The organism is Rhizobium sp. 01N447_2 (assembly GCF_056399245.1).
The window spans coordinates 56,680-103,405 of the sequence record NZ_JBFTQY010000020.1; the positions used below are offsets into that span (position 1 = coordinate 56,680).

A 46,726-nucleotide genomic window follows, 5' to 3' on the forward strand; every position below is an offset into this window, starting at 1 on the left:
GACAGCGCCAGGTTGGCGATTGGTTCGATCACGCCGGATGAGGCAACCGTGAGGATGCGGCCCCAGCCCTGCGCCTTCATGCCGGGCAGCAGCGCATTGGTGAGCGTGATCACCCGCGCGACCATGGAGAGGAAATAGCTTTCGAGCTTTTCGCCCGTCATGTCCTCAGTCGTGCCGGGCGTTGGTCCGCCGGTATTGTTGACGAGGATATCGAGCCCGCCGAACCTCTCCTTCACCGCCGTCGTCGTCATCTCGACGAAGCGTTCGTCCCCGAGATCGGCCCAGATCCAGTCGGCCCGGCCGTTGCCTTCACCATTGATCGCCTTGCAATTGGCCTCCAGCTGTTCGCCGCTGCGCCCGCAGAGCAGCACGTTTGCGCCCTCCCGCGCCAGCGCCACGGCGATGCCGAGGCCGAGGCCGCGCGAGGAGGCGAGGACGAGTGCCCGTTTGCCCTTGATGCCGAGATCCATGATTGTCCTCCGATAGCTTCGAGCGATGTATAAGGCGCAAGCGGCGGAAAAGGAAAGGGCAAGTAACCGGTTTCGGCAGCGTTTGATAATTGACGTTGACGTAAGGGTTATGTAATTCTGTCTCGCGAGACGTCATCATTGTGCGAATTGGAAGATTGGCTGTCGTATCCCGGCTCGACAATGCTTTCTCGTTTTGACAAGAAAGTGCCATGACGGGATGACGGCCGCGTGCCGCCAAGCGGAGACGAGTGAATGACCGAGACGACTGAGCTGCCAGAACGCGAGAGCATGGAATTCGACGTTGTGATCGTCGGCGCCGGTCCTGCCGGTCTTGCGGCGGCGATCCGGTTGAAGCAGGTCAATCCGGAACTGTCGGTTGTCGTGCTGGAGAAGGGCGCGGAAGTCGGCGCGCATATCCTCTCTGGCGCCGTCGTCGATCCGATCGGCATCGATCGGCTGCTGCCCGGCTGGCGCGACGAGGCCGATCACCCGTTCAAGACCAAGGTCACCGCCGATCACTTCCTGCTGCTCGGTCCGGCTGGCTCTGTTCGCCTGCCGAACGTGCTGATGCCGCCCCTGATGAATAATCACGGCAACTACATCGTCTCGCTTGGGCTCGTCTGTCGCTGGCTGGCGACCAAGGCCGAAGAACTCGGCGTCGAGATCTATCCGGGTTTTGCTGCAACCGAAGTGCTCTACAACGACGAGGGCGCGGTGATCGGTGTCGCCACCGGCGACATGGGCATCGAGAAGAACGGCGAGCCCGGCCCGAACTATACCCGCGGCATGGAACTGCTCGGCAAGTATGTGCTGATCGGCGAGGGCGTGCGCGGCTCGCTCGCCAAGCAGTTGATTGCCAAGTTCGATCTTTCCAAGGACCGTGAACCGCAGAAATTCGGCATCGGCATCAAGGAGCTTTGGCAGGTCAAGCCCGAGAACCATCGGCCGGGCCTGGTGCAGCACTCCTTCGGCTGGCCGCTCGGCATGAAGACCGGCGGCGGCTCCTTCCTCTATCACCTGGAAGACAATCTGGTGGCCGTCGGCTTCGTCGTCCAYCTCAATTACAAGAACCCCTATCTCTATCCCTTCGAGGAATTCCAGCGCTTCAAGACCCATCCGGCGATCCGCACCACCTTCGAGGGCGGCAAGCGGCTGTCCTATGGGGCGCGTGCCATCACCGAGGGCGGATACCAGTCGGTGCCGAAGCTCTCCTTCCCTGGCGGGGCGCTGATCGGCTGTTCGGCCGGTCTGGTCAACGTGCCGCGCATCAAGGGCAGCCACAATGCGGTGCTGTCGGGCATGCTGGCGGCCGAGAAGATCGCCGAGGCGATTACCGCCGGCCGCAGCCATGACGACGTGATCGAGATCGAGAATGAATGGCGCAAGGGCGACATCGGCCGCGACCTGAAGCGTGTGCGCAACGTCAAGCCGCTGTGGTCGAAGTTCGGCACCGCGCTCGGCGTGGCGCTCGGCGGGCTCGACATGTGGACGAACCAGCTCCTCGGTTTCTCCTTCTTCGGCACGCTGAAGCACGGCAAGACCGATGCCCAGAGCCTGGAGCCGGCCTCGCAGCACAAGCCGATCGCCTATCCGAAACCCGATGGCGTCTTGACCTTCGATCGCCTGTCCTCGGTGTTCCTGTCGAACACCAATCACGAGGAAGACCAGCCGGTGCATCTGCAGGTCAAGGACATGGCGCTGCAGAAGAGTTCGGAACACGACATCTATGCCGGCCCGTCGACGCGCTACTGTCCGGCCGGCGTCTATGAATGGGTTGAGAAGGACGGCAAGGACGTCTTCGTCATCAACGCCCAGAACTGCGTGCACTGCAAGACCTGCGACATCAAGGATCCCAACCAGAACATCAACTGGGTGCCGCCGCAGGGCGGCGAGGGGCCGGTCTACCCGAATATGTGAGGCGGATTTATCGTCGCGGCCGACAATTTCCACGCGCTGACGACTTCGTGATCGCCTCCTGCTGGAGGCTGTTAGCCGTTCGTTAACCATAATTTCCTTAGCTTGCGACATCGTGTTGACGCACTAAGGACACATTCATGACGATCTCGCGCCGGGGCTTCCTGATCGCTCTACCGCTTTTCGTGGCCGGCTGCTCTTCGACCGGCCTGAACAGCCAGACGAATTACGCCGCACTTCCGGATGAAAAGTTCCCGTTGAGGCAGGTGCCGATCGACAAGATCAAGCCGGAGCTCCGCCGTCAGGAAGTGGCCTACGAAACCACGCATCCAGCCGGCACCGTGGTCGTCGACACGCCCGCCCGCCGCGCCTATTACGTCCTCGGTGGCGGCAGGGCGATGCGCTACGGGGTCGGTGTCGGTCGCGAGGGGCTGGCCTTTGCCGGCAATGCTTATATCGGCCGCAAGGCCGAGTGGCCGAGCTGGACGCCGACCGAAAACATGCAGCGCCGCGAAGAGCGCYATCGCAAGCTTGCCGGCGGCATGCCAGGCGGCCCGAACAACCCGCTGGGTGCGCGGGCGATGTATCTCTATCGCGGTGGTGACGACACGCATTTCCGCATTCATGGCACCAACCAGCCGCAATCGATTGGTCTGGCCATGTCGAGCGGCTGTATCCGCATGATGAACCACGACGTGATCGACCTCTATAGTCGCGTCGAGGTCGGCGCCAGGGTCGTCGTCATCCAGGCCTGACGTGGCCGTTCGAAGCTCGGTAAGGACGCCGTCTCCATTGAAAAAGCCGTCTGCAGCGATGGCTGCAGGCGGCTTTCATCTGCTGTTGGTGTTGGATTTCAGCGGCGTGGTGCCGCAATACCCGTCGAAAGCGCCACGCCGATGCCGGTGATCACGGCGGCGCTGATTTCCGTCATGCCGATCGCTTCGCCAAGCAGCAAGCCGCCGCCAAGCGTCGCCAGAACCGGCGTCAGCGCCGTGAAGGCGGCAGCCTGTGTTCCGCCGAGTGTTCTGACGGCGGTGCCGTAGGCCACCATGGCGACGAGGCCGGAAAGAACGCCCTGGCTCAGCACCTGCAGGCCGATCTCCTGAAGAGGTACCTGTGGCAGCGATATGCCGAAGATGAGGGCGAGCGCGCCCATGATCAGGAAGGACCAGACGGCGATCAGGGCGCTCGCCTGCACGGCGGTCAGACCGGAGCGGCGGAAGGCATGCGTATAGCTTGCCCAGAGAACGGCACCGGCAGGCAGCAGGACAAAGCTTGTCCATGGCAGCGAGGCGTCGGCAAGGCTGCGCGTGAGCAGGATCAGCACGCCGGCGACGATCGCGACGAGCCCCGCGATGCGCGTGCCGTCAGGCCTTTCGCGAAACAGCGCAATGCCGATCAGCGCCGCGGCAAGCGGCATGGAGCCGCCGAGCAAAATCCCTGAGGAGGCGGCCGGCGTCGAGTGGATTGCCAGCGTGGTCAGCAGGAAGAAGACGGCGCCGGAACCGGACACCATGATCGCCAGCAGGTGAAGCGGCAGGCCCTTCGGCAGCAGTCCCGTCTTCAGCCAGACAGGCGAAAGCACCAGCGCCGGAATTCCGAAGCGGATCAGCCCGATGTCGATCGAGCCGAGCGGCGTTGCGGCGCTGTGGCGGGTGACCAGAAACCATGTCGCCCAGATCAGCACGGTAATGGTGCCGCCGGCATAACCCAGTACCTGCGACGGCGACTTGTCGTTCGTGAAAGCAATGGTGGTCATCGTCCTGTCCTTTCTTTCATCCGGAGCCGTCCGGTTGAAGAGAAKACTAGCGCCAGAGGTCAGGGCATGTCCTTGCTATCTATGGCTCGAAAATCATGTTATGCGCAATCTTCTGCCAATTGATGCCGACATGGGTCGCGAAAATGCCAAACCTTGATAAATTCGATATCGCCATCCTGAAGTGCCTGCAGGAGGATGCGCGGGCCACCAATGTCGAGATCGCCGAGAAGGTGAACCTTTCGCCGTCGCCCTGCCTGCGCCGCATCCGCAACCTCGAACGGTCCGGGATCATCCGCGGCTACACGGCGGATATCGACCGCAAGGAGGTCGGCCTCGGCCTCACCGTCTTCGTCGAATTCAAGGTCGTCCAGCACAGCCGTGAAAATTCAGAGGCGCAGCAGAAGGCGCTGCTCTCCATCCCCGAGATCGTCTCCTGCTTCCTGATTTCGGGCACGGCCGATTTCCTCGCCGAAGTGGTGGTGGAGGATCTCGCCGCCTACGAACGACTTCTGACGGAAACGCTGTTGACCCTGCCGAATGTCAGCGACATCCGCTCGAACTTCGCCATCCGCAGCATGAAGACGCATGGGCCGCTGAAGCTGCCCGAGAGAAAATAATTCCCCTCGGGCTTGCTTGCGGGTTAGAGCAGCGTCCCGCTGAGGATGAGCAGCGCCACCGAGAAGTAGATGACGAGCCCGGTGACATCGACCAGCGTGGCGACGAAGGGGGCTGAGGCGCTGGCCGGATCGAGCCGGAGCTTCTGCAGCACGAAGGGCAGCATCGAGCCGCAGATCGAACCGAAGGTGACGATCCCGATCAAGGCGGCAAACACCGTGACGGCGACCATCTGCCAGTGCGGGCCGTAGTCGTAGAGCCCGGCCGACTGCCAGAAGACGATGCGCACGAAGCCGACCAGGCCGAGGATCGCGCCGAGCACTATTCCCGTCGGCAGTTCGCGCAAAAGCACCTTCCACCAGTCCGAAAGCTTCAGCTCGCCGAGTGCCAGCGCCCGGATGATCAGCGAGGTCGCCTGCGAACCGGAATTGCCGCCCGAGCTCATGATCAGCGGGATGAACAGCGTCAGCACCACGGCCTTTTCCAGCTCGCCTTCGAAATGCTGCATGGCGCTTGCCGTCAACATCTCGCCGAGGAAGAGCGCAGCGAGCCAGCCGGCGCGCTTGCGGATCATGCCGGCGAAGCTGATCTTCATGTAGGGCTGGCCGAGCGCCTCCATGCCGCCGAACCTCTGGGCCGCTTCCGTCGTGTCTGATATCATCGTGTCGATCACGTCGTCGACAGTGACGATGCCGAGCATCTGCCCATGTTCGTCAGTGACGGGCAGGGCGAGCAGGTCGTGCTTGCGGATCAGCCGGGCGACATCCTCCTGCTTCATCAGCGGATCGGCCGAAACCGGCGCGCCCTTCTGCGCCACCGAGAGGATCGAAGCCTCCGGCTCGCCGGTGATGAGGCGACGCAGCGTCACCACATGCAGCAGCACATGGCTGACCTCGTCCAGCACATAGATGGCGTAGACGGTCTCGCGCGAGCGTTCGACCTGGCGCACATGGTCGAGTGTGCGGGCGACGGTCCAGCTGTCAGGCACGCTGACGAACTCCGTCGTCATGATGCCGCCGGCCGTGCGCGGCGGATAGCCCATCAGGTGCTGGATCGCGATGCGCACCGGTTCGTCGAGGCTGGAAAACAGCCGGGCGCGGGTCTCGCCGTCGAGTTCGAGCAGCACGTCGGCGACACGGTCGTTCGACATGCCGTGCAGCAGCCGTGCGGCGTCCTCGGCGCTGATCAGCGCAAGAATCTGCGCGGCGTTACGAAGCTCCGGCCGGTCGAGGATGTTGACAGCATAGTCCAGCGGCATGCCGCATAGAACACGCCCGGCGTCCTGGACGCTGAGTACGTTCAACGCTTCGACGCGTTCGGCGATCGTTGCGCCGCGGCTGTTGTTGATGAAGGCACGGGCGGCATGGCCTGCCCGAAGAGGGAAGCGATTGATATTCATTTGAGGCTCGCCTTTCCGTCGATCCGCCGTAGCGTCCGATCGGGCGAGCCGACAGGAGTCGGTCAGCGCACGAGGGCCGCGTACGGCAAAGGCAATCGACTGCTACTGTCGCTTGGCATCGTTATGATGGCTCCGTTGAAATCCGTGGCCGACGAGTGTCATCCACGTGAATGCTAGGTGGTCCCGGATGCAGAAAAAGTCAAGCGGGATAAATGCTTAACGCCAGAATGCCGCACCCCCGCGATGCGGCATTCGAGGCGGGTATAGTTTGTAGATCTTGCTGGTCCGAAAAACACCGGCCCTGCTGGCTGCGAGCTCAGAATCCCGCAAGCACCGCCTTGCCCTTCATCCTGCCGCTTTCGACCATGGCATGCGCCGTCTTGAGGTTCGCCGCATTGATCGGCCCGACGATCTCTGAAAGCGTCGTGCGGATCTTTCCACCGTCGACGAGCTCGGAAACCCTGTTCAGCAGCTTGTGCTGCTCGATCATGTCAGGCGTGCCGTAGAGCGGGCGGGTGAACATCAGTTCCCAATGAACGGAGACGGCCTTGCGCTTGAAGGGCACGATGTCGAGCGTTTTCGGATCGTCGATCAGCGCGAAGCGGCCTTGCGGCGCAATCGCTTCGACGATGTCGCCGATATGACTGTCGGTATTGGTGGTCGAGAATATGAATCCCGGCGCGCCGATGCCGAGCGCTGCCACCTGCGGCGCGATCGGTTTGGAATGATCGACGACGTGATGCGCGCCGAGTTCCTTCACCCAGTCCTGCGTTTCCGGTCGCGAGGCCGTGGCGATGACCGTCAGGTCGGTCAATGCCCGGGCGATCTGGATGGCGATCGAGCCGACGCCGCCGGCGCCGCCGATGATCAGGATGGATCGTCCTGCTCCCGAAACCGCGTCCTGCACCTTCAGCCGGTCGAACAGTGCTTCGTAGGCCGTGATCGAGGTCAGCGGCAGGGCGGCCGCAGCAGCGAAATCGAGGCTCCTCGGTTTGGCGCCGACGATGCGCTCGTCGACGAGATGGAATTCGGCATTGCTGCCCGGGCGGCTGATGACGCCGGAGTAGAATACCTCGTCGTCGGGCTTGAACAGGGTGACATCAGCGCCGATAGCCTTGACGATGCCGGCGGCATCCCAGCCGAGCACCTTCAGTTCGCCCGCGGGCGGCGCGGAATGGGCGCGCACCTTCACATCGACGGGATTGACCGCAACGGCTTTGATCTCGACGAGCAGATCGTGGCCCTTGGCCTCCGGCATCGGCAGTTCGACATCGATCAGCGAGGTTTCGGCGGAAATCGGCTGGGGCGTTTTGTAGGCGACGGCGCGCATGGGAAACTCCTGTGTTCGTTGCACGGAAGCTAGATGCGCACTATGGTCTGACAACGCAAGAATGCACAAATTCTGTACGTAGTACCCAAAAGGATACTGTAAAATGTCATTGCCGCGCGCCAAGCTCGTCAAGAATTTCCCCGGCTGCCCGGTCGAAGCGACGCTGACTTACCTCGACGGGAAGTGGAAGGGCGTCATCCTCTTTCATCTGATGGAAGGAACCCTGCGCTTCAATGAATTGCGGCGTAAGCTGCCGGCCGTGACCCAGCGCATGCTGACCAAGCAGCTGCGTGAACTGGAAGAATCCGGCCTTGTATCACGCACTGTCTATCCGGTCGTGCCGCCGAGAGTCGAATATGCAATGACGCCGCTCGGCATGACGCTGAAGCCCGTGATCCAGGCGTTGGCCGCCTGGGGTGACGATTATGTCTTCTGCAGCCCGGAAGGCCGCGAACTGCGCCTGGCCTCAGACGGCCTGCGCGCTCCGGTCGCGGCGCTCGAGGCGTAGCGAGGCTGCAAAGACGAACAGGCCGAGGAAGGACAGCGCCGCGCCGACATAACCGGTCGCCGCAAAACCGCAACCTCCGGCGATGACGAGGCCGCCGAGCCAGGCGCCGATCGCATTGGCGATGTTGAAGGCGGAATGGTTGGAGGCGGCCGCAAGTGTCTGCGCATCGGCGGCGACATCCATCAGCCGCGTCTGCAGCGCCGGGCCGGCGGCAAAACCACAGCCGACGAGGAAGACGGAAAGCCCCAGCATATAGGGATTGGCGGCGGTCAGCGAGAAGGTGGTCAGCACGACGATATTATAGACCAGCGAGCCGCCGATCGTGCCGAGCAGCGATTTGTCGGCGAGCCACGAGCCGATGAAATTGCCGGCATTCATGCCGACACCGAAGAGGACCAGCATGATCGGAACGGCAGTTTCTGGCAGCATCGCCACCTCAGTCGTCGTCGAGGCGATATAGCTGAACATCGCGAACATGCCGCCGTAACCGACGGCGGCGATGCCGAGCGTCAGCCACACCTGCGGCCGACGGAAGGCGCCGAGTTCGCGCAGGAAGCCTGCCTCCTCGGAAACCCTGTCCTTCGGAACGTAGAACCAGATCAGCGCCACCGTCAGCAGGCCGAGCACGCCGACCGAGAAAAACGCCACCTGCCAGTCGAGCGACTGGCCGAAGAATGTCGTCAACGGCGTGCCGAGAAGTGTCGCAACGGTCAGTCCGAGCATGACGCGACCAACGGCACGGGCGCGCCGATGCACCGGCACCATCGAGGCGGCGACAAGGGCCGCGACGCCGAAATAAGCGCCATGCGGCAAGCCGCTGACGAAGCGCAGCAGCGTGAAGCTTTCGAAGGTCGGCGCCATGGCGCTTGATATATTGCCGGCGGCAAAGATCAGCATCAGCATCAAAAGCAGCGTGCGGCGCGCCATCTTCGCGGCGAGCACGGCAATAACAGGTGCGCCGACGACGACGCCGAGCGCATAGGCGCTGATGACGTAACCGGCCTGCGGCGTGGTGACCGAGAAGGTTTCGGCGACGTTGGGCAGCAGCCCCATGATCGCGAATTCGCCGGTGCCAATGCCGAAGCCGCCGCAGGCGAGCGCCAGCTGGACCAGCGCAACGGTCATTGCCGACGGCAGCTCTTCATCCTGGCTATCAATGGAGTCCCGACTATCGACTGAAATATTGACGGCAATCTCACTCACGAGAGCTCCTCGAGGCGGTTTCTGCTTGGCAATGGCCCCTGGCGCAGGCGCGGCCGCGAGCCGATCGGTGGAAATGGCGGGAGGTGGAGACGAGCTCTCCAATACGCCATCTATCCGTGACCTCTCGACCGCCGTCGAGTGCATTTTTTGCAGTGCAGCGTCCTGCTATGTGCATACGTCTATTGCAATTTTTGCATTTCTGTCCTTTCTCCGGAAAGATGGCTGCGCTTGAAATCGCCGATATCGCAACCATCTCAGGGGCAAGGCAGGAGCATTTCCGCGCCAGAGACGGGAGCCCTCATGAAGCTTGTAGGTTTTTTCAATCGCGATGGCGGTACCTTCAAGACCACCGACATGCTGGCCTACGAAAAGAGGGCGGAGGCGGCTTTCCGCGAAGCGGGGCACGATTTCGACGCCATCGTCTTCTCCGGAAAGGAAATCATTCCCGCTATGGAGCGGGCGGCSAAGCGCGATGATATCGACGGCATCGTCGCCGGCGGCGGCGACGGCACGATTTCGGCGGCGGCATCGATCGCCTGGAAAAACGGCATTGCGCTCGGCGTCGTGCCTGCCGGTACGATGAACCTCTTTGCCCGCTCGCTGCGTGTGCCGCTCGATATCTGGCAGGCGCTTGATGTGCTTGCCTCCGGCGAGGTCGACAATGTCGATATCGCCAGCGCCAACGGCCGGCCCTTCATCCACCAGTTTTCCGCCGGCCTGCATGCCCGCATGGTGCGCTACCGCAACGCCTACAGCTATCGTTCCCGGCTGGGCAAGATCCGGGCAAGCACGAAGGCGGCATTGGGCGTCGTGTTCAATCCGCCGGAATTCGAGGTCGAGTTCGAGGCGGCCGGCATGCGCGAGCGCCGCAGGGTGTCGGCGATATCAGTCTCCAACAATCCCTTCGGTGAGAATGCGCTGCTCTATGCCGATAATTTGACAAGCGGCGAACTCGGCTTCTATACGGCAAATCCGCTGAAGCCTCTCGGCGTCGCCCGTCTCGCCATCGACATGCTGCGCGGCAAGGTCCGCGAGAATGCCGATGTCATGGTGATGCACCCGGCCGAGGTGCACCTGCATTTCCCCAAACTGCGCTCCAAAGCCAATTGCGTCATGGACGGCGAGTTGCTGCCGCTCCAACGCGATGTCTCGATCCGGCTGCATCCGGGCGAATTGAAGGTTCTCGTCAAGCAGGGTCTCGCCGCGCAGGTGGACGCCAGCGAACGTCGCGAGCCCGCCGCGTAAGTCGGCCGCCGCGTAATTTCAGAGCCGCGGCAGATAGGTGCGGTAGTCGAAATCAGAAACCGTGCGCAGATGCGCAAGCGCTTCCTTGCGCTTGGTGTCGCCGTAGAGCGCCTGATAACGTGCGCCGACGATATCGGCGATGAAGGGCGAGGTGCGGAAGGTCTCGACGGCGCTGAGGAAATCATGCGTCAGTCGGGTCGTATTCGCAGGTATGTGCGAGGGCGTCGTCTCTTCGCCGGGGTCGAGTTCGCCGTCGAGGCCGGCGAGCATGCCGCCGAGGATCGCCGCCAGCAGCAGATAGGGATTGGCGTCGGCGCCGGCGACGCGATGTTCGATGCGTGCGGCCGGACCATCCTTGTCGGGGATGCGGATCGCCGTGCCGCGATGGCCGCTGCCCCAGGTCAGATCGACAGGCGCAAACGAGCCCGGCTGGAAGCGGCGGTAGGAATTGGCGAAGGGGGCGAAGATCAGCTGCGCCGCGCGCATGGTATCGAGCAGGCCTGATGTCACCGATTTGAGCAGCTTCGGCTCGCCGCCCTTGGCATCGAGGATGTTGCGGCCTTGCCCGTCGATGATGCTCGCATGCACATGCAGGCCGGAGCCGGCATGTTCGGAATAGGGCTTGGCCATGCAGGTCGATTTCAACCCGTGCCGGCGCGCCGCCTGTTCGGCGATGCGCTTGAGATAGAGGCAATCGTCGGCGGCAGCCAGCGCGTCCGCGCGGTGCAGCAGGTTGACCTCGAACTGGCCCGGACCGAACTCCGCCGTTGTCGCATCCGCAGGCAGGTCCTGCGCCTTCGCATAGGCCCTCAGCGTCTGCAAATAGCCATCGAGCGCGTCGACGGCGCTCATGTCGTAGAGCTGGAAACCGTTCGGCTCGCCGCGATAGGTGAGGCTTTCGGGCGGGCAAGGTCGTCCGGTCTCGCGCCAGTCTCCCGACATCACGTAGAATTCCAGCTCGGTGGCGACGACGGGCGTCAGCCCGCGCGCCGCATAGCGCTCGACCACCGAAGCGAGGATGGCGCGTGGATCCATGAAGCTCGGGCTGCCGTCGAATTCATGCATGGTGGCGAGCACCTGCATCGAGCCCTCAGGCGCCCAGGGCATCGGCGCCAGGCTACGCCGGTCGGGGACGACCTTGCCGTCGGGATCGCCGATCGTCAGCGACAGGCCGGTGAGATCGTCATTATCGTCGCCCCAGATGTCGAGCGACTGCGTCGACGTTGGCAGGCGGATGTCACCGGCCCAGACCTTGTCTTCGGCGCTGGGCGGAAGCTGCTTGCCGCGCAGGTCGCCGTTCATGCCGACGATCAGGATCTCGAAGCGCGGATCGCCGCCGTCGGCCTTGCCGTCCATCCTGTCGCTCGCCATGACCTTGAAAATCCTCCGGGACAAGGCCAAGCTCCTATCTCATCGACATCAGCCTTTCAATCCGCGAGGGTCTTTTACCAGTCATGCCCGATACTTACCCACCCTCGAATCTTGCCGCGATCGACGCTGCGCACCACCTGCATCCCTTCGCCGACATGAAGAAGCTGAATGCCGAGGGCGCGCGTATCATCCAGCGCGGCGAGGGCGTCTACATCTTCGACAATCACGGCAGGAAATATCTCGATGGCTTCGCCGGCCTCTGGTGCGTCAATATTGGCTATGGCCGCCGGGAGATCGCCGACGCCGCCACCAGGCAGATGAATGAGCTGCCCTACTACAACACCTTCTTTGGCACGACCTCGACGCCGGCGACGCTGCTTGCGGAAAAGGTCACTTCCCATGCCGGGGAGCGGTTCAACCACATCTTCTTCACCGGCTCCGGCTCAGAGGCGAACGACACCTGGTTCCGCATGGCGCGCGTCTATTGGAGCGCCATCGGCAAGCCGTCGAAGAAGATCGTCATATCGAGGAAGAACGGCTATCACGGTTCGACCGTCGCCGGCGCCAGCCTCGGCGGCATGAAATACATGCATGAGCAGGGCGACCTGCCGATCCCGGGCATCGTCCATATCGGCCAGCCCTATTGGTACGGCGAGGGCGGCGATCTCTCACCCGCCGAATTCGGTCTTAAGGTTGCCCGCGAGCTCGAAGTGAAGATCGACGAACTCGGGGAGGAGAATGTCGCTGCCTTCGTTGCCGAGCCGGTGCAGGGCGCTGCCGGCGTCATCATCCCGCCCGAGACCTACTGGCCGGAGATCGACCGCATCTGCAAGGCGCGCAATATCCTGCTGGTGACCGACGAGGTGATCTGCGGTTTCGGCCGGCTGGGCGCCTGGTTCGGCCATCAGTATTTCGGCGTCGAGCCCGATCTGGCGCCGATCGCCAAGGGGCTTTCCTCCGGCTACCTGCCGATCGGCGGCGTGCTCGTCAGCGACCGCATCGCCGATGTGCTGATCAACGATGTCGGCGACTTCAACCACGGCTTCACCTATTCCGGCCACCCGGTCTGCGCTGCCGCCGCACTGGAAAATCTGCGCATCATCGAGGAGGAAAGACTGGTCGAACGTGTGCGCGACGATATCGGTCCCTATTTCGGCAGGGCCTGGGCAGCGCTCGCCGAACATGATCTGGTCGGCGAGGCCGATAGCATCGGCCTTATGGGCGGCCTGCAGCTTGCCGCCGAGAAGAGCACGCGCACCCGTTATGCCAAGCCCGATGAGGTCGGTGCGCTGGTGCGCAACCACGCGCTGGCGAACGGCCTCGTGCTGCGCGCCACCGGCGACCGCATGCTCGCCTCGCCGCCGCTCGTCATCAGCCACGCCGAGGTGGACGAGATGGCGAGGATTACCAGGCTGGCGCTGGATTTGGCCTGGAAGGAGCTGAAATCCTGATTGCGCTCTGCCCGGCTCGTCGAGCCAGCCATAGGGAAAGCCGCTATCAGTCTAGCGAAAGCCTTCGGGCCTAGAGTTCAAAATCCTGCGGCTTGATATCTTCGGCACCGTGTTTCACGCGCAGGACCACGATGCGGTCGTGATAGGAGCGGTAATAGATGCAGCGGTTCCGATAGGGCAGGCCGCGCAGGCCTTCCGCAATGTGGTCGCGGGGAGATCCGGTGAAGTCCACTTCGGCGATCCAGGCGATCTTCGCGGTCAGATCGGCCATGAATTCCTGCGCGTAGTGGGGGCTGCTCTCGGCGATATAGCGCCGAATATTCCGCAGATCCTCAATGGCGGATGGAGCGATAATCAGGCGTTTCGGTTTGATGGCCCTAGCTTTCGTTCATGACGTCTTTGAGGAGATCCGCGCCGGTAGCGTATTCCTTGCCGAGGCCGGCTTCGATCTCGGCGTCCGCCGCCTGAATGTCCCTACGCAGCGCCTGTATTTTCAGCTCGTGGTCGGCGAGCATACGGATGCCTGCCCGCACGGCCTCGGTTTCGGTGCCGAACCGGCCATTGCGGACAAGATCCGATAGGATCTCGTCATAGGTATCGCCAAGGGAAAAGGTTTTTGCCCGTGCCATGTAAATTTACTCCCTGCTCTGATTGTATGACAAATACAATACTTTTACAATACTCAATCAAGATGGATAGGCCAACGAACCGATGGCCCAGTCGTCTCCAAGCATAGTAGAGCAACCCGCAATCGCGTGCTGGCCTCGCCGTAGTTGGCCATCAGCGACACTGAAGTGATTGAAATAGCAAGTATCACGAAACTGGCGTTGGATTTAGCCTGGAAGGAACTGAAATCCTGATGCCGCTCAGCCCGGCTGGTTGACCCAGGCATAGCCGAAACGATAGCGGTCGTCGCCGCGCCCATAGAAATAAGGCACGTCGATCACCGACGCCTGCGGTGCGGACGCGCCGAGATTGGCCTGCAGCCATTCAGCCATATCAGGTGGAAGCGCTTCGCTTCCCCCCTTCTGCGGGAGGAGCCACACCAGGAGAAGTGGCCGCCGACTGGAGAGATCCGGGTTGAAGCCGGGATAATCCACCGAGAGGACCGGCACGCCGGGAATATCCTGCCTGAGATTACCGGCGAGCAGGCTGTCCCCGGCAAGGATCGCCGCCGGTTCGGCCTGTTTGCGCAGGATGTCCAGCATGCCGGCATAAGGCCTGTTCAGCCGTTCGTAATGGCCGGTGAAGCGCGCGGCCGCGACACTGCCGTAAAGGGTGGCCGGCACGCCGATCATGATGACGGCGACGATGGGTATGAAACGCCGGAACGCCCTGTCTGTCGCGACGCCTGCGGCCTCGATCTTCAGGCAGAAATAGAGCGGCAGGATGAAGAGCATTGGCACCAGCCAGCGATCCTTGATGCCGGCTGCACCGCCGAAGACGATCAGAAGCAGAATGCCGGCCAGGAAGACGAGCATCATCCGCTCGAGCAGCCGCGTCCATTCCGAACCGGCAGCCAGTGCCGGACGAAGGCTCCTGCCGAAGACGACCGCGAACACCGCCACGGTCAATCCGGCAAAGCTGATGATGGCGAGAGCCAGCGAACTGACGCCCATGGCGACCTGTGTGAGGTAGCTCGCATGGCCGCTCGCGGTCATCTTCTCCAGGGTGCGTGCGGTGGCGAAATCGAGATTGTCCTTCAGCCAGAAGAGATGCGGCAGGATGATGATGAGCGCCACTGCCGCCGTTAGCACCAGCCGCCAGTCGAAGATCCGCGGCCGCAGGCGCGCATCCGAAAGCGCGGCAATCAGGGCTGCCGCCGGCAGGATCGCAAAATTATATTTGGCAAGCAGGCCGAAACCGATGCCGATGCCGGCGATGAGATAGGAGCCCAGGCTCGGCTGCTTCAGGGTGCGAATGAAGCCGTAGAAGAAGATGCTGGCCGAGAAGAACACCGCGACCGTGTGCGTCAGGTCGCGTTGCATCTCGAAAGCCATCTGAGGGATGGTCAGCAGCCCGAATGTGGCGATCGCCACCAGCGCCTTGTCGCGCAGCACGAGTCGCGCGGTCAGGCCATACAGCACGTAAGAGATGAAGAGCAGAAGGTTCTTCACGATAGAAAGGGCGGTCAGCGAGACGCCGGCAAACTGGAAGACGGTGTATTGCAGCCAATTGTAGAAGGGCGGCTGCGGGCCGTAGCCGGCGGCAAGCCATTGCGAGCGGAAGGCCTGTTCGGCCTCGTCGAGATCGAGCGAATGCGAGGTTGCGAGCCGCACGCCGACCTGAAGCACGAAATAGGCGGCCAGCAGAACGAAAATCCAACTGATGTCACGACGGTTGGTCTCGGTCATTCTATCTGGTCTCCGGCCGAACCCAGGCGTAGCCGAGCGCGAAATTATCGCCTTGGCGGCCGAAATAATAGGGAAGCGAGAGCGAGCCGATCTCCTGCAGCGCGATGCCGGCCGCCGTCAGCGCTGATGAGAACCGCTCCGGCATGACCGCATCCGCAGCCGTCGCCGTCTTCTTGCCGCGCCAGACGATCAGCACCGGCCCCTTGGCCTCGGCATAGGCCGGAATGCCGGGTGTCGGAAAATCCGGGATCACGACGGGCACATCGGGAAATTGCAACCGCATGTTTCCGCCGATATAGGTGTCGGAGGCGATCACCAGCGCCGGTTGCGCCTGTCGCGTCATCTCGCGCGAAAAACCGGCCATCGGTACATTCGGCCTGCTGTAGGCGCCAATCAGCCCGGCGCCGACGACACGAAAGCCGAGTGCGATCAGCACGCAGGCCATCAGCACCGGCGCGACCTGCCGGAGGCGGCGCAGCCCGGCGGAAAGGTCGAGCCCGGCCGCCTGCATTTTCGCCAGGAAATAGATCGGCAGCACCAGCAGGAACGGGTCCAGCCAGCGCTCGCGAACCGTGGTGGAGCCGGTGAACAACACGATCAGAACGATGCCGGCGAGGCTTGCGAGCATCATCCGCTCCATCATCCCAGTCCAGCGATTGCCCGCCGAAAGCGCCCGGACAAAATCCCGGCGGAAGGTGGCGGCGAAGATCACGACCGGCAGCGCTGCAAAGGCGATGATGGCGACGAGAAAGGCGAGAAGGCCTTTGCCGATCCGCACGGCGCCGGCCGGTTCACTGCCGGCAGCCATCTTGACCAGAGTGTCGGAAGAGGCGAATCCGAGATTGCCCTGCAGCCAGATCGCGTGCGGYAGGACGATGACGAGCGCGACAGTGATCGCGGCCAGCATGCGCCAGTCGCACGCCCTGCGCCGCCATTCGGCATCGGGCAGGATGGCGATCAAGGAGACGACAGGCATCAGCGCGAAATTATATTTCGAGATCAGCCCGATGCCGGTCGCAAGCCCGAGCAGGAGATAGCTCGCCGTGTCAGGCCGGTCGAGGGTGCGGAAGAAGCCGTAGAGAAACAGCGAGCTGGCAAAGAGCAGCGCCGTCGTGTGGGTCAGGTCCTGCTGGGCCATGTAGGAGACCTGGGGCAGGGTGATCAGCGCCAGCATGCCGACGGCGGCAAGCGCCTCGTCCTTCAGCGCGCGTCGCCCGGCAAGGCCGTAGAAGAGATAGGATAGGAACAGCAGGATGTTCTTCGGAACGATCAGCGCGCCGATCGACATGCCCGTCACCGAAACGACGGCATATTGCATCCAGTTGTAGAAGGGCGGCTGCGGGCCGTAGCCCGCCAGCAGATATTGCGAGAAGAAAGACTGCTCGGCTTCATCGAGCTCCAGCGAATGCGGAAGCGCGATGCGCAGCGCGATGTTGAGCACGAAATAGGCCGCAAGCAGCAGGCCCGCGGTTCTGATCGTACTCGTCGCGCGCTCCAGCATCGTGCTGCCGGCTTAGGCTTGGCTTTGATCGTCGAAGATCTGCCGCACGATGTAGTTCGGAGAGGCGTCGTCGCGGTAATAGGTGCGCGCAATCATTTCCGCCAGGATGCCGGTGGTGATCATCTGCACCGACGACAGCAGCAGCACGACGCCGACCATCAGCATTGGGCGCGTGCCGATATCGTTGCCCAAGATGAACTTGTCGAAGCTGAGATAGAGCAGGATCAGCATGGCGAGCGCGCCGAGGCCGAGGCCGAGCGAACCGAAGAAATGCCCCGGCCGCGCCTTGTAGCGCATGAAGAACATCACTGACAGCAGATCGAGGATGACGCGGAAGGTGCGCGAAATACCGTATTTCGAAACACCGTGCTCGCGGGCATGGTGGGTGACGGCCATCTCGCCGATGCGCGAGCTCGGCACGACACCGGCGACCCAGGCCGGGATGAAGCGGTGCATTTCGCCCATCAACTTCACCTGCTTGATGATCGAAGCACGGTAGATCTTCAGGCTGCAGCCGTAATCATGCAGCTTGACGCCGGTGATGCGGCCAATCAGGTAGTTGGCGCACCAGGAGGGGATTTTGCGCAAGAGCAGACCGTCCTTGCGGTTCTTGCGCCAGCCGACCAAGAGGTCGAGTTCACGCCGTTCCAGCTCGGAGACCATCGAAGGAATGTCCTTCGGGTCGTTCTGCAAGTCGCCGTCCATCGTCGCGATCAGACGGCCCCGGGCGGTGTCGATGCCGGCCTGCATGGCGGCAGTCTGGCCAAAGTTGCGCTGGAGTTCGACGATCCTGAGCGCCAGCCCCTCAAGACCGACGTACTTGCGGGCGTTGACCAGCGTCGCATCAGTGCTGCCGTCATCGACAAGGATCAGCTCCCAGCGATGGGGGTAGGCGGCCATCGCAGCCACGACACGCTCGATAAGCGGGCCGACGCTTTCCTCTTCGTTGAAAATGGGCACGACCAGCGACAGCTCGAGCGATTGTACCGGGTCATTCGTACCGCGAATGGGCTCTACCGTTGTCTGCAACTTTCATCTCCAAAAGGCCGGACGGCCGAGCAAGCTTTACTGCTGTCGCCGCACTTGCGGAAGGCTACTACATGAAGTGTCCGCCCGTTGCCAGCGGGCAATGCCGGTTTCCCCGCAATCGGCTGGGCAGACCGGGCGCTATTTCGCGCCGCCCTCCACCCAGGAGTAACCAATGGAGAAGCTACGTTTGCCGTCACCGAAGAGATAGGGCAGCGTCAGCGTGTTCAACTCCTGCAGATGAATGCCCGATTTGACGAGATCGTTGGCGAAGCTGGGGGAAATTGTTGGGTCATCTGCAGTCTCGCCGCGCCAGATGACGAGCACGGGCCCCTTCGCAGCCGCATATTCGGGAACCCCAGGACCCGGGAAGAACGGTATCACGACGGGAACATCGGGAAACTCCAGCCTCAGATTGCCGGCCACGAACTTGGTTCCCGCGACGATGAGAACCGGCCTGCGGGTCGCTGTCAATTCAGCCACGTAGCCGGAAAAGGGTACGTTCGTTCTCGTATAAGTGCCGATGTATTGAATGCCGACGATCCGGAAGAGAAGGATCGACAGGATGACGATCATGAAGACCGGCACCACGGGCCGGAAGCGGGCAAGACCGGCGGAAAGATCAAGACCAGCAGTTTCCAGTTTCAGGAACAGATAGATCGGCAGGACGAGCAGACACGGGTCGAGCCAGCGCTCGTGGATGTCGCTCGCGCCGGCGAAGAGGACCACGCCGACGAATGCGATCAGGCTGATGATCATCATTCGCTCGATCACCCGGACCATCGGGTTGGAAGAGGAGAGCGCGCGAAAGAAGTCGCGCCGGAAGGCGGCTGCGACGACAACGACCGGCAATGCCACGAAGCCGAGGACGGCGATGACGAGAGACAGCAAGCCTTGCCCGATGCGGGGAAGGCCGGCGGGAGCCAGGTCTTCGGCGGTCATCCGCTCGAGTGTCGGCGCAGAGGCGCTGGCGAGATTGTCAGGCAGCCAGAGCGCATGCGGCAGCACGATCAGAATGGCGAGTGCGATCGCCGGCAGCAAACGCCAGTCGATGAGACGGCTGCGCCATTCCCGGTCCGGCAGCACGGCGATGAGGGCGGCCGCCGGCAGGATGGCGAAATTGTATTTCGAGATGAGCCCGATGCCGGTGGCGATGCCGATGATGAGGTAGCTCCCGATCGTCGGCTRGCGCAGCGTGCGGAAAAAACCGAAGAGGAAGAGCGAGGTCGCAAACAGCAGGGCGACGGTATGGGTCAATTCGCGCTGCGCCATCAGGCCGACCTGCGGCAGAGTAATCAGGCTGAGCATGGCGACGGCAGCGAGCGAACGGCTCTTCAGCACCTCGCGGGCAGCAAGCCCGTAGAAAAGATAGCAGCCGAAGAGAATGATGTTCTTGGGCACCGAGAGCACCCACATCGATATGCCGGTCACCGAAACGATGGCATATTGGATCCAGTTGTAGAAGGGCGGCTGCGGGCCGTAGCCGGCAAGCAGGTATTGCGAGTAGAAGGATTGCTCCGCCTCGTCGAGATCGAGCGTATGCGGCAAGGCGATGCGCAGCGCGATGTTCAGCAGGAAATAGCCTGCCAGAAAAATGCTTGCGCTCGTAACGCTTCTGGTAATCCGCTCCAACATCGATCTCCACGTCAAGCCGGCAAGGCGCCATCATTTACCGGTCGGCCGCTCAGATCGTCGGCGTGGAAGCGTTTTCACCGCCATCGCCATCACTCCGCCGTTGTGCGCAACCTTCATTTCTCTTAAAAGGCCTGGTCTCTTAAAAGGCTTGGCGACGGGACCAGGCCCATGCCGACCCAAGCGAGGAATGCCTACTACATGAAGAGTTCGATCGTTGAAAGCCGGCAATCCTGGTTTATGCGCAATCGCATGACCGTTCTGACGGTCGTCATCGTCGCAGCCTATGGCCTCTTCATCCAATGGTTCTGGGGTTGGCCTGTCATCATCAGGCAGTGGGCCGATGTCGGCGCAGGTCCCGTCATCGGCGCACTTGTGCTGCTGACGAGCACCTATTTCCTCCGCACCTGGCGCATCTATGACTATTTTCCGAACGAGACGGCTGGCCGGTTCGCGGTCCTCTTCCGCGTCACGCAGATCCACAACCTGCTGAACATCATGCTGCCCTTCCGCACCGGCGAGACCAGCTTTCCGTTGCTGATGCGCACCGAATTCGGCATTCCGCTGACGCGCGGAACCTCGGCGCTCTTCGTCATGCGGCTGCTCGACCTGCACGCCCTCCTGGCCGCTGCCGGCATCGGCTTTGCCGTCGCTTCAGCCGATGCGGCTGTTGCCTGGTCGCTCTGGACAGCCTTCCTGCTGCTGCCGGTCGCAGCTTTCGCTGCCCGCAAGCCGCTGCTGCGCCTTGCCGCGAAGCTGCTGCCGAAGAAAGCGCAGAAATTCGTCGCCGAGATCGAAAACGGCTTGCCGCTCGATGCCATCGCCTTCGCGCGCGCCTGGGCGATGACCATCGTCAACTGGCTGGTGAAGGTGATGGTGCTGGCATGGGCGCTCGGCCTGATGGGCGTGCTGCCGATGGCGGCAAGCTTCGGCGGCGCGCTCGGCGGTGAGCTCTCCTCCGTGCTGCCGATGCATGCGCCGGGCGGCGTCGGCACCTATCCGGCCGGCATCACCGCGGGCGCCATCGCCTTGGGCGCCTCAAGCGAGCGGCTGGCTCTGGCCGCGCTGGCGCAGGCGAGCGTCAATGCCCACCTGCTGATCATCGTCTCGGCGCTGACCGGAACTGCGATTTCACTGCCGCTCGGACGTGGCGGCAAGGCTAGGTCGTAAGCTCCAGAATGCGCTTGCGCAAAAAGACCTGTTCCGGCTCCTGCCGGCAGAATGTCAGCGCCGTTTCATAAGCTTGAATCGCCTCGGCCCGGCGTCCGAGCCGGCGCAGAAAATCCGCCCGCGCCGAATGGGCGAGGTGATAGGTCGTCAGTTCCCCCTTGCCGAGAATGGCGTCGACAAGCGCCAGTCCTTTTCCCGGCCCCTCGGACATGGCGATTGCCACGGCGCGGTTGAGCTCGGCAATTGCTGAGGGGTGGGCGGCAATCAGCAGGTCGTAATAGAAGGCGATGCGCCGCCAGTCCGTTTCCTCGGTGCTGCCGGTCTTCGCGTGTTCCGCCGCGATCGCCGCCTGGACCGTATAGATGCCGATATCAGGCGCGCGCAGGGCGCTTGCGAGCAGCGAAAGCCCTTCTGAAATCTTGCTTCGGTCCCAGCGCGAGCGATCCTGATCGGCAAGCAGCACCAGCGCGCCATCGACATCCTGCCGGGCAGCACGGCGCGACTCCTGCAGGAGCAGCAGTGACAGCAGGCCTGCGACATCCGGATGCGGCAGCAGGGTTGCCAGCAGCCGCGCTAGCCGGATCGCCTCGGCTGTCAGGTCGGCGCGGACGATCGTGCTGCCTGAGGATGCCGAATAGCCCTCGTTGAAGACGAGGTAGATGACGTGCAGCACCCGGTCGAGACGCTCCGGAAGCTCCGCCCCGACAGGCACTTCATAAGGGATATTCTCCGTCCTGATGCGGTTCTTGGCGCGCACGATGCGCTGCGCGACGGTCGGCGCCGGCACCAGGAAGGCATGGGCAATCTCTTCCGTCGTCAATCCGCAGACCTCGCGCAGCGCCATCGCGGTCTGTGCATCGGCGGCAAGAGCCGGATGGCAGCAGATGAAGATCAGCCGCAACATGTCGTCCTCGATCGGTTCCATGTCGCCGATCTCCGCTTCTGTGCCATCAGGGTAAAGGCCGTCCTCGATATGCTGCAGCGAGGCGTTGAAGCGCGCCCGCCGCCTGAGGTGGTCGATCGCCTTGAAGCGGCCGGTCGAAACCAGCCAGGCGACGGGATTGTTGGGCATGCCGTCAACCGGCCATGTCCGCGCCGCCGCCGCAAAGGCATCGTGCAGCGCTTCCTCTGCCCGGTCGAAATCGCCGAGCAGGCGGATCAGCGTCGCCAGAACCCGGCGCGAATGTTGTCGGTAGATATCCTCGATCACCTGTTCCAACGGTGGACCCTCACTGCGGTAGGGTGAGCAGTCTCACCGGGCGCAATTCGATCGACCCGACCCGGACGCTCGGAATGCCCGCGACGACCTTGCGTGCATCTTCCAGATCGGCCGCCTCGATGATGTAGATGCCGGCCAGATGCTCCTTGGTCTCGACATATGGGCCGTCGGTCGAAGACAGAGTGCCATCGCGCACCCTCAACACAGAGGCACAGTCAGGACCTTCCAATGCATCGGAATGGATCATGATGCCTTTGCGCTGAAGTTCCTCGTCATACTGGAAATGCGCCCTGACAAGCTCATCGCCCTCGACCTGGCTGAGTGTGCCGTCCGTATCGGCGGAATTATAGATGAGGCAGACGAAGCGCATGGCTATCTCCCATCCTTGATCGAATAGGCGGGCCGGATTTCGATCGATGCATATTTGAGGATCGGGAAGGTGGAAATGATCGCCTTCGCTTCCTCCATATCCCTGGCCTCGATCACAACGAAGCCGCCGAGATGCTCCTTGATTTCGGCGAAAGGACCGTCCGTCGCGGCAACGGTGCTATTGCGAACCCTGAGCGTCACGGCCTGCTCCGGCTCGTAGAGCGCCAGCGCGCTCAACATATGGCCGCTTTCGCGCCAGCTGTCGTCGCTGACGATGCATTCTTGGGTGACGGCCTCCCATTCCTCTGGCGTAACCCGCTTGCTCTTTTCGGTATCGAACCAGATCTGGCCCAGAAACTTCATGGCGTCACCTCCTCAGCCGAATTCATGGATGGGGCGAACCTCGATCGCGCCAAGCTTTGCTAGCGGAATGCCGGCCGCAACGCGGATCGCGTCATTGAGGTCCTTGGCGTCGATCAGAATGAAGCCGCCAAGCGCCTCCTTCGTCTCGATAAAGGGACCGTCGGTGACCGACATCTCGCCACCGCGCACACGAACCGTGACCGCCGATTGCGGCGCCTGCAGCGCCTGGGCAACGATCATATGACCGCTGTCGGCAAGATCGCGGTCATAGGCGAGCGAATCCCGATCGAGCTTGTTCTTCTCTTCCTGCGACATGGCCGACAGCACCGTGCCGTCGAACCAGACCTGGCAAAGATATTTCATTCCTTGTCCTCCGTGCTGTGCTTTCACAGCCCTTGGACGAACAGCCTAGGCGCTTTTCGACAGGGAAGAAAAATATCTTTTCGTCGATCGCAATGTCGAAAGGCCGAGGCAGCGCTCGACAAGGCTTCATCTGACAACATCGAGGAGATGGAGCAATGAGCATGTTTGAAATCGGAATAGCACATCTGATCGTCACACGTGGCGCACGCACGATGCCGCCGGTTGAGAATGCCGAGGTGATAAAGGTACTGGTGAGGACTGTGATCGTGCTGGCGGCGTTTGCGGGCCTGATCGAAGCGCTGCAGCTTGCCGCAAGCGCTTGAGAACAGTGCGCGGCCGGGCGGACAAGGCCGGGCCGCGCCTGATATCTTATTGAAACGCCGTTTCGAAGAAGCTGCGCAGCTTGCGTGAATGCAGCGCTTCCTTCGGCATGGCGGCAAGCTTCTGGACGGCGCGGATGCCGATCTGCAGATGCTGGTTGACCTGCGTGCGGTAGAAGGCCGTCGCCATGCCCGGCAGTTTCAATTCGCCGTGCAGCGGCTTGTCGGAGACGCAGAGCAGCGTGCCATAGGGGACGCGGAAGCGGAAGCCGTTGGCGGCAATCGTTGCCGATTCCATGTCGAGCGCGATTGCGCGCGCCTGGGAGAGCCGCTTCACCGGCCCGCGCTGGTCGCGCAGTTCCCAGTTGCGATTATCGATCGTGCCGACGGTTCCGGTGCGCATGATGCGCTTCAGCTCGAAACCCTCATAGCCGGTGATTTCGGCAACGGCGGCTTCGAGCGCCACCTGCACCTCAGCCAGCGCCGGGATCGGCACCCAGATCGGCAGGTCGTCGTCGAGAACATGATCCTCGCGCATATAGGCATGGGCGAGAACATAGTCGCCGAGCCGCTGGCTGTTGCGAAGACCGGCGCAGTGGCCGAGCATCAGCCAGGCATGCGGGCGCAAGACGGCGACGTGGTCGGTGATCGTCTTGGCGTTGGAGGGGCCGACACCGATATTGATCATGGTGATCCCGGCATGGCCCTTCTTCTTCAGATGGTAGGCCGGCATTTGCGGCAGGCGGGTGAGGGCTGCATCCGTTTCCGGCGCGTTCGAGCCGGGAAGGGTGACGACATTGCCGGGCTCGACGAAGGCGGTATAGCCGTCGCTGTCCTCCGCCATCAGCTTGCGCGCCCAGCTGCAGAATTCGTCGATATAGAACTGGTAGTTCGTAAACAGCACGAAATTCTGGAAATGCTCGGCATGCGTCGCCGTATAATGCGACAATCGGGCGAGCGAATAGTCGATGCGTTGCGCGGTGAACGGCGCGAGCGGCGAGGGCTCTCCCGGCGGCGGGATATATTCGCCATTGGCGATCTCGTCGTCGGTGGTGTTGAGGTCGGGCGTGTCGAAGATATCGCGCATCGGAATGTCGACGAATGCGTTGGTCGATGCTTCCACATGAGCACCTTCGCCAAAGGCGAAGTGCAAGGGGATCGGCGTCGTCGATTCCGAGACGATGACAGGAATATTATGGCTCTTCATCAAGAGCGCCAGCTGCTCGTTCAGGTAATGCTTGAAGAGCTTCGGACGGGTGACAGTCGTCGTATAGATGCCGGGTGCCGTGACATGACCATAGGAAAGCCGCGAATCGACATGGCCGAAACTTGTCGTCTCGATGCTGACCTGCGGATAGAAAGCGCGGTAGCGGGAGGAGATCGGAGCGCCCTGCGCAAGTTCGGCGAAGCTCTGGATGAGGAACGCGGTATTGCGCTCGTAAAGCGCCGTCAGCGTCTCGACGGCCTTGGCGGGATCATCAAAGCTCTGTGGCTGGAAAGGTGGTGGAGAGGATATGTCGAGGGGCGACAGAGGGGAGATTCGTTTGTTCATGACGCATTATAGAGAGTTGTTTTTGACAAGCAAACGACGCGCGCCGGCGGATTCCGATTTTTTATCCTCTTGCCTGTCTGGTGCGAATGCCTGTCGCCCAAAAGTGCGCAGCCGTTTTGGGACAACGACATGCATAAACCAAAGACTTAAAGCGCATCGCACGATGCGCTTTAGTCACCGCACCGTAGGCGCGCAGAAGGTACCGTTTCTCTCCAGGCAGGTGTAGCTTGCCCCGAAATGCGACTGTGCGCCGCCGCCGCCATTATGCACCACGACTGCCGAAAACGTGATCGCGAAGATCGCCGCAAACAGCGTGATGATGCTAAAGCGTCTTGCCAGAATATAGATGTTCATCCCCTTGTCCCCGATACGCAACTCTATCGTGAGAAGAGTTTTGGCATGCGACGGCTGAACGAGTGCTGAGATACCGGTTCATCCGCCGTTCAGCTTGCCGGACAGGCTCGGCCAGGTTGCGAAGAGGATGAGGAATGGTTCGCCGGGGGAGTTCGACACCATTCGACTTCGCCGGGTGGCGTAGCGGAGGAGTGGCCGCAAGGGGCTTCGAAGCATGCCGCCGCGTCGTCGGCATGCTTCTGCATTTGAGATCGTTGCGCAGGCGCCCTATGGCCTCAGAGCCGCGTCCAGGTCTGCGACTTGCAGAGGACCTTCATCACACAGCCCTGCATCCTCAGCGAATTGCCGGAAACCTTGCCTGCGCCGCTATAGGTCTTCTCGGCGGCCGGGTCGGTGATCTCACCGGCATAGCTGCCGCCGGTTCCCGCAAGCGTGCCGATCTTTCGGCCGGCATATTTGCCGGTCTTCAGCGTCACGCAATAACTGCCGCCGCAGGATGCGATCACCGCCGTATCGCCGGCGGCCGTCTTCCAGTTGCCGACGATCGGCTCCTCGGCATGCGCGATACCCGCAATCACTGCAATAATGCTGGCGAGAACGAAGCTGCGGATCATCTTTTCCTCCATGATGTCCTTGATCGTCGCGAAAATAACTGACGCAAACGTAAAGGTAAATAAGGCCGATCGCTGCTCTGCGGATCGGGTGAAACGGGAGAAAAAAGCCATGCGGCGAGCTTGTAAAGATATCGCCTGCTGATTTCATGATGAATGATCCGTTTATTTTCAAATCTGAATCTTTCGTAAAATTCAAACGAAAATCCTTAATTCGCAAGGAGTCTGATGTTTAACAAAAATCCAAATTTACCAAGCATTTGCACTTTGTTTGTCGCAAATTAATCATGCATTTTAGGCGTTTTTTGAAGGCCGCTTGGCATAGTGAAGCCATCAAACGAGCGGGGCAAACCCGCCGGACCGCAAGGGCCGCAAGCCGCGATAGACGGCAAGGCCCAGAGGTAAAACAGGGTAAGTCATAAACAGGCTAACAGGGATAAAACCGATGGCACGCTTTGAAATGCACAATGCTGAAACGGCCACCATGGGTGGCGACAACAGCGCCGATGTCTTCTGTGAAATGGGTCTGATGTATGCGACCGGCCGCGGCTGCGAAGTCGATCTCGTCGCAGCCCACAAATGGCTGAACATCGCCGCAATCAAGGGCAACGATCGCGCCGCCGAGCTTCGTGCCGACGTGGCCGCCGCCATGGACAAGATGCAGCTCGTGGCAGCGCTGCGCGCCGCCCGCGAGTGGATGACGGTTCACTAAAACCGTCTCCGATCAGGAATTCGACAAGAGCAGCAATAACAACCTCAAAAAGAGGGGGCTGGCGGGGCGCCTTGGACGGGGCCGACGCCGGGAGAAGAGAACCGCGACCGGATTTCCTCCACCGGCCGCGGTTCTTCTGTTTTATCGGCCGATCTTTTTCAGAACCTGCGGCAGAGCCTGTTCGAGCAGCGCCATATCCGCCTCCGGCCCGACGCTGATGCGGATGCAGCGGTTGAGGGGCGCCACACCAGGCATGCGGATGAAGACGCCGTGCTCTATCAGGCCGTCGACGATCGACCGCGCATAAGAGCCGTCGCGCCCTGTGTCGATCGCCACGAAATTTGTTGCCGAGGGCAGGGGGACGAGGCCGTTCGCCCGGGCGATGCCGCCGATCCGCTCCCGCGCCGCATGGATTTTCCCGACCACCTCGACGAGATAGACTTGGTCCTTCAGCGCCGCGAGCGCTGCTGCCGTCGCCAGCCGGTTCATGCCGAAATGGTTGCGGATCTTGTCGAAGGCCTGCGCCGTGCCTGCAGTCGAGATCGCGTAGCCGGTGCGCGAGCCCGCAAGTCCGTAGGCCTTGGAGAAGGTGCGGGTGCGAACGACGTTCGGCAGGTCGATGAGCGAAGAGATCGACGGCAGCGAATCTGCCGGTCCCGTCTCGCTGTAGGCCTCGTCGAGCACCATCAGCGTCGTCTCAGGCAGCGCCCGGGCGAAGGCGACGATGCTGTCGGCATCCCACCAGCTTCCCATCGGATTATCAGGATTGGCGAAATAGACGAGCGGCGCATTCTCACGCTTCACGGCATCGAGCAACCCGCCCAGATCCTCCCGGTCGTTTGCGTAAGGAACCGTCACCAGTCGGCCGCCGAAGCCGGCGACATGGAAGTTGAAGGTCGGATAGGCGCCGAGAGAGGTGACGACGGGCGCGCCCGGCTCGATCACCAACCGGACGATCTGGCCGAGCAATTCGTCGATGCCGCCGCCGATGGCGATATTGGTGGAGGGGACGCCGAGATGGGCGGCAAGCGCTTCTCTGAGCGCGAAATTCTCCGGATCATTGTATTTCCAGATATTGCCGGCCTCCTCGCGCATCGCGGCAAACACGGAAGCGGCTGGGCCGAAGCCGTTCTCATTGGCGCCGATGCGCGCCGAAACGGCAAGTCCGCGCTGGCGTTCGATCGCCTCGGGACCGACGAAGGGAACTGTGGAGGGCAGGGCGCTGGCAAGAGGTGTGAAGCGCGAAAAGGCGGACATGCGAAGGCAGTTTCCCGGACATATTGACAATCGGCGCAACAATAGGCCCGGGCACGGCCAACGCAAGCAAGATTATTTCTGCAATAAGCCTGTTATGGGCCGGTTCACGCGCGGAAGATCGGCGCGCGTCGGGCGGCGATTGCTTCCATGTTGCCGACAAGGAAATCGGTGCGCACGACCCGGCGCAGAACCTCGGGGTCCATGATGTTGATGAACCGCACCCCGATGCGTTCCTTATGGCGATAGACCTCGGCACATCCGATGCGATAGGCGAGGCCGAGAATGTTGAGATAATAATGCTTCGGCAGACCGGCTGTGGTCGAGACGATGAAGGTGGCGCCGCCCTGGGAGATATCGATGATCTCGGCGCTTCGCATGGAGACGCCTGTGAGGCACGGCCGGACGGCGACGATGCGGGCTGGCCGTTTGACGCTGAATTCTTCCCAGCGCAGGTCGTAGACAGCGGACTTGACCGTGGCAAGGTGTGTAGCGCGGAGCATAGTCATTCACATTCTCCGTCAGACAGGGCACATTTTGGGTCTTGATTTCATTCAAGCTGGGGTCTTGCTCCAACCAAGGTCACATGAATGTTTTGCACATTCGTCAAATATAAAATTACAATTTTAACGAGTTCAAATTTTGTTCCCAAGCGGGACGCCCAGATGTTCATTATTGGGACGCGGCTTTCATCTCCTACAGCGGCGCCGTCTTTTCGAGAGCCGCAAAGCATACTGTAACGGTTTGAACTGCTGCATAATTCCTGAATTCCATTCCGGTTTAAGGAATGATACAGGAGGCTCCCGTTTCAGCCGAAAAATCTGACGGCGAGATATCCGCCGGCGGCGGTCAGCGCCGTCAGCAGCGTGCCCCAGGCCATGTCGACCAGGCTCATGGCGAGTGGCCAGTTGCGAAGCGTGGCGAGATTGGTGATGTCATAAGTGCCATAGGCCGCCAGTCCCAGAATGGCACCATGAAGAAACGCGGTGGCAATCGAGCCCGCCGACAGCGCCGGCAGCACGGCAAGCACAACCACCGCGACGGCGAAGAACAGGTAGAACAGAGCGGCGACCGCCAGATTGGGTGAAGGCAGCATCAGCGCTCCCAACTGGTCGCGATAGAAGTTGCGGGCGATGAGGCCGAGCCATATCCCGTCGCAGATGAGAAGGGTGAGAAAGGTGCCGGCATAGGCGAGCAGTGATGTCTTCATCGTCAATCTCCCGAACTTGGCCTTTCTACGCAGCAAAGGCCGGCCGGATCGCCGCCCCGTTCGATTTCGGCGCAATTTTCCCGAACTCTTTCAATGGCCGAGCGTTGTGCCTTGATCGATGAAGCACGGCGCGCTTCGAATGACGGCAGCGAGGAGTTGAAGATGACTGATGTCAAAATCCCTTGGGAATCATGGGTCGTGGTCTGCGATGGAGCCAAGGCTCTGATCATGCAGAATGCCGGCGATGCCCAACTGGTGAACCTGAAGGTGCTGGAAACCCTGACGCAGCCGAGCGCGCCGGATCGCGAGATTGGCGCCGATAAGCCTGGCCGAACCCATGCTGCAGACGGACTCAGCGGCAGCGCTGTCGAGGAGACCAGTTGGCAGGATCAGGCCGAAGCCGAATTTCTGAAACATGTGGCGGAGAAGCTCGACGAGTTGRTGCAGGAAAAGAATGCCCGTCGCATCGTCCTCGTTGCACCGCCGAAGGCGCTTGGCGCCCTGCGGCCCGCACTCCGCGCCGATACGCAGGCGATGATCACCGCGGAAGTGGCGAAGGACTATACCAATATGCCGGTCGACGAGATCGAGCGGCATCTCGCCGCCTGAGCCGTTGGAGCAATTCCAGGAAAAGTGTGAAGCGGTTTTCCGTCCGGAATTGCGTAGAAACAGAAGGATAGAGCGGTTACCGCTCTAGCGGCACCCTGAGGAAACGCGGGTCGAGAGGCCCGCGTTTTCGTGTCATGCCGATGATCTCTGCCCGGCAAACAGCTCCTCATGATCGGCAAAGAGCGCCGCCAGGCGGTCGATGACAATCCTGACCTCCGGCCGTTGCCGTTCGTCGTCATGCGCAACGATCCACATCTCGTAAGTCAGCTCGTCGATCACGGGCCCGGCGCGGACGAGCCTGCGCTCCTGATCGCCGATGAAACAGGGAAGAACCCCGCGGCCGGCGCCGCCGCGGATCAGGTAAAACAGCATATGCGGCGTGTTCGTCCAACTGGTGATCCAGGAATCCGGCTGTTCGAAAGTCCATTTGTCGGCCGGCGTGATGGCGCTATCGGTGCCGAGCGAGATCCAGTTGCAGTTGGCCTCGTCATTACCGGCCGCCTGATAGGCCGCATGCGCCACCTTGACCGAACGGCGGATCGCGACGTTACCGCTGTCCGGCCGGCTGTGGCGAACGGCGATATGCGCCTCGCGATAGGTGAAATCGACGCTCGTATCGCAGGTCTTGTAGCACATGCGGAAGCCGTCCTTCGGCGTCCAGACGCTGGCCAGATGGTCGGCGACGAAGCGCGAGGTCCAGCTGTCGGCGGCCGTCGAGACGATCGGCAGCGTCAGCACCTCGCCGCGCCAGTCGGAGATCGCACGCGCCGCATCCTGCATCAGCCGCACGCGATCGAGCAGCTCCTGCCCGTCCTTGGCCAGCAGATAACCGGTGGGACCGCGGCTGAACAGCGATCGGCCCGTCACCCTTTCGASCGCCAGCATGCGCCGGCCGATCGTCGGCGCGCTGAGCCCGGTACGCGCCGCCGCCGCAGAAAGCCCGCCGCCGGTCGCAACATGGAAGAAAAGTTGCAGGTCGTCCCAGCTGGCATCTTTCATGGATGAAAACCCCCTTTCCCCCGCGCCTCTACATCGGAAGGGTGCGAAGACTTAGCTCAAGTGCTCCAACAATAGATGGAGGATGAAGCAATGGATCTCAACTGGGTTGTTCTCTTCAGGGAAATCGAAATCCGCAATCGCCGGATCCGCCGCGATCCCTTGGCCGATCCGCTCGATCGTCCGGAATGGCGCGGATTTCTCTGGGCCGTTCCGGCAATCGTGCGTCTCGTCGCAAGACGGGGCGGCGAAACAAAGGTGCCGCGCCCCGATGATTCACAGATCGGGAAAAACCTCAGCTTTCGAAGTTCAGTCGCAACACGTGGTGCAGGAATTCAGGATTGATCAGCATATTGAAGCTGATCGTCACCAATTCGCCGTCGCGCTTGACCATGGTCGCACCGATCTYGTCATGGATGCCAAGGATTTCGAGGAAGAAATGGCTCGGCATGTCCAGGTTCGGGCTGACTTCGAGCAATGCGCCGGCAAGCGTGATGGTGCGGATCAGGCAGCGCACCTGCGTCCCGGTGCTGAGGTGATGGCCGACGAAGATGATGTTGCCGGGTCTGTCGAGATTGAATTCCCTGTAAGCACGTTCCGGCTTGGGGTGTTCTGTGTCGAGGTGCATCTGAAAGGCCCTTTTAGCCTCCGCTTGTTCTACGACAGGATATTAGCGGAAGAATGCTGACACTTGCTGAAGAACATCGCTAAGATTGAATGCTTCTGTGAAACTTGCGGGAAAATCGCACCGATTTCGTGCAGATTTGCCCCAAATTTGCTCATTCCTGATGCACATGCGCCATTCTTGACATGTCGGCGGCGTTCGCGCATACACAGGGCCGGTTCGAGGCACCGGCCGCTCGCGGATGAAAATCCATGGTGAAGCCCTCGCGATCATGGTCACGGCCCCTTGTGCATGCTGACTGGCGGTAATGCGAGCTCCCATCTGCAGTCGAAGAGCATGCCTTGCGAAGGCTCACTCCATGACGACGACCTATCCTGCCATTGACGAATTGAAGGCCCAGGCCAAGCGGCTGCGCCAGGCGATGAACGATCGCGGCACCCCGTTGACCCACAGTGCGGCCCTGGAAGTGATTGCCCGCCAGCACGGCGCGCGCGATTGGAACACGCTCGCAGCCCTTGCGGCAAGGCCCAATGCTAGCCCGAAGACGCTGCTCTTCGTCGGCGCGCATATTCGCGGCCGTTATCTCAACCAGCCGTTCACCGGCGAAGTTCTGGCGCTTTCGGCCCTACCGGGCGGCGACCTCCACAGGATCACCATCCATTTCGACGAACCGGTAGATGTCGTCACCTTCGAGAGTTTTTCGGCCTTTCGCCGGCGTGTGAACGCGCAGATCGATGCCGACGGCGTGTCGCCGAGGAAGACCTCGAACGGCGTGCCGCATCTGGTGCTCGATCTCTAGATTGTTTTTATCCTTTTGAGGTCGTCCGGATCCGCATGACTTTTAAGCCGGATCGGACCCTGCCTCCTATCGCACGGATTTCCCCATGACCGATCTTTCCGAAGGCAATGCCTTTCTCACCGGCTGGCTGCCCGGCGTCTTCATCAGGACGGCGGCACCGATCGTCGCGATCACCACCGTCAACGGCCTGTTCACCGTCGTCGACGCCTATTTCCTCGGCGCCTATGTCGGCCCGGACGCGCTTTCCGCCGTCAGCCTGATTTTCCCCGGGCTGATGTTGTTGATCGCCTTGCAATCGCTGGTCTCCAACGGCATGGCGAGCATCCTCGCCCGCCGGCTCGGTGCCGGCAATCGCGATGGGGCGCGTCGGGTGTTTGCCGGCGCGCATGCGCTGGCGCTCGCCGTTACCCTCATCCTCAATCTGGTCTACTGGGCGATGGGCCGGCAGATCATCGATGCCGGTGCCGCCGGCAATGCCACTGTTGCCCATGGCGCCATGCTGTTCATGGGCGCGATGATCGCCTGTGCGCCGGTCAGCTTCTTCCTGTCGCTGCATCTGGACGGATTGCGCTGCGAAGGCAAGATTGGTTTCATGAGCGGCACTCAGGCCTTCCCGAGGGTTGGCTCTTGCCGAATGGCGCGGCATCGTCGCCTTCGGCGCGCCCATGAGCCTCGGCTTCATCGGCATATCGCTGGCCTCGGCCGCCATTCTGATCAACATCTCGCTCTGGAGCACGCATGACTACGTCGCGACGGTGGCCGCCTACGGCATCATCACGAGGATCATGACCTTCACCTATCTGCCGCTGCTTGGCCTCAGCATCGCGCTGCAGACGGTCGCCGGCAACAATCACGGAGCCGGCCTCGGGCTCCGCGTCGGCCGCAGCCTGCAGATCGCCATGCTCGCAGCACTCGTCTATTGCACTCTGGTGGAGGTCACCGTCGAATTGCTGGCTGGCCGTCTCGGCGCCGTCTTCGTCGCCGATCCGGCGATCATCGCCGAGGTCAGGCGAATTCTGCCCTGGACGATCGGCGCCTATTTTCTCTTCGGGCAGATGCTGATCCTGTCATCCTATTTCCAGTCGATCGGTGATGCGCCGCGCGCGGCGATCTTCGGCCTGTCGCGGCCCTATCTGCTCACCCTGCCGCTCACCTTCCTGCTGCCCTTCGTCTTCGGCGAGCAGGGGATCTGGATGGCGCCGGTCTTTGCCGAGGCAGGCATGTTCATCCTTGCCTTCCTGGTGCTGTCGCAGAATGCAAAACGCCGCGGCTGGCGTTACGGGCTTCTGCCCATCTGAAGCAATTCCAGCAAAGTGCGCAGCGGTTTTGCGTCCGGAATTGCGCAATACAAAGATATAGACGGAAAAGCCGCGCGGGGAGCGCGGCTTTTGCCTGATGTCGTCTATTCCTTGCTGCTCGAAGCGGCCGATGTCGCGGCTTCCGCCTCATTCAGCGCCTCGGCGCATTCCTGGCAGCAGACCTCGACAGTCTTGCCGCCGAGCTTGACGGTGATGGTCTCCGCGCCGAGTTCGCAGTCGCAGGCAGCGCACGTGGTCTTCTTCATCTGGTGATCCTCCGGTTGATCGTCCCACAATCGGGACAGGCTCATAAGACCATCGAACACCGGATTGCCGCTGTCGAAATCTTTAGCGATCGACATCCTGCATCATTCAAAGTGCTGCGGCGTGCTTGCGGCTCTCGAAAAGACATGGCGGCGCGGTAGGCTTTCACCTGCGCCGCAGCTGCGCCGCGCGTTGGAATTCGGCTGGAGTCTGCCCGAAAGACTGCTTGAAGGAAGCGCTGAAATGGCTGTGGCTGGAAAAGCCGAGATCGAGACCGAGCGCCGTCAGATCCTCATACTGGCCGAGCAGATCGAGCGCGCGGGCAAGCCGCAGCCGCAGCTGGTAGCGATAGAGCGGCGTCGCCTCGACCTGCTGGAAGACCTGGGTGAGATAAACGGGCGAGACGCCCACTTCGGTGGCGATTTCCGAAAGCGTCCAGCGCCGCGCGAGATCGGAGGAAAGCACCAGCTTTGCACGGTCGACGAGTTTCTGCCGGCCGGCACTGGCACCCGCCGCATGCGATGTGCGCTCGCCGAGCGAACGGCGCACCAGCGTCAGCGCCAATATTTCCGCCTCCAGCGTCTCGGCGACGTTGCGGCTGAGACCATGACGCAGGAGAGCGACCAGGGCCTGCGCGCGCGGATCGATCCGCCGGCGCTGGCGGCGGAAGGCAAAGGGCGGGCCGGGCTGCACCTGCTCCTTCGGGGTAAGCTCTTCGAGCATGGATTCGTCGATTGCCAGATCGATGCAGGCGTCGCCACCCTCGATGGGATGGCTGATCCGATATCCCTGGCCGGTATTGAAGAACAAGACCTGATTGGCTTCGGCCACCGTATCATTGCGACCGACATGCCGCATGAAGACGCCGCGATAGGGATAGACGAGGCTCGTCCTGTGGGCGCATTCCTCGTCGCTTTTGTGCCGGCACTCGCCATTGCAGACGATGTCACGAATGGTGACCGTCTTCGTTTTCAGGAGCGGCGCTGTTGAAAACTGCGACATTGCGTGTTCCGGGTCAGACGGCCGCCCGACGAGGCGACCGACCGCATAATTCCCTAAATCGGGATCGATTGAAAGAATTATGYAGCGGTTCAAAATGCTACGACGTTCTTTGCGCGTCTGAAAAGACGCGCTACGCTGTAGGGCATGGTATCACGCTGACGTTTCAGTAGCGACTATAGACGTGGACGTCGCTTTCCGTCTGCCCCCTGGAAAGGCCGATATCCTTCAGCTGCTCATCGGAAAGTTCCATCAACGCATTCAGGTTGCGTCGTTCGCTCACCTTGCGTGCCAGCCAGTGGGCAGCGGTGATGATCGCAAGAAAAAGGCCGGGCCGTATAGAGCGCGAAGAGCGAATATTTCGGGCCGGTATCGTGAAATTCGAGCTGTGCATGGTGATCCTCCATCCGTGTTTGGATGGAGGCAGTGAACCATCAGCGGCAGTTTCGCGCTGTCAGATTATTTAGCGATCTGAAGAAGCCTTCACGCCTTCATCAGCCACTCATGCTCGGCGGCATTGTGGAACTTCCAGATCCGCTGCGGGCCGGCCATGACGTTGAGGTAATAGAGGTCGTAACCATGGCAGGCGGCACAGGGGTGGTAGCCCTTCGGCACCAGCGTCACATCGCCGTCCTCGAGCGCCATCGCTTCGTCGAGCGAACGATCGTCGGTATAGACGCGCTGGAAAGCGAAGCCCTGCGGCGGGTTGAGCCGATGGTAATAGGTCTCTTCCAGGAAACTCTCGTTCGGCAGGTCATCCTGGTCGTGCTTGTGCGGCGGGTAGGAGGAGGTATGGCCGCCCGGCGTGATCACCTCGACGACCAGCAGCGAATGCGCCGAACTGTCGTCCTCCGGCATGATATTGTTGACGTAGCGCACATTCGTGCCCTTGCCGCGTGTCACCTGCGGGTGCGTGCCGGGCGGGATCGCCTTCGCCTGATAGGTGCCGCCGCCGGGTGCGGAGCAGACTGCGAGCTCCAGATCGGTCTCCGCCGTCACCGACCATGTCGATTCCATCGGGATGTAGAGCGCATGCGGTGCGCCTTCGAACGGGTTCATCCGGCCGCCGAGCGTGCCGAAATCCTTTGTGCCGGCGGACGCCTTGCCCTTGCCGGTCACCCAGACGAGGCAGACTTCCCGATCGCCCGTCTCTCCCGAAACGGTCTCGCCCGGCTTCATTCGATGCAGATCGAAGCCGACATAGGTCCAACCGGCATTTTCCGGGGTGACATGCGTGACGCGGCCGTGGGTGCCGGACGGTTTCACCTTGAGATTTGGCATTGGTGTTTTTCCTCGTAAGTTGGTGGACGCGGCCCCCTCATCCGGCTGCCACCACCTTCTCCCCGAGGGGAGAAGGGACATGCTGCGCCGTTTCCATTCCCCTTCTCCCCACCGGGGAGAAGGTGCCCGTAGGGCGGATGAGGGGGGTCTTGCTCCAGCAGTCCGGAAAGACGAACTCCTTGTGGAAAGAATCTCCGGACAAACAGTTTTTTACGATCCCTTGGGGAAGCCTTCCGTTTCCACGGTATAGCCAGCAGCCGTCATGACGCGCATCAACTCGGCGTGACCGATCTCGGCCATTTTCTGCGGCGGGGCTTTGCGTGGATCCTGTTCGGCTTCGACGACGAACCAGCCTTCATAGCCGTGATCGGCCAGCCGCTGGACGATAGCGCCGAAATCGAGCGAGCCGTCGCCCGGCACCGTGAAGGCGCCAAGCGCCACTGCATCGAGGAAGGACTGCCGGCTGCGATCCAGCCCATCCACCACCGGCTTGCGGATATCCTTGACGTGAACATGGTTGATGCGGGCGTGGTGGTTCCCGATGGCGCGCAGCACGTCGCCGCCGGCAAAGGCCAAATGCCCTGCATCGAGCAGCAGCGGGATGCCTTCGCCCGAATGGCGCATGAAGGCGTCGAGTTCCGGCTCGGTTTCGACCACGGCGGCCATGTGATGGTGGTAGGAGAGCGGCATGCCCTGCTCGGCGCACCATTCTCCGAATTGGGTGACGCGGTGCGCATAAGCCTTCATCTCGTCATCGGAAAGACGCGGCTTGGTCGCGAGCGGCTTGGAGCGGTCGCCCTGGATGGAACGGCCGACTTCGCCATAAACGATGCAGGGCGCGGCGACGGCCTTGAACAGTTCGATCATCGGCGCGATGCGGTCCTTGTTGGCAGCAAGCTCCTCGTCAACAAGCGTGCCCGAGAACCAACCGCCGCACAGCGTGACGTCGGCGGCGCGAAGGATGGGCAGCATCACCTCGGGATCGTCGGGGAAGCGGCGGCCCTTTTCCATGCCGGTAAAGCCGGCACCGCGTGATTGCCGCAGGCATTCCTCCAGGGACACATCGTCGCTGAGCTCAGGAAGATCGTCGTTCCACCAGGCGATGGGCGACATGCCGAGTTTGGCCTTCATCAACATTCTCCTTAAAAGCATTGCGGAAGAGCCGGGACGCTCTTCCGAGAAATGATAGCAATAGATTAGCCGATGCGCTGGGCGGCGCGTGCTTCGACATAGCCCTTGCGCGCTTCGTTGACCTGTTCGCGCGGGCTGACCTCAGGCACCGCGACATCCCACCAATGGCCGCCGGCCTCCGTGGTAACAAGCGGATCGGTGTCGATGACGAAGACCGAGGTGCGGTCGTTTTTCTTCGAGTCGGCGATCGCCTGCTCCAGCTCGGCGATTGAGGCGACCTTGACGGCGATGGCGCCCATGCTTTCGGCATGCGCGCGGAAGTCGATCTCCGGCATCACCTCGTAATAGGAGTCCTTGAGCAGATTGTTGAAGTTGGCGCCGCCGGTTCCCATCTGCAGCCGGTTGATGCAGCCATAGCCGCGATTGTCGAGCACGACGATATTGAGCTTGAGGCCAAGCATGACCGAGGTCGCTAGCTCGGAATTCATCATCATGTAGGAACCGTCGCCGACCATGACGACGACATCCCGTTCCGGATGCGCCATCTTGGCGCCCAGCCCGCCGGCAATCTCATAGCCCATGCAGGAAAAGCCGTATTCCATGTGATAGCTGCCCGGCGCCGTCGCCGGCCAAAGCTTGTGCAATTCGCCGGGAAGGCCGCCTGCAGCACAAAGCACCGTCGTATTCTCGCCGCCGAGCGTGCGCGTCACCGCGCCGATCACCTGCGCATCGGAGGGCAGGGCGGCATTGGTCGTCGCCATCGCCCTGTCGGCGGCCTCCATCCAGACTTTCTTCTCCGCAGCCGCCTTCTCGACGAGGGCTGCCGGCGCCTTCCAGCCCGAAAGCCCCGCCGACAGTGCCTTCAGCCCTTCGCGGGCGTCAGTCACCAGCGGATGGCTGTCATGCTTCACCGCGTCATAGGCGGCGATATTGAGCCCGATCATCCTGAGGTTGTCGTTCTTGAACAGCGCCCAGGAGCCGGTGGTGAAATCCTGGCAGCGCGTGCCGACAGCGATGACCAGGTCCGTTTCTTCCGCGATCGCATTCGCCGCCGACGTGCCGGTGACGCCGACCGAGCCGAGCGCCAGCGGATGGGTCTCGTTGATCGCCGACTTGCCGGCCTGGGTGACGACGACGGGAAGGCCATGGGCCTCGGCAAAGGCGGCAAGCTCCTTCGTCGCCTGCGAATAAAGCACGCCGCCGCCGGCAACGATCACCGGCTTCTGCGACCCCTTGATCAGCGCGATGGCATTCGCCAGCTCGTCCGCATCCGGCTGCGGCCGGCGGGTCGTCCAGACTTTTTCATCGAACAGACTTTCCGGATAATCGAAGGCTTCTGCCTGAACGTCCTGGCAGAGCGACAATGTCACCGGGCCGCAATCCAGGGGATCGGTCAGGACCTGCATGGCGCGCTTCAGCGCCGAGATGATCTGCTCGGGCCGGGTGATGCGGTCGAAATAGCGCGAAACCGAACGGAAGGCATCATTGGCTGAAACCGTGCCGTCGCCGAAATCCTCGATCTGCTGCAGCACCGGATCCGGCGCGCGGTTGGCGAAGACATCGCCCGGCAGGAAGAGAACGGGAATACGATTGACATGCGCCACGCCGGCGGCCGTCACCATATTCAGCGCCCCGGGGCCGATCGAACTCGTGCAGGCCATGAAGCGCGTGCGGAAATTCGCCTTGGCATAGGCGATCGCGGCATGCGCCATACCCTGCTCGTTGTGGGCGCGATAGGTGGTTAATTCCTCGCGCACCTGATAGAGCGCCTCGCCGATGCCGGCGACGTTGCCGTGACCGAAGATCGCCCAGACGCCGCCGAAGATCGGCACTTTCTTGCCGTCGACGATCGTCATCTGTACTTTCAAGAAATGCGCGACGGCCTGCGCCATCGTCAACCGTATCGTCTTGCCCATCGGGTCCTCCCGGACTTTTGACTCTCTATCTGTTTTCCCCTCCCCAACTCCTCTCCACAAGGGGAGGGGCTAACCTGCCGGGCTCTCCACACTCTCGCCGCAACGTCTCGTCCGAAGGGACGCTCGCTCATGGCGTGAGGCGGGTGCCCCAAGTTAAGTCCCTCCCCTTGTGGGGAGGGGTTGGGGAGGGGTCTTATTTCGATTCCTACTGATGCCCGCGCGTCTTCAACCACGCTTCTGTCAGGTGTCGGAAACGGCCGGCCATATCGGCGATCGCTTCCTCATCATTCATTTCGCCTGAAAGCCAGGCGCGCGCCGGATCGGCAAAGATCGTCCGCCCGACAGCAAAGCCTTTCACGGAGGGAGCTGCCAGCGTCGCCTCGAAGCAGGAGATCAGTTCTTCGGCGGGCGCCTCGAGCCCCAGGAGCACGATACCGCGGCACCATGGATCATTTTTGGCGATCACTGCATCGATCTTCTTCCAGGCTTCACTGGATGCTTGCGGCTCCAGTTTCCACCAGTCCGGCTTGATGCCGAGCGCATAAAGCTCCTCCAGCGCGGTTGCGATCGTATCGTCGGTGAGCGGCCCGTTCTTGCCGGCGATGATCTCCACCAGCAGCTCGCGGCCGACCTTGCGGGCGGCCTCGAACAGCGTCCGCAGCTTCTCCTGCTGCTCCGTCTTCAAGTCAGCCGGATCATCAGGATGATAGAAACACAGGCACTTGATGCAATGGCCAAGCGGCCATTCCACAAGCTGCGAGCCGATATCCTGGCTGAATTCGAAGCGCAGCGGCTTCGAGCCCGGCAATTCCACCGGCCGGCCGATCCAGGAGAAATTCTTCGTCGCCGCATCGAAGAAAGCGTCGTGGCCGAAGCGTTCGTCGATCAGCATGCCGTAGCCGTCGCGGCCGTTCGAAACCCGCGCCGCTGCCGCCACCGCCAGCCGTTTGAAGGCGACGATTTTCTCATGGCCGACGCCGAGCTCATCGGCGACGCTGACGAGCTGCGAACGGTGGTCGATCGCCAGCGCCATCAAAAGCGGGATTTCGCCGCGCCGGGTCGATGCCCAGTGGATATGGTTGAGCGCCTCGTCCTTGCGCAGCGCCCGGTGTTTGCTGCCGGTCGTCAGGAAGAAGTCGAGTTCCGCCCAGGTCGGATATTCCGGCGAGCAGAGCAGGCGGGAGACGGCGAAGGCGCCGCAGGCATTGGCCCAGGTGGCACAGGTCTTCAGCGGCTCGTCGCGCAGAAAGCCGCGCAGGAATCCGGACATGAAGGCATCGCCGGCGCCCAGCACGTTGAAGACCTCGATCGGGAAACCCTGGCCGATGATGCCGGCTTCGAGATCGTCGGCGATCGGCCCGTCATAGACGATACAGCCCATGGCGCCGCGCTTGAGCACGATCGTCGCCGGCGACAGCCGACGGATCTCCTTCAGCGCGCCGAGCACGTCGTCGGCGCCGGAAGCGATCAGGATTTCCTCTTCGGTGCCGACGATGAGGTCGCAATCCGGCAGGGTCTCCTGCATCTTCGAGGAGACCCGGTCGGATTTCACGTAGCGCTCGAAGCCTTCCGCATGGCCGGCAAGGCCCCATAGGTTCGGCCGGTAATCGATGTCGAAGATCACCTTGCGGCCGTTCGCCTTGGCGATGCGGATCGCCTTGCGCTGCGCAGCCTCCGTATTCGGCCGCGAGAAATGCGTACCGGAAACGAGAACGGCGCGCGAGGATCTGATGAAATCCTCGTCGATATCGCCTTCATCGAGCGCCATGTCGGCGCAATCCGACCGATAGAAGATCATCGGCGACACGCCCTCGGCCTCGACCGCCAGCAGCACCAGCGCCGTCAGCCGCTCCTTGTCGGTGACGATGCCGTCTGTCGCCACACCTTCGCGCGCCGACTGCTCGCGGATGAAGCGTCCAATCTGCTCGTCGCCGACGCGGGTGATGAGGCCGGATTTGAGGCCGAGCCGAGCCGTGCCGATGGCGATATTGGCTGGGCAGCCGCCGACCGACTTGGCGAAGGAGCCGATATCCTCCAGCCGCGAACCGATCTGCTGGCCGTAAAGATCGACCGAGGAACGGCCGATGGTGATCACATCAAGCGCCGGCTCCGGCCGTGAACCCGGATTCGATTGTACCATGATGTCCTCCCGCTAGATTTTGCGCGGCTTCCAGTGCCTGCGAATTTTCAATAATGAAACATCGGTTCCGATATTTTGTCAATTCGGAATGTTTATTCCATTTTGCCTTTTGCAGGTTTTGACTGCTGACGCTTGCGCCGCCGCTCGGCGATTGCAACCGGCAGTGCCATCGTGAGCGCCATCGAGGCCGAAAGCGAGCGGAAGCCGGCGAAATCGGCCTCCGCCACCTCGAACCAGTGCGTGGCGCAGGCGGCAAGCGGCGAAAAGGCCGAATCGGTGATCGCGATGACGGGAACGCCGCGGTCGGCAAGCTCTTGGCTCTGGTTGAGGCTGTCGGCCGCATAAGGCGAAAAGCTCGCCGCGATCGCCGCATCCTTCGGTGTTGCGAACTGCACCATCTCAGGGTCGACGCCGTTCGGCGAGGCGACGATCTGGTGGCGGATGTTGAGCTTGGAAAAGGCGTAGGTCATGTGCGCCGTCAAAGGGTAGGAGCGTCGTTTGGCGATCAGATAGATCGTCTCGGCGTTAGCAAGGATATTCACCGCTTTGGTGAAAGTATCGCTCTGGACCGTCGCCGCCAGCCGGTTGACCGACTGGTTTGCCGCGGCAATGAAGCCGGAGAGCAGATTGGCGTCCTCATCGTCACCGTTCGATTGCTCGAGCGTGACGAGGCGCTCTTCGTAGCTCAGCGTCCGGTCCCGCAATCTTTCGCGAAAGATGCTCTGCAGGTCGGAAAAGCCTCCATAACCCAGATGATGCGCCAAGCGCACCAGCGTCGAGGGCTGGACGTCGGAGGCGGCCGCGATGCTCGCCGTCGTTCCGAAGGCGATTTCGTCGGGATTGCCGAGCGCGAAGGCGGCGACCTGCGCCAGCCGCTTCGGCATGTTCGCCTTGCGCTCGATGATGGTGCTGCGCAGGCTTTCGAAATCGCGCGGCACACGCGCGTGCCTCTGGGGATCGTTATCCATGCTTACGGCTCACGAGATGAAACAAACATTCCATATTATCGAACATAAACGATTTCAAACGACACGGCTAATTGTTTTTAATCCCCTGTAATTGAAGGCTTTTAGACAATCTTCTCGGGAAGGGCGCAGAAATGCCTGCGAGCAGGTCCTTGTCAAAATGATCCAAATATTCCAAAAATCCGCGCACAGCTTTGGAGGAGACGGAAATGAAGCCACTCGGCATCGGTTTGATCGGCACCGGTTATATGGGCAAGTGCCATGCGCTGGCGTGGAATGCAGTAAAGACGGTGTTCGGCGATGTCGAGCGTCCGCGTCTTGTGCATCTGGCCGAAGCCAATGCCGAGCTTGCTGAGACTCGTGCCGGTGAATTCGGTTTCGAGAAGGCGACGGCCGACTGGCGGGCGCTGATCGCCGACCCCCAGGTCGACGTGGTCTCCGTCACCACGCCCAATCAGTTTCATCCCGAGATGGCGATTGCAGCCCTCGAGGCCGGCAAGCATGTCTGGTGCGAAAAACCGATGGCGCCGGCCTATGCCGATGCCGAGCGCATGCTGGAAACGGCGAAGCGATCCGGCAAGGTTGCCGCCCTTGGCTATAATTACATCCAGAATCCCGTCATGCGGCATATCAGAACGCTGATTGGCGAGGGCGCCATCGGCACGGTCAATCATATCCGCGTCGAGATGGATGAGGACTTCATGGCCGATCCCGATGTCTTCTTTTATTGGAAGAGCGAGCTTTCCGCCGGCTACGGCGCGCTCGATGATTTCGCCGTGCACCCGCTGTCGTTGCTCTGGTATCTCTTCGGCCATGTCGAGGCCGTCATAACGGATATGGTGAGGCCCTATGCCGATCGCCCGCTGAGCGAGGGTGGTCGCCGTGCCGTCGAAAACCACGATGGCGCCAACGTGCTGATGCGGCTTGGCGGCGGCATCTCCGCCGTGCTGATGGCGAATCGCGCCGCCTGGGGTCGCAAGGGCCGCATCGCCCTGCAGATTTTCGGCTCGAAAGGCTCGATCGTCTACGACCAGGAGCGCATGAACGAATTCGAGCTCTATCAGGCCGACGGCCGCGGCTCCGAACAGGGCTTCCGCAAGATACTGGCGGCACCCGCCCATCGGCCTTATGATCGGTTCATTCCGGCACCAGGCCACGGCCTCGGCTTCAACGATCTGAAGATCATCGAATGCCGTGAGCTGATCCGGGCAATATCAGGCGAGCCGTCGTCGATCGTGACATTCGAAGACGGTCTCAGGATAGAGAAGTCGGTGCATGCCATGGCACAATCCTTCCACGAGCGCCGCTGGATCGAGATCGGCTGAATGTAAGAGGCCGCTTTCCGTTGACGGCGCACGGGCTACTGCATAATCCCTGAAATCGGGATCGATTTCAGGGATTATGCAGAAACTCAAAATGCGACAGCGTCCTTTGCGTGTCTGAAAGATGCGCGGCGCTTTAGGGGACAGGCCTTGGCGTGGGTGTCGGGCGCAGCTTCAGGAGTGAGATCGTGACGGATAGACTGGTGATCATCGGCGCGGGACAAGCCGGTTTCGCATTGGCGGCCAAGCTGCGTGCGTTGAAGGATACGCGCCCGATCACCCTCCTCGGCGCCGAGGACGTCGCTCCCTATCAACGCCCGCCGCTTTCGAAAAAATACCTGCTCGGTGAAATGGTCTTCGACCGCCTGCTGTTCCGCGCCGAGCACTGGTATGCGGACAATGATGTCGATCTTCGCCTTTCGACCTGGGCCGAGCAGATCAAGCCGGACAGCAAGCAGGTTCTGCTGCAGGACGGCTCTGTTCTCGATTACGGCACGCTGGCGCTCGCCACCGGCTCGACGCCGCGCCGGCTCCCGGCCGCAATCGGCGGCGATCTCGAAGGCGTCTATGTCGCTCGCGACAAGCGCGATGCCGATCTGCTTGCTGACGAGATGCGCCCCGGTCGCCGCGTCCTCATCATCGGCGGCGGTTATATCGGTCTCGAGGCAGCGGCCGTTGCCCGCCATCGCGGCCTGGAAGTCACCGTCATCGAAATGGCCGACCGCATCCTGCAGCGCGTCGCGGCGAAGGAGACCGCCGACATCATGCGCGGGATTCACGAGACACATGACGTGGTGATCCGCGAGAAGACAGGGCTCAAGCATCTGATTGGCAAGGATGGCCGCGTCACCGGTGCCGCACTTTCCGACGGATCGGTTATCGACATCGATTTCGCCGTCGTCGGCATCGGCGTCGCGCCGAACGATCAGCTTGCCAAGGAAGCCGGCCTCGAAGTCGCCAACGGCATTGTCGTCGACGAATTCGCCCGCACCTCCGATCCGGCGATCTTTGCGGCCGGCGATTGCGCCGCACTTCCCTGGCAGGGCGGCCGCATCAGGCTCGAATCGGTGCAGAACGCCGTCGACCAGGCCGAAGCAGCGGCAGCCGTCATCGCCGGCGGCAATGAGCCTTATGCGCCGAAGCCGTGGTTCTGGTCCGACCAGTATGACGTCAAGCTGCAGATTGCCGGCTTCAATCTCGGTTATGACGAGACGTTGCTGCGTCCCGGCACCCGCGAAGGCGCCCATTCGGTCTGGTACTTCAGGGAAGGCGTGCTGATCGCCGTCGATGCCATCAACGACGCGAAAGCCTATGTGACCGGCAAAAAACTGCTGGAATCCGGGACCAACCCCGACAAATCGATTCTCGCCGACCCTTCTGCTGACCTCAAGAGCCTGCTCGTCTGAGATCGGCCTCTTCATCGAAGAGAACGAAGCGCGATCAAACTCCGCGGATCTCGGCCGGAGGCGAGGTCTGTTTGCGCAACCAGCCGAATTGCCGCTCGCTGCATTTCTTCTGGTGAAAACTCAAAAAACCCTTGCATTCACAGACCGGTCGCCATAGTTAGGCCGCACCGGAGAGGTGGCCGAGTGGTCGAAGGCGCTCCCCTGCTAAGGGAGTATACGTCAAAAGCGTATCGTGGGTTCGAATCCCATCTTCTCCGCCATTGTGATTTCCTGAGCATGCGTCGATCTTTGGTTTCCGGCAGGGAATCATGTTCTCATAGTCGGCTATGCCTTTGGCCGGGCGAACGAGAAAAATCTCTCTGCCTCAAGTGAGAGAATCGTCTGCGGGAATCACCTCCCGCGCTCACGCCCGGCAAGTGGCGAAAGCTGGATTGGTGCACGTTCGGTTACGCTTCCTGTAATCATGAATCCCCCACAAGAGCCGCATTTTGTCGAAAAAGTGTCACGAATGTGTCGCAAAGCGCATGTCCAATTCTTTGTTGACCGAACCTAAGCCTCCGCAAAATCAGGGTTTTCTTAACAAAGCATAAAGGAAATCGAGGCCGGTTGCCCGACTTGTGTCCTTTCAGCAACAGAATGTCGGGAAGGCTCCCTCAAATCCCCCATCCGAGTAAGTTGGTGATTGCGTGACGGCTTCCGTCTTGTATTTTCAGCGTCGGAAGCAAGGGCGACTGATCGTCCACTTCTTGAAACACGGGGATGGGGCAGGGAACGCTGCTCAGCGAAAGATCCCAAACCCGATCGAAACTTTGAATTGGAGGTCATTTATGAACATCAAGAGCCTTCTTCTCGGCTCCGCTGCTGCTCTCGCAGTAGTTTCCGGTGCTCAGGCTGCTGACGCTATCGTTGCTGCCGAACCGGAACCGGTTGAATATGTTCGCGTCTGCGACGCTTACGGCACCGGCTACTTCTACATCCCGGGCACCGAAACCTGCCTCAAGATCAACGGTTACATCCGTTTCCAGGTCAACGTTGGCGAAGATGTCGGCGGCGATTCGGACTGGGATGCCAAGACCCGCGGTCAGGTTCAGTTCACCGCCAAGAGCGACACCGAGTATGGTCCGCTGACCGGCGTCATCGTCATGCAGTTCAATGCTGACAATGCCACCGATCAGGAGGCCAAGCTCGACTCCGCTTACCTCGACGTCGCGGGCTTCCGCGCCGGTCTGTTCTACAGCTGGTGGGACGATGGTCTCTCTGGCGAAACCGACGACATCGGTTCGGTCGTAACGCTCCACAACTCGATCCGCTATCAGTATGAAACCAGCGATTTCTACGCTGGTATCAGCGTCGATGAACTGGAAGACGGCGTTTACCAGGGTACCTTTACTCCCGGCGTCATTCCCGGCACCACCGACTTTACTGCGGACGATGGTCCGAACAATGTCGGCGTTGCCTTCGGCGTTGGCGGTAAGGCTGGTGCGTTCAGCTACCAGGTTACCGGCGGCTGGGACGTCGACAACGAAGACGGCGCTATCCGTGCAATGGGTACGGTTGACATCGGTCCCGGTACGCTCGGCCTCGCCGGCGTTTACTCTTCCGGCCCGAACTCCTACTACTCCTCAGCTGAATGGGCTATCGCTGCCGAATACGCTATCAAGGCAACCGACAAGCTCAAGATCACCCCGGGCGTTCAGTAC

Annotated in this window: 47 protein-coding genes, 1 tRNA gene and 1 pseudogene (1 of these 49 cut by a window edge); 17 read left to right on the forward strand and 32 right to left on the reverse strand. The window is 61.6% G+C overall.

What is annotated here, in order from left to right:
* Positions 1-470, reverse strand: partial view of an SDR family oxidoreductase gene (locus tag AC1ECN_RS16720; protein ID WP_130672301.1) — the 5' portion only. 319 nt of this gene lie to the left of the window's left edge; 470 of the gene's 789 nt are visible here — the first part of the coding sequence; the start codon lies at positions 468-470; the stop codon falls past the left edge of the window.
* A gap of 252 nt (positions 471-722) precedes the next feature.
* Here AC1ECN_RS16720 and AC1ECN_RS16725 point away from each other — a divergent pair, with 252 nt between their 5' ends.
* Both AC1ECN_RS16725 and AC1ECN_RS16730 read left to right on the forward strand, forming a co-directional pair.
* Positions 723-2,387 carry an electron transfer flavoprotein-ubiquinone oxidoreductase gene (locus tag AC1ECN_RS16725; RefSeq protein ID WP_130725844.1) on the forward strand — a complete coding sequence of 555 codons (1,665 nt, stop codon included), beginning with the start codon at positions 723-725 and terminating at the stop codon, positions 2,385-2,387.
* Positions 2,388-2,524: 137 nt separating this feature from the next.
* Positions 2,525-3,139: a L,D-transpeptidase gene (locus AC1ECN_RS16730; protein ID WP_477953583.1), complete on the forward strand. Its 615-nt coding sequence runs from the start codon at positions 2,525-2,527 to the stop codon at positions 3,137-3,139.
* Between the two features lie 98 nt (positions 3,140-3,237).
* Here the strand turns inward: AC1ECN_RS16730 and AC1ECN_RS16735 are convergent, their stop codons facing one another.
* Complete coding sequence (locus tag AC1ECN_RS16735; RefSeq protein WP_130672303.1) at positions 3,238-4,143, reverse strand: DMT family transporter; 906 nt, start codon at positions 4,141-4,143, stop codon at positions 3,238-3,240.
* 95 nt (positions 4,144-4,238) lie between these two features.
* On the opposite strand from AC1ECN_RS16735, the gene AC1ECN_RS16740 reads away from it, so the two are divergent.
* Complete coding sequence (locus AC1ECN_RS16740) at positions 4,239-4,760, forward strand: Lrp/AsnC family transcriptional regulator (protein WP_197727394.1); 522 nt, start codon at positions 4,239-4,241, stop codon at positions 4,758-4,760.
* Between the two features lie 23 nt (positions 4,761-4,783).
* On the opposite strand, the gene mgtE is transcribed toward AC1ECN_RS16740, so the two are convergent.
* Entirely contained in the window at positions 4,784-6,157 is a 1,374-nt protein-coding gene (gene mgtE, locus AC1ECN_RS16745) for a magnesium transporter (RefSeq protein WP_130672305.1), read from the reverse strand.
* Between the two features lie 316 nt (positions 6,158-6,473).
* Positions 6,474-7,487 (reverse strand): zinc-binding alcohol dehydrogenase family protein, encoded by a 1,014-nt coding sequence (locus tag AC1ECN_RS16750; RefSeq protein WP_130672306.1) that lies wholly within the window; start codon positions 7,485-7,487, stop codon positions 6,474-6,476.
* A 103-nt stretch (positions 7,488-7,590) separates the two neighbouring features.
* Here AC1ECN_RS16750 and AC1ECN_RS16755 point away from each other — a divergent pair, with 103 nt between their 5' ends.
* Positions 7,591-7,995 (forward strand): winged helix-turn-helix transcriptional regulator, encoded by a 405-nt coding sequence (locus AC1ECN_RS16755; protein ID WP_018241335.1) that lies wholly within the window; start codon positions 7,591-7,593, stop codon positions 7,993-7,995.
* On the opposite strand, the gene AC1ECN_RS16760 is transcribed toward AC1ECN_RS16755, so the two are convergent.
* Entirely contained in the window at positions 7,954-9,198 is a 1,245-nt protein-coding gene (locus AC1ECN_RS16760) for an MFS transporter (protein WP_130672307.1), read from the reverse strand. The genes AC1ECN_RS16755 and AC1ECN_RS16760 overlap by 42 nt on opposite strands.
* A 300-nt stretch (positions 9,199-9,498) precedes the next feature.
* On the opposite strand from AC1ECN_RS16760, the gene AC1ECN_RS16765 reads away from it, so the two are divergent.
* Positions 9,499-10,443, forward strand: a complete 945-nt coding sequence (locus AC1ECN_RS16765) for a diacylglycerol/lipid kinase family protein (protein WP_018070999.1) — start codon at positions 9,499-9,501, stop codon at positions 10,441-10,443.
* 18 nt (positions 10,444-10,461) lie between these two features.
* Here the strand turns inward: AC1ECN_RS16765 and AC1ECN_RS16770 are convergent, their stop codons facing one another.
* Positions 10,462-11,814 carry a glutamine synthetase family protein gene (locus tag AC1ECN_RS16770; RefSeq protein WP_032995735.1) on the reverse strand — a complete coding sequence of 451 codons (1,353 nt, stop codon included), beginning with the start codon at positions 11,812-11,814 and terminating at the stop codon, positions 10,462-10,464.
* An 83-nt stretch (positions 11,815-11,897) separates the two neighbouring features.
* Here AC1ECN_RS16770 and AC1ECN_RS16775 point away from each other — a divergent pair, with 83 nt between their 5' ends.
* Positions 11,898-13,265, forward strand: coding sequence for an aspartate aminotransferase family protein (locus tag AC1ECN_RS16775; protein ID WP_018071001.1), 1,368 nt, complete (start codon positions 11,898-11,900; stop codon positions 13,263-13,265).
* Positions 13,266-13,335: 70 nt separating this feature from the next.
* Here the strand turns inward: AC1ECN_RS16775 and AC1ECN_RS16780 are convergent, their stop codons facing one another.
* The 6 genes from AC1ECN_RS16780 to AC1ECN_RS16805 all read right to left on the reverse strand — a co-directional run bounded on the left by AC1ECN_RS16780 (position 13,336) and on the right by AC1ECN_RS16805 (position 19,781).
* Entirely contained in the window at positions 13,336-13,638 is a 303-nt protein-coding gene (locus tag AC1ECN_RS16780; protein WP_029768329.1) for a type II toxin-antitoxin system RelE/ParE family toxin, read from the reverse strand.
* A gap of 4 nt (positions 13,639-13,642) precedes the next feature.
* The gene (locus tag AC1ECN_RS16785; RefSeq protein WP_130672308.1) at positions 13,643-13,894 is read right to left on the reverse strand and encodes a ribbon-helix-helix domain-containing protein; all 252 of its coding nucleotides are present in this window, start codon (positions 13,892-13,894) and stop codon (positions 13,643-13,645) included.
* Between the two features lie 237 nt (positions 13,895-14,131).
* Positions 14,132-15,619, reverse strand: a complete 1,488-nt coding sequence (locus AC1ECN_RS16790; protein WP_024323742.1) for an ArnT family glycosyltransferase — start codon at positions 15,617-15,619, stop codon at positions 14,132-14,134.
* A gap of 1 nt (position 15,620) precedes the next feature.
* Positions 15,621-17,120 (reverse strand): glycosyltransferase family 39 protein, encoded by a 1,500-nt coding sequence (locus tag AC1ECN_RS16795; protein WP_130672309.1) that lies wholly within the window; start codon positions 17,118-17,120, stop codon positions 15,621-15,623.
* A 12-nt stretch (positions 17,121-17,132) separates the two neighbouring features.
* The gene (locus tag AC1ECN_RS16800; RefSeq protein WP_024323743.1) at positions 17,133-18,149 is read right to left on the reverse strand and encodes a glycosyltransferase family 2 protein; all 1,017 of its coding nucleotides are present in this window, start codon (positions 18,147-18,149) and stop codon (positions 17,133-17,135) included.
* A 138-nt stretch (positions 18,150-18,287) separates the two neighbouring features.
* The gene (locus AC1ECN_RS16805; RefSeq protein WP_477953586.1) at positions 18,288-19,781 is read right to left on the reverse strand and encodes an ArnT family glycosyltransferase; all 1,494 of its coding nucleotides are present in this window, start codon (positions 19,779-19,781) and stop codon (positions 18,288-18,290) included.
* Positions 19,782-19,979: 198 nt separating this feature from the next.
* On the opposite strand from AC1ECN_RS16805, the gene AC1ECN_RS16810 reads away from it, so the two are divergent.
* Entirely contained in the window at positions 19,980-20,948 is a 969-nt protein-coding gene (locus tag AC1ECN_RS16810) for a lysylphosphatidylglycerol synthase domain-containing protein (protein ID WP_024323745.1), read from the forward strand.
* Here AC1ECN_RS16810 and AC1ECN_RS16815 read toward each other — a convergent pair.
* Genes AC1ECN_RS16815 through AC1ECN_RS16830 form a run of 4 tightly spaced genes read right to left on the reverse strand, consistent with a single transcriptional unit; the run spans position 20,938 to position 23,262 of the window.
* Complete coding sequence (locus tag AC1ECN_RS16815; protein ID WP_024323746.1) at positions 20,938-22,167, reverse strand: RNA polymerase sigma factor; 1,230 nt, start codon at positions 22,165-22,167, stop codon at positions 20,938-20,940. The two genes, AC1ECN_RS16810 and AC1ECN_RS16815, sit on opposite strands and share 11 nt — an antisense overlap.
* 10 nt (positions 22,168-22,177) lie before the next feature.
* The gene (locus AC1ECN_RS16820) at positions 22,178-22,537 is read right to left on the reverse strand and encodes a YciI family protein (RefSeq protein WP_130655068.1); all 360 of its coding nucleotides are present in this window, start codon (positions 22,535-22,537) and stop codon (positions 22,178-22,180) included.
* 2 nt (positions 22,538-22,539) lie between these two features.
* On the reverse strand, positions 22,540-22,899 hold the full coding sequence (locus tag AC1ECN_RS16825; RefSeq protein ID WP_024323748.1) for a YciI family protein: 360 nt from the start codon (positions 22,897-22,899) through the stop codon (positions 22,540-22,542).
* Positions 22,900-22,911: 12 nt separating this feature from the next.
* Positions 22,912-23,262 carry a YciI family protein gene (locus AC1ECN_RS16830; RefSeq protein WP_018071012.1) on the reverse strand — a complete coding sequence of 117 codons (351 nt, stop codon included), beginning with the start codon at positions 23,260-23,262 and terminating at the stop codon, positions 22,912-22,914.
* Positions 23,263-23,417: 155 nt separating this feature from the next.
* On the opposite strand from AC1ECN_RS16830, the gene AC1ECN_RS16835 reads away from it, so the two are divergent.
* The gene (locus AC1ECN_RS16835; protein WP_018071013.1) at positions 23,418-23,585 is read left to right on the forward strand and encodes a hypothetical protein; all 168 of its coding nucleotides are present in this window, start codon (positions 23,418-23,420) and stop codon (positions 23,583-23,585) included.
* A 46-nt stretch (positions 23,586-23,631) separates the two neighbouring features.
* Here the strand turns inward: AC1ECN_RS16835 and AC1ECN_RS16840 are convergent, their stop codons facing one another.
* From AC1ECN_RS16840 to AC1ECN_RS16850, 3 genes are all read right to left on the reverse strand, one after another.
* A complete protein-coding gene (locus tag AC1ECN_RS16840; protein ID WP_018071014.1) occupies positions 23,632-25,134 on the reverse strand; it encodes an AMP nucleosidase in 1,503 nt (500 codons plus the stop codon).
* Between the two features lie 174 nt (positions 25,135-25,308).
* Positions 25,309-25,488, reverse strand: coding sequence for a hypothetical protein (locus AC1ECN_RS16845; RefSeq protein ID WP_018071015.1), 180 nt, complete (start codon positions 25,486-25,488; stop codon positions 25,309-25,311).
* Between the two features lie 275 nt (positions 25,489-25,763).
* Entirely contained in the window at positions 25,764-26,102 is a 339-nt protein-coding gene (locus AC1ECN_RS16850; RefSeq protein WP_024323749.1) for a DUF2147 domain-containing protein, read from the reverse strand.
* Between the two features lie 442 nt (positions 26,103-26,544).
* On the opposite strand from AC1ECN_RS16850, the gene AC1ECN_RS16855 reads away from it, so the two are divergent.
* A complete protein-coding gene (locus AC1ECN_RS16855; protein ID WP_018071017.1) occupies positions 26,545-26,811 on the forward strand; it encodes an SEL1-like repeat protein in 267 nt (88 codons plus the stop codon).
* Between the two features lie 141 nt (positions 26,812-26,952).
* On the opposite strand, the gene AC1ECN_RS16860 is transcribed toward AC1ECN_RS16855, so the two are convergent.
* From AC1ECN_RS16860 to AC1ECN_RS16870, 3 genes are all read right to left on the reverse strand, one after another.
* Positions 26,953-28,068: a pyridoxal phosphate-dependent aminotransferase gene (locus AC1ECN_RS16860; RefSeq protein ID WP_130672310.1), complete on the reverse strand. Its 1,116-nt coding sequence runs from the start codon at positions 28,066-28,068 to the stop codon at positions 26,953-26,955.
* Positions 28,069-28,172: 104 nt separating this feature from the next.
* Complete coding sequence (locus AC1ECN_RS16865) at positions 28,173-28,574, reverse strand: pilus protein PilZ (protein WP_003558031.1); 402 nt, start codon at positions 28,572-28,574, stop codon at positions 28,173-28,175.
* Between the two features lie 299 nt (positions 28,575-28,873).
* A complete protein-coding gene (locus tag AC1ECN_RS16870; protein WP_018071019.1) occupies positions 28,874-29,275 on the reverse strand; it encodes a DUF2177 family protein in 402 nt (133 codons plus the stop codon).
* Between the two features lie 162 nt (positions 29,276-29,437).
* On the opposite strand from AC1ECN_RS16870, the gene AC1ECN_RS16875 reads away from it, so the two are divergent.
* Complete coding sequence (locus AC1ECN_RS16875) at positions 29,438-29,884, forward strand: baeRF12 domain-containing protein (RefSeq protein ID WP_477953588.1); 447 nt, start codon at positions 29,438-29,440, stop codon at positions 29,882-29,884.
* A gap of 132 nt (positions 29,885-30,016) precedes the next feature.
* Here the strand turns inward: AC1ECN_RS16875 and AC1ECN_RS16880 are convergent, their stop codons facing one another.
* Positions 30,017-30,883, reverse strand: coding sequence for a LysR family transcriptional regulator (locus tag AC1ECN_RS16880; RefSeq protein WP_477953590.1), 867 nt, complete (start codon positions 30,881-30,883; stop codon positions 30,017-30,019).
* 90 nt (positions 30,884-30,973) lie between these two features.
* Between AC1ECN_RS16880 and AC1ECN_RS16885 the strand changes: the two genes are divergently transcribed.
* Entirely contained in the window at positions 30,974-31,225 is a 252-nt protein-coding gene (locus AC1ECN_RS16885; RefSeq protein WP_130672314.1) for a hypothetical protein, read from the forward strand.
* On the opposite strand, the gene AC1ECN_RS16890 is transcribed toward AC1ECN_RS16885, so the two are convergent.
* On the reverse strand, positions 31,176-31,508 hold the full coding sequence (locus AC1ECN_RS16890) for a hypothetical protein (protein WP_477953592.1): 333 nt from the start codon (positions 31,506-31,508) through the stop codon (positions 31,176-31,178). The genes AC1ECN_RS16885 and AC1ECN_RS16890 overlap by 50 nt on opposite strands.
* A gap of 355 nt (positions 31,509-31,863) precedes the next feature.
* Here AC1ECN_RS16890 and AC1ECN_RS16895 point away from each other — a divergent pair, with 355 nt between their 5' ends.
* Together AC1ECN_RS16895 and AC1ECN_RS16900 are read left to right on the forward strand one after the other, a co-directional pair.
* Positions 31,864-32,304: a glyoxalase superfamily protein gene (locus AC1ECN_RS16895; protein WP_130655075.1), complete on the forward strand. Its 441-nt coding sequence runs from the start codon at positions 31,864-31,866 to the stop codon at positions 32,302-32,304.
* Positions 32,305-32,389: 85 nt separating this feature from the next.
* Positions 32,390-33,602 (forward strand): annotated as a pseudogene (locus tag AC1ECN_RS16900) (MATE family efflux transporter).
* A 104-nt stretch (positions 33,603-33,706) separates the two neighbouring features.
* Here the strand turns inward: AC1ECN_RS16900 and AC1ECN_RS16905 are convergent.
* The 8 genes from AC1ECN_RS16905 to AC1ECN_RS16940 all read right to left on the reverse strand — a co-directional run bounded on the left by AC1ECN_RS16905 (position 33,707) and on the right by AC1ECN_RS16940 (position 42,301).
* Positions 33,707-33,964, reverse strand: coding sequence for a hypothetical protein (locus AC1ECN_RS16905; RefSeq protein WP_130655077.1), 258 nt, complete (start codon positions 33,962-33,964; stop codon positions 33,707-33,709).
* 67 nt (positions 33,965-34,031) lie between these two features.
* Complete coding sequence (locus AC1ECN_RS16910; protein ID WP_018071027.1) at positions 34,032-34,868, reverse strand: helix-turn-helix transcriptional regulator; 837 nt, start codon at positions 34,866-34,868, stop codon at positions 34,032-34,034.
* Between the two features lie 163 nt (positions 34,869-35,031).
* Positions 35,032-35,259 (reverse strand): DUF1127 domain-containing protein, encoded by a 228-nt coding sequence (locus AC1ECN_RS16915; protein WP_018071028.1) that lies wholly within the window; start codon positions 35,257-35,259, stop codon positions 35,032-35,034.
* Between the two features lie 89 nt (positions 35,260-35,348).
* The gene (gene iolB, locus AC1ECN_RS16920; RefSeq protein WP_018071029.1) at positions 35,349-36,146 is read right to left on the reverse strand and encodes a 5-deoxy-glucuronate isomerase; all 798 of its coding nucleotides are present in this window, start codon (positions 36,144-36,146) and stop codon (positions 35,349-35,351) included.
* 210 nt (positions 36,147-36,356) lie between these two features.
* Positions 36,357-37,277: a myo-inosose-2 dehydratase gene (gene iolE, locus AC1ECN_RS16925; RefSeq protein WP_130661295.1), complete on the reverse strand. Its 921-nt coding sequence runs from the start codon at positions 37,275-37,277 to the stop codon at positions 36,357-36,359.
* Positions 37,278-37,342: 65 nt separating this feature from the next.
* Positions 37,343-39,193, reverse strand: a complete 1,851-nt coding sequence (gene iolD, locus AC1ECN_RS16930) for a 3D-(3,5/4)-trihydroxycyclohexane-1,2-dione acylhydrolase (decyclizing) (protein ID WP_130655079.1) — start codon at positions 39,191-39,193, stop codon at positions 37,343-37,345.
* A gap of 205 nt (positions 39,194-39,398) precedes the next feature.
* Positions 39,399-41,333, reverse strand: a complete 1,935-nt coding sequence (locus tag AC1ECN_RS16935) for a bifunctional 5-dehydro-2-deoxygluconokinase/5-dehydro-2-deoxyphosphogluconate aldolase (RefSeq protein WP_477953596.1) — start codon at positions 41,331-41,333, stop codon at positions 39,399-39,401.
* Between the two features lie 92 nt (positions 41,334-41,425).
* The gene (locus AC1ECN_RS16940) at positions 41,426-42,301 is read right to left on the reverse strand and encodes a MurR/RpiR family transcriptional regulator (RefSeq protein WP_130661297.1); all 876 of its coding nucleotides are present in this window, start codon (positions 42,299-42,301) and stop codon (positions 41,426-41,428) included.
* 206 nt (positions 42,302-42,507) lie between these two features.
* Between AC1ECN_RS16940 and AC1ECN_RS16945 the strand changes: the two genes are divergently transcribed.
* The 4 genes from AC1ECN_RS16945 to AC1ECN_RS16960 all read left to right on the forward strand — a co-directional run.
* Positions 42,508-43,623, forward strand: a complete 1,116-nt coding sequence (locus tag AC1ECN_RS16945; RefSeq protein ID WP_130661298.1) for a Gfo/Idh/MocA family protein — start codon at positions 42,508-42,510, stop codon at positions 43,621-43,623.
* A gap of 185 nt (positions 43,624-43,808) precedes the next feature.
* Positions 43,809-45,026 carry an NAD(P)/FAD-dependent oxidoreductase gene (locus AC1ECN_RS16950; protein WP_020397466.1) on the forward strand — a complete coding sequence of 406 codons (1,218 nt, stop codon included), beginning with the start codon at positions 43,809-43,811 and terminating at the stop codon, positions 45,024-45,026.
* A gap of 169 nt (positions 45,027-45,195) precedes the next feature.
* Positions 45,196-45,286 (forward strand) — tRNA-Ser (locus AC1ECN_RS16955).
* A 567-nt stretch (positions 45,287-45,853) separates the two neighbouring features.
* Positions 45,854-46,726 (forward strand): porin (locus AC1ECN_RS16960; RefSeq protein ID WP_477953598.1); only part of this gene is annotated, 873 nt, incomplete at its 3' end.

What these genes read in the sequence shown, in the direction of transcription:
- AC1ECN_RS16790 (WP_024323742.1), bottom strand. Translation starts at nt 15,619, where the DNA reads ATGACCGAGACCAACCGTCGTGACATCAGTTGGATTTTCGTTCTGCTG.
- AC1ECN_RS16850 (WP_024323749.1), bottom strand. Translation starts at nt 26,102, where the DNA reads ATGATCCGCAGCTTCGTTCTCGCCAGCATTATTGCAGTGATTGCGGGT.
- AC1ECN_RS16835 (WP_018071013.1), top strand. Translation starts at nt 23,418, where the DNA reads ATGAGCATGTTTGAAATCGGAATAGCACATCTGATCGTCACACGTGGC.
- AC1ECN_RS16915 (WP_018071028.1), bottom strand. Translation starts at nt 35,259, where the DNA reads ATGCACAGCTCGAATTTCACGATACCGGCCCGAAATATTCGCTCTTCG.
- AC1ECN_RS16750 (WP_130672306.1), bottom strand. Translation starts at nt 7,487, where the DNA reads ATGCGCGCCGTCGCCTACAAAACGCCCCAGCCGATTTCCGCCGAAACC.
- AC1ECN_RS16735 (WP_130672303.1), bottom strand. Translation starts at nt 4,143, where the DNA reads ATGACCACCATTGCTTTCACGAACGACAAGTCGCCGTCGCAGGTACTG.
- AC1ECN_RS16870 (WP_018071019.1), bottom strand. Translation starts at nt 29,275, where the DNA reads ATGAAGACATCACTGCTCGCCTATGCCGGCACCTTTCTCACCCTTCTC.
- AC1ECN_RS16895 (WP_130655075.1), top strand. Translation starts at nt 31,864, where the DNA reads ATGACGACGACCTATCCTGCCATTGACGAATTGAAGGCCCAGGCCAAG.
- AC1ECN_RS16770 (WP_032995735.1), bottom strand. Translation starts at nt 11,814, where the DNA reads ATGGCGAGCGACAGGATGGACGGCAAGGCCGACGGCGGCGATCCGCGC.
- iolE (WP_130661295.1), bottom strand. Translation starts at nt 37,277, where the DNA reads ATGAAGGCCAAACTCGGCATGTCGCCCATCGCCTGGTGGAACGACGAT.
- AC1ECN_RS16910 (WP_018071027.1), bottom strand. Translation starts at nt 34,868, where the DNA reads ATGTCGCAGTTTTCAACAGCGCCGCTCCTGAAAACGAAGACGGTCACC.
- AC1ECN_RS16775 (WP_018071001.1), top strand. Translation starts at nt 11,898, where the DNA reads ATGCCCGATACTTACCCACCCTCGAATCTTGCCGCGATCGACGCTGCG.
- AC1ECN_RS16935 (WP_477953596.1), bottom strand. Translation starts at nt 41,333, where the DNA reads ATGGTACAATCGAATCCGGGTTCACGGCCGGAGCCGGCGCTTGATGTG.
- iolB (WP_018071029.1), bottom strand. Translation starts at nt 36,146, where the DNA reads ATGCCAAATCTCAAGGTGAAACCGTCCGGCACCCACGGCCGCGTCACG.
- AC1ECN_RS16945 (WP_130661298.1), top strand. Translation starts at nt 42,508, where the DNA reads ATGAAGCCACTCGGCATCGGTTTGATCGGCACCGGTTATATGGGCAAG.
- AC1ECN_RS16940 (WP_130661297.1), bottom strand. Translation starts at nt 42,301, where the DNA reads ATGGATAACGATCCCCAGAGGCACGCGCGTGTGCCGCGCGATTTCGAA.
- AC1ECN_RS16865 (WP_003558031.1), bottom strand. Translation starts at nt 28,574, where the DNA reads ATGACTATGCTCCGCGCTACACACCTTGCCACGGTCAAGTCCGCTGTC.
- AC1ECN_RS16855 (WP_018071017.1), top strand. Translation starts at nt 26,545, where the DNA reads ATGGCACGCTTTGAAATGCACAATGCTGAAACGGCCACCATGGGTGGC.
- AC1ECN_RS16905 (WP_130655077.1), bottom strand. Translation starts at nt 33,964, where the DNA reads ATGTCGATCGCTAAAGATTTCGACAGCGGCAATCCGGTGTTCGATGGT.
- AC1ECN_RS16740 (WP_197727394.1), top strand. Translation starts at nt 4,239, where the DNA reads ATGTTATGCGCAATCTTCTGCCAATTGATGCCGACATGGGTCGCGAAA.
- iolD (WP_130655079.1), bottom strand. Translation starts at nt 39,193, where the DNA reads ATGGGCAAGACGATACGGTTGACGATGGCGCAGGCCGTCGCGCATTTC.
- AC1ECN_RS16830 (WP_018071012.1), bottom strand. Translation starts at nt 23,262, where the DNA reads ATGAAATATCTTTGCCAGGTCTGGTTCGACGGCACGGTGCTGTCGGCC.
- AC1ECN_RS16845 (WP_018071015.1), bottom strand. Translation starts at nt 25,488, where the DNA reads ATGAACATCTATATTCTGGCAAGACGCTTTAGCATCATCACGCTGTTT.
- AC1ECN_RS16785 (WP_130672308.1), bottom strand. Translation starts at nt 13,894, where the DNA reads ATGGCACGGGCAAAAACCTTTTCCCTTGGCGATACCTATGACGAGATC.
- AC1ECN_RS16820 (WP_130655068.1), bottom strand. Translation starts at nt 22,537, where the DNA reads ATGCGCTTCGTCTGCCTCATCTATAATTCCGCCGATACGGACGGCACA.
- mgtE (WP_130672305.1), bottom strand. Translation starts at nt 6,157, where the DNA reads ATGAATATCAATCGCTTCCCTCTTCGGGCAGGCCATGCCGCCCGTGCC.
- AC1ECN_RS16755 (WP_018241335.1), top strand. Translation starts at nt 7,591, where the DNA reads ATGTCATTGCCGCGCGCCAAGCTCGTCAAGAATTTCCCCGGCTGCCCG.
- AC1ECN_RS16840 (WP_018071014.1), bottom strand. Translation starts at nt 25,134, where the DNA reads ATGAACAAACGAATCTCCCCTCTGTCGCCCCTCGACATATCCTCTCCA.
- AC1ECN_RS16810 (WP_024323745.1), top strand. Translation starts at nt 19,980, where the DNA reads ATGAAGAGTTCGATCGTTGAAAGCCGGCAATCCTGGTTTATGCGCAAT.
- AC1ECN_RS16825 (WP_024323748.1), bottom strand. Translation starts at nt 22,899, where the DNA reads ATGAAGTTTCTGGGCCAGATCTGGTTCGATACCGAAAAGAGCAAGCGG.
- AC1ECN_RS16885 (WP_130672314.1), top strand. Translation starts at nt 30,974, where the DNA reads ATGGATCTCAACTGGGTTGTTCTCTTCAGGGAAATCGAAATCCGCAAT.
- AC1ECN_RS16860 (WP_130672310.1), bottom strand. Translation starts at nt 28,068, where the DNA reads ATGTCCGCCTTTTCGCGCTTCACACCTCTTGCCAGCGCCCTGCCCTCC.